This is a genomic window from Melaminivora jejuensis, assembly GCF_017811175.1.
GTDB classification, from domain to species: Bacteria; Pseudomonadota; Gammaproteobacteria; order Burkholderiales; family Burkholderiaceae_C; genus Melaminivora; species Melaminivora jejuensis.
Genome location: NZ_JACWIJ010000002.1, coordinates 3,422,501 through 3,480,171, shown reverse-complemented (window position 1 = coordinate 3,480,171; position 57,671 = coordinate 3,422,501). Strand labels below are relative to the sequence as shown.

Annotated in this window: 44 protein-coding genes, 2 rRNA genes and 2 pseudogenes (1 of these 48 cut by a window edge); 5 read left to right on the top strand and 43 right to left on the bottom strand. The window is 65.3% G+C overall.

The genetic code is table 11. The features are described 5' to 3' along the window. Window positions 1-70: 70 nt before the first annotated feature. From IDM45_RS16280 to IDM45_RS16185, 22 genes and pseudogenes are all read right to left on the bottom strand, one after another. Window positions 71-826, bottom strand: coding sequence for a lysophospholipid acyltransferase family protein (locus IDM45_RS16280; RefSeq protein ID WP_209423757.1), 756 nt, complete (start codon window positions 824-826; stop codon window positions 71-73). 85 nt (window positions 827-911) lie between these two features. After that, window positions 912-1,499, bottom strand: a complete 588-nt coding sequence (locus IDM45_RS16275) for a D-glycero-alpha-D-manno-heptose-1,7-bisphosphate 7-phosphatase (RefSeq protein WP_209423756.1) — start codon at window positions 1,497-1,499, stop codon at window positions 912-914. Continuing rightward, window positions 1,496-2,161 carry a hypothetical protein gene (locus IDM45_RS16270; protein WP_209423755.1) on the bottom strand — a complete coding sequence of 222 codons (666 nt, stop codon included), beginning with the start codon at window positions 2,159-2,161 and terminating at the stop codon, window positions 1,496-1,498. Before IDM45_RS16270 ends, IDM45_RS16275 begins: the two co-directional genes overlap by 4 nt. Further along, entirely contained in the window at window positions 2,158-4,329 is a 2,172-nt protein-coding gene (gene glyS, locus IDM45_RS16265; protein WP_209423754.1) for a glycine--tRNA ligase subunit beta, read from the bottom strand. Before glyS ends, IDM45_RS16270 begins: the two co-directional genes overlap by 4 nt. A 187-nt stretch (window positions 4,330-4,516) precedes the next feature. Beyond that, entirely contained in the window at window positions 4,517-5,473 is a 957-nt protein-coding gene (gene glyQ, locus IDM45_RS16260) for a glycine--tRNA ligase subunit alpha (protein WP_209423753.1), read from the bottom strand. Between the two features lie 57 nt (window positions 5,474-5,530). Continuing rightward, the gene (locus IDM45_RS16255; RefSeq protein WP_209423752.1) at window positions 5,531-7,009 is read right to left on the bottom strand and encodes a class I SAM-dependent DNA methyltransferase; all 1,479 of its coding nucleotides are present in this window, start codon (window positions 7,007-7,009) and stop codon (window positions 5,531-5,533) included. A gap of 605 nt (window positions 7,010-7,614) precedes the next feature. Beyond that, the gene (locus tag IDM45_RS16250) at window positions 7,615-9,093 is read right to left on the bottom strand and encodes an RNA-binding domain-containing protein (RefSeq protein WP_209423751.1); all 1,479 of its coding nucleotides are present in this window, start codon (window positions 9,091-9,093) and stop codon (window positions 7,615-7,617) included. After that, on the bottom strand, window positions 9,090-10,616 hold the full coding sequence (locus tag IDM45_RS16245; RefSeq protein ID WP_209423750.1) for a restriction endonuclease: 1,527 nt from the start codon (window positions 10,614-10,616) through the stop codon (window positions 9,090-9,092). Before IDM45_RS16245 ends, IDM45_RS16250 begins: the two co-directional genes overlap by 4 nt. After that, window positions 10,613-13,390 carry a type I restriction endonuclease subunit R gene (locus IDM45_RS16240; protein ID WP_209423749.1) on the bottom strand — a complete coding sequence of 926 codons (2,778 nt, stop codon included), beginning with the start codon at window positions 13,388-13,390 and terminating at the stop codon, window positions 10,613-10,615. Before IDM45_RS16240 ends, IDM45_RS16245 begins: the two co-directional genes overlap by 4 nt. 178 nt (window positions 13,391-13,568) lie before the next feature. Next, window positions 13,569-14,975, bottom strand: a complete 1,407-nt coding sequence (gene lpdA / locus IDM45_RS16235; RefSeq protein WP_209423748.1) for a dihydrolipoyl dehydrogenase — start codon at window positions 14,973-14,975, stop codon at window positions 13,569-13,571. A 6-nt stretch (window positions 14,976-14,981) separates the two neighbouring features. Next, a pseudogene (locus tag IDM45_RS16230) lies at window positions 14,982-16,504 on the bottom strand (dihydrolipoamide acetyltransferase family protein). Between the two features lies 1 nt (window position 16,505). Further along, on the bottom strand, window positions 16,506-17,516 hold the full coding sequence (locus IDM45_RS16225; RefSeq protein ID WP_209424182.1) for an alpha-ketoacid dehydrogenase subunit beta: 1,011 nt from the start codon (window positions 17,514-17,516) through the stop codon (window positions 16,506-16,508). Window positions 17,517-17,638: 122 nt separating this feature from the next. Further along, a complete protein-coding gene (locus tag IDM45_RS16220; protein ID WP_209423747.1) occupies window positions 17,639-18,877 on the bottom strand; it encodes a 3-methyl-2-oxobutanoate dehydrogenase (2-methylpropanoyl-transferring) subunit alpha in 1,239 nt (412 codons plus the stop codon). 378 nt (window positions 18,878-19,255) lie between these two features. Then, window positions 19,256-19,807 (bottom strand): GNAT family N-acetyltransferase, encoded by a 552-nt coding sequence (locus IDM45_RS16215; protein WP_209423746.1) that lies wholly within the window; start codon window positions 19,805-19,807, stop codon window positions 19,256-19,258. Window positions 19,808-19,923: 116 nt separating this feature from the next. Beyond that, complete coding sequence (locus IDM45_RS18280; protein WP_366781127.1) at window positions 19,924-20,262, bottom strand: YqaE/Pmp3 family membrane protein; 339 nt, start codon at window positions 20,260-20,262, stop codon at window positions 19,924-19,926. Between the two features lie 103 nt (window positions 20,263-20,365). Next, complete coding sequence (locus IDM45_RS16210) at window positions 20,366-21,001, bottom strand: hypothetical protein (protein ID WP_209423745.1); 636 nt, start codon at window positions 20,999-21,001, stop codon at window positions 20,366-20,368. Window positions 21,002-21,093: 92 nt separating this feature from the next. Beyond that, window positions 21,094-22,926 carry an ATP-dependent nuclease gene (locus tag IDM45_RS16205; RefSeq protein ID WP_232654399.1) on the bottom strand — a complete coding sequence of 611 codons (1,833 nt, stop codon included), beginning with the start codon at window positions 22,924-22,926 and terminating at the stop codon, window positions 21,094-21,096. A 5-nt stretch (window positions 22,927-22,931) separates the two neighbouring features. Further along, window positions 22,932-23,720, bottom strand: a complete 789-nt coding sequence (locus IDM45_RS16200) for an AadA family aminoglycoside 3''-O-nucleotidyltransferase (protein WP_209423743.1) — start codon at window positions 23,718-23,720, stop codon at window positions 22,932-22,934. A 64-nt stretch (window positions 23,721-23,784) separates the two neighbouring features. After that, window positions 23,785-24,615 (bottom strand): hypothetical protein, encoded by an 831-nt coding sequence (locus IDM45_RS16195; protein ID WP_209423742.1) that lies wholly within the window; start codon window positions 24,613-24,615, stop codon window positions 23,785-23,787. Between the two features lie 181 nt (window positions 24,616-24,796). Continuing rightward, window positions 24,797-24,925, bottom strand: a complete 129-nt coding sequence (locus IDM45_RS18005) for a hypothetical protein (protein ID WP_267912115.1) — start codon at window positions 24,923-24,925, stop codon at window positions 24,797-24,799. Next, window positions 24,922-25,149 (bottom strand): hypothetical protein, encoded by a 228-nt coding sequence (locus IDM45_RS16190; protein WP_209423741.1) that lies wholly within the window; start codon window positions 25,147-25,149, stop codon window positions 24,922-24,924. Before IDM45_RS16190 ends, IDM45_RS18005 begins: the two co-directional genes overlap by 4 nt. A 34-nt stretch (window positions 25,150-25,183) precedes the next feature. Further along, window positions 25,184-25,399, bottom strand: a complete 216-nt coding sequence (locus IDM45_RS16185; RefSeq protein WP_209423740.1) for a hypothetical protein — start codon at window positions 25,397-25,399, stop codon at window positions 25,184-25,186. A 524-nt stretch (window positions 25,400-25,923) separates the two neighbouring features. Here IDM45_RS16185 and IDM45_RS16180 point away from each other — a divergent pair. Continuing rightward, on the top strand, window positions 25,924-26,880 hold the full coding sequence (locus tag IDM45_RS16180) for an integron integrase (protein WP_209424181.1): 957 nt from the start codon (window positions 25,924-25,926) through the stop codon (window positions 26,878-26,880). A gap of 81 nt (window positions 26,881-26,961) precedes the next feature. Here IDM45_RS16180 and fabB read toward each other — a convergent pair whose 3' ends face one another. The 4 genes from fabB to IDM45_RS16160 all read right to left on the bottom strand — a co-directional run bounded on the left by fabB (window position 26,962) and on the right by IDM45_RS16160 (window position 31,394). Continuing rightward, the gene (fabB, locus tag IDM45_RS16175; RefSeq protein ID WP_209423739.1) at window positions 26,962-28,188 is read right to left on the bottom strand and encodes a beta-ketoacyl-ACP synthase I; all 1,227 of its coding nucleotides are present in this window, start codon (window positions 28,186-28,188) and stop codon (window positions 26,962-26,964) included. Continuing rightward, window positions 28,185-28,718 (bottom strand): bifunctional 3-hydroxydecanoyl-ACP dehydratase/trans-2-decenoyl-ACP isomerase, encoded by a 534-nt coding sequence (gene fabA, locus IDM45_RS16170; RefSeq protein WP_209423738.1) that lies wholly within the window; start codon window positions 28,716-28,718, stop codon window positions 28,185-28,187. The genes fabB and fabA overlap by 4 nt, the downstream gene beginning before the upstream one ends. A gap of 184 nt (window positions 28,719-28,902) precedes the next feature. After that, window positions 28,903-30,510, bottom strand: coding sequence for an apolipoprotein N-acyltransferase (gene lnt / locus IDM45_RS16165; protein ID WP_232653733.1), 1,608 nt, complete (start codon window positions 30,508-30,510; stop codon window positions 28,903-28,905). Continuing rightward, window positions 30,510-31,394: an HlyC/CorC family transporter gene (locus IDM45_RS16160; protein WP_209423737.1), complete on the bottom strand. Its 885-nt coding sequence runs from the start codon at window positions 31,392-31,394 to the stop codon at window positions 30,510-30,512. Before IDM45_RS16160 ends, lnt begins: the two co-directional genes overlap by 1 nt. A 167-nt stretch (window positions 31,395-31,561) precedes the next feature. Between IDM45_RS16160 and IDM45_RS16155 the strand changes: the two genes are divergently transcribed. Beyond that, entirely contained in the window at window positions 31,562-33,670 is a 2,109-nt protein-coding gene (locus IDM45_RS16155; protein WP_232653735.1) for a diguanylate cyclase domain-containing protein, read from the top strand. Window positions 33,671-33,887: 217 nt separating this feature from the next. Here IDM45_RS16155 and IDM45_RS16150 read toward each other — a convergent pair whose 3' ends face one another. The 3 genes from IDM45_RS16150 to IDM45_RS16140 all read right to left on the bottom strand — a co-directional run bounded on the left by IDM45_RS16150 (window position 33,888) and on the right by IDM45_RS16140 (window position 37,246). Further along, the gene (locus IDM45_RS16150) at window positions 33,888-35,666 is read right to left on the bottom strand and encodes a methyl-accepting chemotaxis protein (RefSeq protein WP_209423736.1); all 1,779 of its coding nucleotides are present in this window, start codon (window positions 35,664-35,666) and stop codon (window positions 33,888-33,890) included. Between the two features lie 210 nt (window positions 35,667-35,876). Next, entirely contained in the window at window positions 35,877-36,512 is a 636-nt protein-coding gene (locus tag IDM45_RS16145; RefSeq protein WP_209423735.1) for a GNAT family N-acetyltransferase, read from the bottom strand. A gap of 233 nt (window positions 36,513-36,745) precedes the next feature. After that, window positions 36,746-37,246: an Lrp/AsnC family transcriptional regulator gene (locus IDM45_RS16140; protein ID WP_209423734.1), complete on the bottom strand. Its 501-nt coding sequence runs from the start codon at window positions 37,244-37,246 to the stop codon at window positions 36,746-36,748. A 186-nt stretch (window positions 37,247-37,432) separates the two neighbouring features. Here IDM45_RS16140 and hppD point away from each other — a divergent pair, with 186 nt between their 5' ends. From hppD to phhA, 3 genes are all read left to right on the top strand, one after another. Then, entirely contained in the window at window positions 37,433-38,566 is a 1,134-nt protein-coding gene (gene hppD / locus IDM45_RS16135; RefSeq protein WP_209423733.1) for a 4-hydroxyphenylpyruvate dioxygenase, read from the top strand. A gap of 62 nt (window positions 38,567-38,628) precedes the next feature. Further along, the gene (locus IDM45_RS16130) at window positions 38,629-39,621 is read left to right on the top strand and encodes a Bug family tripartite tricarboxylate transporter substrate binding protein (RefSeq protein ID WP_325168989.1); all 993 of its coding nucleotides are present in this window, start codon (window positions 38,629-38,631) and stop codon (window positions 39,619-39,621) included. Between the two features lie 54 nt (window positions 39,622-39,675). After that, window positions 39,676-40,503 carry a phenylalanine 4-monooxygenase gene (gene phhA / locus IDM45_RS16125; RefSeq protein WP_209423732.1) on the top strand — a complete coding sequence of 276 codons (828 nt, stop codon included), beginning with the start codon at window positions 39,676-39,678 and terminating at the stop codon, window positions 40,501-40,503. Window positions 40,504-40,599: 96 nt separating this feature from the next. Here the strand turns inward: phhA and IDM45_RS16120 are convergent, their stop codons facing one another. The 14 genes and pseudogenes from IDM45_RS16120 to IDM45_RS16055 form a co-directional block, all read right to left on the bottom strand. Then, on the bottom strand, window positions 40,600-42,615 hold the full coding sequence (locus tag IDM45_RS16120) for a SpoIIE family protein phosphatase (RefSeq protein ID WP_209423731.1): 2,016 nt from the start codon (window positions 42,613-42,615) through the stop codon (window positions 40,600-40,602). 3 nt (window positions 42,616-42,618) lie between these two features. Further along, window positions 42,619-43,506 (bottom strand): hypothetical protein, encoded by an 888-nt coding sequence (locus tag IDM45_RS16115; protein ID WP_209423730.1) that lies wholly within the window; start codon window positions 43,504-43,506, stop codon window positions 42,619-42,621. Continuing rightward, window positions 43,496-44,248, bottom strand: a complete 753-nt coding sequence (locus IDM45_RS16110; protein ID WP_209423729.1) for a hypothetical protein — start codon at window positions 44,246-44,248, stop codon at window positions 43,496-43,498. The genes IDM45_RS16115 and IDM45_RS16110 overlap by 11 nt, the downstream gene beginning before the upstream one ends. After that, window positions 44,245-45,390, bottom strand: a complete 1,146-nt coding sequence (gene alr / locus IDM45_RS16105) for an alanine racemase (RefSeq protein ID WP_209423728.1) — start codon at window positions 45,388-45,390, stop codon at window positions 44,245-44,247. Before alr ends, IDM45_RS16110 begins: the two co-directional genes overlap by 4 nt. Window positions 45,391-45,392: 2 nt before the next feature. Beyond that, window positions 45,393-46,064, bottom strand: coding sequence for an N-acetyltransferase (locus IDM45_RS16100; RefSeq protein WP_209423727.1), 672 nt, complete (start codon window positions 46,062-46,064; stop codon window positions 45,393-45,395). Next, the gene (locus IDM45_RS16095) at window positions 46,061-47,110 is read right to left on the bottom strand and encodes an ABC transporter substrate-binding protein (protein WP_209423726.1); all 1,050 of its coding nucleotides are present in this window, start codon (window positions 47,108-47,110) and stop codon (window positions 46,061-46,063) included. Before IDM45_RS16095 ends, IDM45_RS16100 begins: the two co-directional genes overlap by 4 nt. A gap of 26 nt (window positions 47,111-47,136) precedes the next feature. Beyond that, on the bottom strand, window positions 47,137-49,515 hold the full coding sequence (locus IDM45_RS16090) for an MFS transporter (protein WP_209423725.1): 2,379 nt from the start codon (window positions 49,513-49,515) through the stop codon (window positions 47,137-47,139). Between the two features lie 30 nt (window positions 49,516-49,545). After that, a pseudogene (locus IDM45_RS16085) lies at window positions 49,546-50,741 on the bottom strand (acetyl-CoA C-acyltransferase). After that, on the bottom strand, window positions 50,738-52,594 hold the full coding sequence (gene aceK, locus IDM45_RS16080) for a bifunctional isocitrate dehydrogenase kinase/phosphatase (protein ID WP_209423724.1): 1,857 nt from the start codon (window positions 52,592-52,594) through the stop codon (window positions 50,738-50,740). Before aceK ends, IDM45_RS16085 begins: the two are co-directional and overlap by 4 nt. Window positions 52,595-52,655: 61 nt before the next feature. After that, window positions 52,656-53,318: a carbonate dehydratase gene (gene can, locus IDM45_RS16075; protein ID WP_209423723.1), complete on the bottom strand. Its 663-nt coding sequence runs from the start codon at window positions 53,316-53,318 to the stop codon at window positions 52,656-52,658. Between the two features lie 54 nt (window positions 53,319-53,372). Then, window positions 53,373-54,560, bottom strand: a complete 1,188-nt coding sequence (locus IDM45_RS16070) for an isovaleryl-CoA dehydrogenase (RefSeq protein ID WP_209423722.1) — start codon at window positions 54,558-54,560, stop codon at window positions 53,373-53,375. A gap of 52 nt (window positions 54,561-54,612) precedes the next feature. Next, window positions 54,613-55,023, bottom strand: a complete 411-nt coding sequence (locus IDM45_RS16065) for a MerR family transcriptional regulator (RefSeq protein ID WP_209423721.1) — start codon at window positions 55,021-55,023, stop codon at window positions 54,613-54,615. 194 nt (window positions 55,024-55,217) lie between these two features. Further along, a 5S ribosomal RNA gene (gene rrf, locus IDM45_RS16060) occupies window positions 55,218-55,330 on the bottom strand. 175 nt (window positions 55,331-55,505) lie between these two features. Beyond that, window positions 55,506-57,671, bottom strand: a 23S ribosomal RNA gene (locus IDM45_RS16055); it runs 714 nt beyond the window's last position.

The following is a 57,671-nucleotide window of genomic DNA, read 5'->3' as shown; positions in this document are numbered from 1 at the left end:
GCAGGCAGGGGCGCAGCCGCCCACAGGGACAATTGCTGCCCCTGCTGCGTCCCGCCCTGCTGCGTCCCGCTCATGCGCGGTCAGCCTCCCCGGCATAGGCCTGCGGATCGAGGCGGCGCATCTCGGCCTCGATCCAGTCCTCGACCTGGCGCATCAGCTCGTCGTGCTTGCGCCCCGCCGTCGGGATGGGCGCACCGATGGAGACATGCACCACGCCCGGGCGCTTGACGAAGGCCTTGGGCGGCCAGACCGCCGCCGAGGCGACGGCCACCGGCACCACCGGCACGCCGGCGTCGATGGCCAGGCGCGTGCCGCTGCTCTTGTACTCGCCCCGCTGCCCGCGCGGGATGCGCGTGCCCTCGGGGAACATGATGACCCAGGTGCCCTGGGCCAGCAGCTTGCGCCCCTGCTGCAGCACGCGGGCAAAGGCGCGCGCGGGCTTGTCGCGGTCGATGTGGATCATGTCCAGGCTGCCGATCGACCAGCCGAAGAAGGGCACGCGCAGCAACTCCTTCTTGAACACGTAGGCCAGCGGGCGCGGCACGATGGCCGGCATCAAAAAGGTCTCGTAGGCCGACTGGTGCTTGACCAGCAGCACGGCGCCGCCGGGGTCTTGCACGGGCAAATTCTCCAGGCCGTGGATCTGCGGGCGGATGCCCAGCAGCCAGCGCGCGGCATCGACGGTCAGCGCCAGCCAGGCACGCGCCACGCGGTAGGCGGCGCTGGAGCGGCCCGTCGCCCACTTGGCCAGCAGCACGCCCAGGGTGTAGGGGATGACGGTCACGATCATGACCAGCAGATGCAGGATGGAACGAAGCAGAGCCATGAGCGACAGGAATTTGGAGTGTTTTCAGCCGCAAACCGTTATGGGACAAGCGGTAGCAGCTATCAATTTCATAAGGCCATCAGCATCAGGCAGCCGCCTGCACTGCCCGCCCCTCGGGCGGCGGCGCCGGCTGCGTCAGGTGCTGGACGGCGGCGGCCAGGCTGGCATGTACGCGCACCCCGGCAGGCCAGTCGGGCGGTAGCGGCTGGGTGGCAGCTTGGGCGCCAGCGGCAGCGCAGACCAGGTGCAACTGGGCGCCGGCCAGCGCCGCGCCGGCCTGCAGGTGCGCGCGGCAGCAGCCGATGACGGCGATGGCGCTGCCCTCGATGCCGTAGCGCTCGCGGATCTGCAGCAGCAGGCCGGGCGCAGGCTTGCGGCAGGCGCAGTCCTCGCCCTCGGCGTGCGGGCAATAGAACACGGCGTCGATGCGCCCGCCCAAGGCGGCCAGCTCGCGGTACATCCGCGCGTGGATGGCCACCAGGGTCTGGGCGTCGAACAGGCCGCCGCCCAACCCCGGCTGGTTGGTCGCCAGCACCACCTGCCAGCCGGCCTGGTTGAGCTGCGCCACCGCCTCCAGCGCCCCCGGCAGGGGCTGCCAGTCGGCGGGCGAGGCGATGAAGCCCTCGCCCGGGGCGTTGAGCAGGCCGTCGCGATCCAGGATGGCAAGTTTCATGGGCGCGGATTATCGGGGGAGGTGGCAGAAGCGGCAGGCCCGGCATCCGGCCAGCCGGTGACGTAGCGCCCCCACCAGCGCCCGCGCGCCCAGTGCAGCGCCAGCGGCTGGCCGGCCGTCAGGGCGGCGGCGCCGGGATGGCCGACCAGGGCCTGCTGCGGCGCCTCGCCGGGCAGTTGCAGCACCAGCAGCGTGCCGCCGGGGCCGCGCGCCGAGGGCGGCACGGCGCGGCTGCCCAGCACCTGCGCGGCCAGCGCCTGGGGCTGGGCCTGCAGGCCGCGCAGATTCAGGAAGTGCAGCAACTGTCCGGCGCAGGCCGCCAGCGCCACGGCCAGCCACAGCCCGGCCAGCCAGCGCCACAGCACGCGCGCGCCGTGGCGCCGGCGCAGCCACCAGGCGGCCAGGATCAGCAGGGCCAGTGCGCCCAACGTCCAGCCGGCAGCGGGCAGCCAGCCCAGCGGGTCTTGCGTGCCAACGAAGGGCGCCAGCGGCCAGGCGGGCGCGGCATCCGTTCGGTCATCGAGCCACTGCAAGACCCAGCGCAGCCCGACTACGGCGGCCAGCGGCGCAAAGCCCAGCCACACGCCCAGGCCGGTACCGGGCGCAGGCGCTCCCGGGCCGGTGCTGCTGGAGCTGGTGCCGGAGCCGGGGTCGGGGCTCACACTGCCAGACGCGACAGGTCGGCCACCCGGTTCATGGCCTGGTGCAGGCGCTTGAGCAGGCCCTGGCGATTGAGACGCAGCGCCAGCTCGTCGGTGTTGACCATGACGTCGTCGAAGAAGGCATCGACCGGCGCGCGCAGCACGGCCAGGGTCTGCAGGCTGGCGGTGTAGTCGCCGCGCTCGAACTGCGCGTCCGCCTCGGGCACGAAGCGCGTGAGGGCGGCGTACAGGTCTTTTTCCGCCGGCTCGCGCAGCAATTCCTCGTTGACGTGCGGATCGACCGGGCCTTCGGCCTCGGCCTTTTTCAGGATGTTGCCCACGCGCTTGTTGGCCGCAGCCAAGGCCGGCGCCTGCTCCAGCGCGGCAAAGGCGCGCACGGCGTCGAGCTGCTGCGGCACCAGCGCCAGGCGCGCCGGGCGCAGGGCGATGACGGCCTCGACCTCCTGGGCGCTGTAGCCCTGCTCGCGCAGACTGCCGGCCAGGCGCTCGTAGATAAAGTCGGCCAGCGGCGCCACGGCCTGGGCGTCGATGAGTGCGCCAAAGGCCTGGGCGCCGGCGTCCAGCAGCGCCGGCAGGGCCAGGGGCATGTCCTTTTCGATCAACATGCGGATCACGCCCAGGGCGTGGCGGCGCAGCGCAAACGGGTCGCGGTCGCCCGTGGGCAGGTTGCCGATGCCGAACATGCCGACCAACGTCTCCAGCTTGTCGGCCAGCGCCACCACCAGGCCGACGTTGTGGCGCGGCAGCGCATCGCCGGCAAAGCGCGGCCTGTAGTGATCCTCGATGGCAAAGGCCACGTCGTCGGGCAGGCCGTCGTTGACGGCGTAGTAGGCGCCCATCACACCCTGCAGCTCGGGGAATTCGCCCACCATGTCGGTGACCAGGTCGGTCTTGGCCAGCAGCGCGGCGTTGTCCACGCAGGTCATCAAGTAGTCCTGCACCACCTCAGCGTCCTGCGTGCCGTCGATGTCGTGGCGCTCGGCCAGCGCCTCGAACAGCTGCGTGCCGATGGCCCGGGCAATGGCACGCACGCGCTCGGTGCGCTGCCCTTGAGTGCCCAGCTGGTTGTGATAGACCACCTTGTCCAAGAGCGGCACGCGCGAGACCAGGGTTTTCTTGCGATCCTGGTCGAAGAAGAACTTGGCGTCCGCCAGGCGCGGGCGCACCACGCGCTCATTGCCCTCGACCACGGCGCTGGGGTCTTGCGGCGAGATGTTGCTGACGATCAGGAAGCGATGCGTCAGCCGGCCCTCGGCGTCCAGCAGCGGGAAGTATTTCTGGTTGGCCTTCATGGTCAGGATCAGGCACTCCTGCGGCACGGCGAGAAATTCTTCCTCGAACGCGCACACCAGCACATTCGGGCGCTCGACCAGGGCGGTGACCTCGTCGAGCAGCGCCTCGTCCTCGATGGGCTGCACGCCGCCGCCGAGCTGCGCCGCCGCTGCCGCCAACTGGCGCGCGATCTCGGCGCGGCGCTCGGCAAAGCTGGCAATCACCGCGCCTTCATCCTGCAGCTGCTGGGCGTAGGTATCGGCGCTTTGCAGCAGCACCGGCTCGGTGCGGGCCTCGAAGCGGTGGCCGTGCGTTGCGCGCCCGGCTGTCAGGCCCAGCGCCTGCACATCGCCCACCACATCGCTGCCATGCAGCGCCACCAGGCCATGCGCCGGGCGCACGAAGTTCACGCTGCTCCAGCCGTCGGCCAGCTGGTAGCGCATGACCTTGGGGATGGGCAGCCGGGCGATGGCCTCGTCGAGCGCCTTTTGCAGGCCCGCCGCCAGCGCGCTGCCGCGCGCCGTGCTCTGGAGGTACAGCACCTCGGCCTTGCCGTCGGCCAGGCGCTGCAGGCCGGCCACGGCCTCGGGGCCGGCGCCCAGGACGGCGAGTTTCTTGAGCAGCGCCGGCGTGGGCTGGCCGTCCTTGAGGCCGACGGCCACGGGCATGAGCTTGTGCTGCACGGCGCGGTCGGGCGCGGCGGCCAGCACGCCGGTGATGTGCGCGGCCAGGCGGCGCGGCGAGGCATAGGCCGTCACCTGGGCGTCGGACGCGGCCAGACCCTGGGCGGCCAACTGGCTGTGCAGCACGCCGGCAAAGACATCGCCCAGCTTTTGCAACGCCTTCGGCGGGAGTTCTTCGACGAACAGTTCAACGAGCAGGTTGGCAGTGGTCATGATTCAGATTTGATAGCTGCTGGCGCTTGACTGGCAAGGGCTGGAGGCCGATTTTGCTGTTCTTGCTCTTGCCCCGCTGGGGGAAGGTGGGGATGGGGCTGGCTGGCTCTGGCGCACGGCATTGCGTGGCTGGCCGCGCTGGCCCCCGCCCCAGCCCTCCTGCAAGGGGGAGGGAGCAGAAAGGGGGTCAGGCGGCCTTTTTGTGTTGTTGCTGCTGCTCGGCGCGCGCCAACTCGGCCAGCACCTCGTCAGCGTGCGCACGCGGCGCCATCGGAAAACCCAGGCGCGCGCGGCTGTCCAGATAGGCCCGGGCCACGGCACGCGCCAGGTTGCGGATGCGGCCGATGTAGGCGGCACGCTCGGTCACGGAAATCGCCCCGCGCGCGTCCAGCAGGTTGAAGGTGTGCGCGGCCTTGAGCACCTGCTCGTAGGCCGGCAGGGCCAGCTGCTCGGCGATCAGGTGCTGGGCCTGCTTTTCGTGCGCGGCAAAGGCGGTGAACAGGAAGTCCGCGTCCGAGTGCTCGAAGTTGTATTTGGACTGCTCGACCTCGTTTTGGTGATAGACGTCGCCATAGGTCAGCCGGGTGCCGTCGGGCGCCTCAGTCCAGACCAGGTTGTAGACGTTGTCCACGCCCTGCAGGTACATGGCCAGGCGCTCCAGGCCGTAGGTGATCTCGCCCGTGGCCGGCTTGCAGTCGATGCCGCCGACTTGCTGGAAGTAGGTGAACTGCGTGACCTCCATGCCGTTGAGCCACACCTCCCAGCCCAGGCCCCAGGCGCCCAGCGTGGGGTTTTCCCAATCGTCCTCGACGAAGCGGATGTCGTTCTTCTTCAGGTCGAAGCCGAGTTCTTCCAGGCTGCCCAGGTACAGCTCCAGGATGTTGGCCGGCGCGGGCTTGAGCACGACCTGGTACTGGTAGTAGTGCTGCAGCCGATTGGGGTTGTCGCCATAGCGCCCGTCCTTGGGCCGGCGGCTGGGCTGGACGTAGGCGGCGCGCCACGGCTCGGGGCCGATGGCGCGCAGGAAGGTGGCGGTGTGCGAGGTGCCGGCGCCCACTTCCATGTCATAGGGCTGCAGCAGGGCGCAGCCGTGGGTGGCCCAGTAGGACTGCAGTTTCTGGATGATCTGTTGGAAGGTCAGCATGGCGGGAGAGCAGGCAAAAGAAAAGGCGCACGGCGGGGCGTGCGCGACAGGGGCATTTTAGGCCTGCCCCTCCACGCGGCTGCGCGGCAGCTCCAACGCCACATCCCTGAACGCTGCAAGTGCGGCCTCCAGGTGTTCGATGATTTCCTGCTGCAGCACGTCCGGCGGCGGCAGATCGTCCAGGTTGTCCAGGCTCTCGTCCTTGAGCCAGAAAATATCCAGGCTGGCCTTGTCGCGGGCCATCAGCTCGTCATAGCTGAAATAGCGCAACCGCTCGCTTTCCTGCCGCGCGTAGCGGTTGTCCGGCTGGTAGCAGGCGATGAAATCCTGCAAATCGGCTGATCTGAGCGGGCGCGTCTTGAGCGTGAAATGCTGGTTGGTACGCAGGTCGTAGAACCACACGCCCCGGGTATGCACCCGCCCATCCTTGGGCGCGTTGTCGAAAAACACCACGTTGGCCTTCACGCCCTGGGCGTAGAAGATACCCGTGGGCAGGCGCAGGATGGTGTGTACATCGCAGTTTTCCAGCAGCTTGCGGCGGATGCGCTCGCCTGCGCCGCCCTCGAACAGCACGTTGTCGGGCAGCACCACAGCGGCGCGACCGTCCACCTTGAGCATGCTCACGATGTGCTGCAGGAAGTTCAGCTGCTTGTTCGAGGTGGTTTCCCAGAAATCCTGGCGCTCGTAGGTCAGCGCGTCGCGGTCTTCCTCGCCCTCCTCGTTGGTGATGGTCATGCTGCTTTTCTTGCCGAATGGCGGGTTGGCCAGCACGTAGTCCACGCGCTGGCGCGGCTCGGCAATGAGGGCATCCGAGCGCTCGACCGCAGGCTCGCCGTCCAGCTCGCCGATGTTGTGCAGGAACAGGTTCATCAGGCACAGGCGGCGGGTGCCCGGCACGATCTCGTTGCCTTGGAACGTGGCGTTGCGCAAAAAGGCTTTCTGCGCCTTGTTCAGCGTGGTGCCCGGCCGCGTCAGCCAGTGGTAGGCGCCCAGAAAGAAGCCACCCGTGCCGCAGGCCGGATCGGCAATGGTCTTGCCCGGCTCGGGCCGCACACAGGCCACCATGGCATCGATCAGCACGCGCGGGGTGAAGTACTGGCCCGCGCCGCTCTTGGTGTCCTCGGCGTTCTTTTGCAGCAGCCCTTCGTACAGATCGCCCTTGGTGTCGGCGTCCAGGCTGATCCAGTCCTCGGCGTCGATCATCTGCACCAGACGGCTCAGCTTGGCCGGATCCTGGATCTTGTTCTGCGCCTTGAAGAAGATGGCACCCAACATGCCCGGCTCGCCACCCAGGCGGTGCAGCGTGGCCAGGTATTGCCGCTCCAGCGGCTCGCCGGTCATGGCGCGCAGGCTGGCCCAGTCATGGCCGGCGGGGATGCGCGTGTCGCGCTCGTAGGGCGGCTGGGCATATTCGTGCGCCAGCTTGAGGAACAGCAGATAGGTCAGTTGCTCCAGATAGTCGCCGTAGCCCACGCCGTCGTCGCGCAGGGTGTGGCAGAAATTCCAGACTTTCTGGACGAGGGTGGAGGTGTTCATGGACAAGTCAATCGATTTTCATAAAGACATGCATGCCGCATGTCCGATAGCAAGTTGCTGTCACACAAGGATTTTTAACTTCCATCAAGGACAAACCCGGCTCTGGACTCGCAGATATCACGGTCGGGGCGCCCGGTCCCCGGCCATATAGGCTTGCCGGGGGGCGCGGCTTGCGGCGTACGCCGTCAGCAAGGCGCCTGAAGCCACCATGGGGTTCAAGGTGCGGCGCAACAGATCATCAGGGTTGCGATCCAGAAGGCGAGCCAGCACATGCCTGCCCAGATAGCGCCCTGTACACAGGTTCTGAACCGTTGCTTGCAAATCCGCGGGCTGTGTGCGCCTGGACTCCCGAATGGGTGCTGCCATCACAAGCAACTCCTGCTGCAGTTCCGCAGGCACATCTGTCCAGTTGACATAAATCGCTACCTCCAGAGCTCCCGCCCCAAGCTCTGGAGGTATGGCGTCAAGCTCTGGAGGTTTCGACCCGAGCTCTGGAGGTATGGCGCGAAGCTCTGGAGGTATGACGGGCCCACGCATGGGAGCTGCCACATCCGCCTGATCGAAGGCTCCCGCGAGAACCCTGGGCTGCCACGGCAGGAAGTAAATCATTCCCCGCCCCACCCCTCAGGCACCAAATAGCCGTCGCGCACCAGTCCCCCCAGCATTTTGGTGAGGTCGGCCGGGTGCTCGGCGCAGATTTGCTTGAGCCGGTCATGGCAGACCTGCCCTTCTACTTGCGCCGTGATCAAGGCCAAGCGTGCGTTCTCGGGCAAACGCCTGAAACCCTCGCCCAGCCGCCCCTCCAATTCAGCCACGGCCTGTGGGGGCACCAGGCTGCTCATGCGCAGCTCCATGACCGTCTGCTCAAGCTGCGGCAACTCGTAGAGCACCGGACGGCGCCAATGCTGGCCTGCCCAGTTGGCATAAATCTTCGGCAGCCCCGACCCTGCATGGTCGCCATAGCCCACCAGCTGAAACATGGTTTGCAAGCGCCGATTGCGGCAATCGCTGTTGCCGCCATGAATTGCGATTTCCGGCGGAATGCGCATGCGTCCCGGATTGCGGAAACCGTACATGTCGGGCCGATTGACCACCAAGACCGACGCTCGCCCCGTGTAGTCGGCATGCATCAGCGTGTTGGCCAGCGCCTCGCGCAAGGCCTCGTGTACCGGCGTGTCCTCGATGCGCTGGCCATCCTGCAACTGGAACGGTACCTTTAGATCCGCCGTCAGCTTTTGATAGACGCGCCGGAAAAAATCATAGAGGTTGCCAGACCACGATCCATCGGGCACCAGCCGGTCGATCCAGCGCCTTTCCGTGCGCGCCTCGGGGTGCTCCTGATAGTCCACCATGTAGTGCGGCAGCGCATCCCGGATCACCTCGCCGCGCCCGAACATCAGCAGCCCTGCCAAGCGCAGGCCACTCACGCCTTCTTCGCGGTTCTTGCCAAATGCCCCGATGCGCTCCAGAAACTCGGGCACTGCCAGATCAGCCCATACGTGCCCCGGTCGAACCGCTGCGAAGCGGTTGCGGTACGCCGCCACCGTATCCATGTCCAGGTCGGAGAAATCGAAGCCCTTGAGCACCTTGTCGTCGCGCGACTCTTCCACCCGCTCGGCCAGCATTCGGCGCACAGCCTCGTCGTCGGCGCTGTAGTCGCCCTCGTAGCGGCGCAGCCAGGTGCCACCGAATGGATTGCTGCCCACATGCACCGGCTTTTGCTGCCGGGCGGCACGCGGCACGCGAATCTGGAGGATTTGCACGCCCGCCACATGGATTGGCTGCACATCCGCCTCGGTCAGCAGATTGGTGCTGACCTGCTTGCGGTTGTGCAGGTTGTCCCAAAGCGCCTTGCGCACACGCTCCACGTCCGCAATGCCGACGGCCCGAAAAGTGCCGTGCGGCTTCTCTTGCACCCCCAGCAAGATCACCCCGCCCTCGGTATTGGCCATGGCGCTGTAGCTGCGCCAGAAATCGTCGGGCAGTTCACCCCGGCCATCCCGCCCCTGCGCGGCTTTGCATTCCAGATCAGCGCCTTCGGTGATTGCCGGGAGCTCCCACAGGCTGGCTATCGATTCACTCATGCAGCCCCCATCTTCTTGCGCCCGCGCGGCTTGCGAGCCGGCCCCTGCGCCGCCCGCTCGGCGCGGATGCGCTCAAGCAACGCACTTGCTGGCTCGTCCGCCGGGTCTTGCGGCACGAGCTGGCCGGCGAAGGCGGCGCGCAGGATGTTTTGGCGTTGGGCGGTGGATTGTTTGAGTGCTGTCTCCGCTGCGCTCTGCATCGCCGCGACTTGCTCAAGCTGCTGCGCAAGCGCCTGTTGGATGTACTCCTGCTCCATAAGGCTCGGTATAGGGACTACTACCGTGACGATGTCTGACTGAGCAATTTTGTAAATACCCGCTGAAGTTCTGGCGCGACGCTCCAAGTGGCTTCGCACGAAATGAGAATCCCAGACAAGACCGACCCACGCAGGGCTGACCACTGACTCCACTACTCTTAACCGAATGATGGTGTCCGGATAGGCCACTTGCTCTTTAACAGATCGCACAAGTCCTGCGCGGCCCACCAAAGTGAGTGAACCATTGCCGCGCACGATCAACAGGTCGCCCTCACTGACTGCAAATGGCTCGGCTTCCTCTACCGACCAAGCGCCCTGCTTGTGTTCACGCAAATCCACTGAGCCATCTTTGATCGCGGTCAGCCGCAACACCTTTGCACCGCTCTCCGCAGTTGGCACGGATCGTCCATTAGCCAAATCATCTGGAGATAACTGATCCACGCTCGCCCACACCCACCCCTGCGGCAATTCCGGCAAGCCGCTGGTATCCGGCGCCGCCGGCTCGGGGTATTTCTTCTGCCAGCCGCTGGGCGGTGTCTTGCCTTGCTGCTCGAACTTGGCCAGTTGCCGGGCTTCCCAGCGGGTGCGGCGCTCGGCGAGGATGCGTTGCAGGAGTTGATGGCCATTTTCGGGCTCAGCCCTTGTGGATAAAGCGCGGGCAGCTCTCCATTTTGTAGTGAGTTCGCCCGTGACGGCGGCCTTCAGCAGCGACTGGCGGTAGCGTGCCAGCTTCTGCTGCGCGGCCTTGAGCTGGGCCACGCCGGCATCGAGGCTGGACAGCAGTTCTTCGAGTTTGGCGACGATGCGGGACTGTTGGGACGGCGTCTCAAAAGCAAATTCATAGGCTGCAATATCCCGCGGACGAACGGCTGGATATAGAGCACCTTGGACAGCCGCCGTCATGTCTTCAATGAAGTTCTGCGATTGAACCAGCGCGAATAAAAACTCGGGTTGAACCCAGCGTGAACGCAGGACATGGAAGCCGGTAGACGCTATTGCACCATCGAGATATGTCGGCACCAGCGCAACGGCATTCAGATTGGGCCGAGTCATGGATACAAGCACGTCACCCGATTTGAGGACTTGGCGTGCACGACAGGGGGCTTGCGCAAGCGTTATTGACTTTGCATCAACGATTTTTTTTGTTTCACGGTCGATGCTGCCGATGTCCACATAAACGAAATCGCCCACCGGGCCTGCCTGCTCAACTGGTTCGTCCGCGAGTTCTCCCAGCGTTGCAATACAACGTTTATCCAGCGTACTCACGCCACCAACTCCTCATTCATCTCATCCATCAACCTATCCAACTCCTTGCCAAACAAATTCCATACCTTTTGCAGCCCGCCCCGCGCCGCCATTTCGGCGTAATCGAAGTCCTCGCGGGCTATGGCGCAACTGCTGGCGATGTGCTCCTTCATCAGCCGCAGCCACTGCATCTGCTCGGGACTGAAGGCGGTGGCGCGCTGGGCGTTGTGGCGAAAGACCCAGTCCTGAAACCGCCTGTCCACCTGGTCGGCAAAGGGGCGCAGTTCGTCGTCCAGTCCCAGCGCAAAACGCACCAGCGACACCAGATCGGTGAGCTGGCGCTTGCGCTCGGCACCCTTGACTTGGCTGGCCTGCACGCGGGCATAGGCGCTCCACAGCCGTTCGGTGGTGAGCATGAGCGGCGGCTGCGCCAGATGCTCGTGCAGCTCCTCCAGCATCGCGAAAGTCAGCGCGCGGCGCTGGTACGGCTGGGCGTAGAAAAAACCCAAAGCGGCGATCTCGTCCCGATGCTGGCGCAGGTAAGCCGCAAAGCCCTGCACCGCTGCCTCGGCCTGCACCTGCGCCTGCTCGGAAAACCCGGCAAACGTGACCTGGTCGAGGTTGATGTGGTCGATGAGCTGTTCACGCTCGCGGCGGGCGTTCTCGATCTCGTCACGCAGCGCGGGCGCGTCGAAGGGCGCGCAGGCGGCGGCGACGCGGCTGGCGCGGGCGGCCTCCAGTTCTTCGGGCAACAGGGTGTCTTCGCTGCGCGTGATGCCCTGGGCCTGGGTGGTGGTCAACGCGGTCTGCACGATGGCATCCGGGTCGAGCGCGGCAATCAACGCCTTGCCCAGTTCGCCCACGGGCACGCCACCGCTGGCGCGGGCGATGCGCGCCTGGGCCTTGTCGTCAAGCTGCTTGGCCAAGCGCACCAGACGGTTGGCCAGCGACAGCACGGTGTCGTCGTCACGGTGGCCCAGGGCCACGCCTCGCAGCAAGTCCTTGAGCGCCACGCCGGGTTTTCTCTCCAGCGGGCGGCTTTCGGTCTTGAGGCTTTTTTCCACGCCCACGGCGTCGATCAGCACGAAGCGGGCCTTAGCGCCATCGGCACTATTGCTCACTTTTTTAAGGCCGTCGGCATCGAGGCTGCGCACGCCCCGGCCTTTCATCTGCTCGTAGTAGCCGCGCGAGCGCACGTCGCGCATGAACAGCAGCACCTCCAGCGGTTTCACGTCGGTGCCGGTGGCGATCATGTCCACGGTGACAGCGATGCGCGGGTGGTAGTCGTTGCGAAAGCTGGCCAGCACGCCGTCGGCGTCCTTTTCGCTGTAGGTGACCTTGCGGCAAAAGGCGTTGCCCTGGCCATAGACCTCGCGCACCATCTGCACGATGTCGTCGGCGTGGCTGTCGGTCTTGGCGAAGATGAGGGTCTTGGGCGTTTCCTTGCGTGCGGGAAAGAGCTGCGCCTCCACGGCGGTTTTCATGGCCTGGATGACCTGGCGGATCTGGCTGGGGTTGACCACCGAACGGTCAAGCTCCTTGCCGCTGTAGGCTGTGTCTTCCTCGGTTTCGCCCCAGCGCTTCTTGCGCGTGGCGCGGTCGCGGTGATCGACCCACTCCTTTGCCTTCAGCTCGGCACCCTTTTGCGTGATTTCTGTGACGATCTCGAACACGTCATAGCCCACGTTCACGCCATCGGCCACCGATTGCTCGTAGGTGTATTCGGCGACGATGTTCTCATTGAAGAAACCGAAGGTGCGCTTGTCCGGCGTGGCCGTGAGGCCGATGAGGAAGGCATCAAAGTAGTCCAGCACCTGCTTCCACAGGTTGTAGATGCTGCGGTGGCACTCGTCGATGACGATGAAGTCGAAGGTCTCCACCGGCACGGCGGCGTTGTAGCGCACCAGCTTGTGCTGGCTGGCGCTTTGCTGAACTTCGTTGAGCGATGTGTCTTCCGCCGATTCGTCGATCGGCTCGCCCGCCAGGATGGAGTACATGCGCTGGATGGTGCTGATGCACACCTGCGCGTGCGGGTCGATGCTGCTGGAGGCCAGGCGCTGCACGTTGTACAGCTCGGTGAACTTGCGCGCGTCGTCCGGCGGCTGATACTGCATGAATTCCTGGTGTGCCTGTTTGCCCAGGTTGCGCGTATCGACCAGGAACAGGATGCGTTTGGCCCCGCCAAATTTGAGCAGGCGATAGACCGCAGTGATGGCGGTGAAGGTCTTGCCCGCGCCGGTGGCCATATGCACCAGGGCGCGGGGCTTGTTCAGCGCCAGCGAATCTTCCAACCCGGTGACGGCGCCGATCTGGCAGTCGCGCAGGTTCTGCATGGGCAACGCCGGCATCTGCCCGGCCAGGCGATGGCGCAATGTGGCGGGCTGCGCGAGCCACGCGGCCAGCGTTTGCGGCTGGAAGAAATGGAAGATTTCACGCGAGCGCGGGGCGGGGTCGGCGTTGTCGGTGAAGCGGATGATCTGGCCGGTGGCCTCGAACAGGAAACGCAGCGGCGCACCATCCTTGCGCCATTTCAGCCGGGCGTGGGCATAGCGCTCGGTCTGGGTCTCGGCCACGGTGAGGTTTTCGCCGGCGGCGTCCTTTTTCGCCTCGATCACGCCGCAGGCAACGCGATCGACGAACAGCACGTAATCGGCGGGGCCGGTGTCGGTGGCGTATTCACGCACGGCCACGCCGGCTGCGGCACCCAGGTTGAGCTGCAACATGTCCTGAACGGCCCAGCCAGCCTGCGCCAGCTTCTGGTCGATGAGCTGGCGCGCCTTGGCTTCCGGTGTCATGCGTGCATCCCTCGAATGGCTTTTTGTGCGCCTGCCCCGGCCACAGGACGGGGTGGGGTTGGCGTTTGGGTCAGCGGGGCAGTCTACCAATCGGCATGACTGGAAAACCAAAAAGCGCGCCTGGAGTCGGCGCGCCTTTGGCGGGTCGTGGCCGAGGCCTGGTGCCTGCCTTCAGCCCTCAGACATGCACCGCCCGCCCCAGCGCGCGCAGCGCCGCCTCCTGCACCGCCTCGCCCAGCGTCGGGTGCGCGTGGATGGTGTGGGCCACGTCCTCCAGCCGCGCGCCCAGTTCGATGGACTGGCCGAAGGCCGTTGCCAGCTCCGACACGCCCCGGCCCACGGCCTGCCAGCCCAGGATCAGGTGGTTGTCGCGCCGCGCCACCACGCGCACGAAGCCGCCGGTCGACTCCAGCGTCATGGCGCGGCCATTGGCGGCAAACGGAAAGGCGGCGTCCATGCAATCCAGCCCGGCGGCACGGGCCTCGCCAGGCGTGCTGCCGACGACCACGACCTCGGGGTCGGTGAAGCACACCGCCGCAATCGCCAGCGGCTCGAAGCGGCGGTTTTGGCCGGCGATCTGCTCGGCCACGCACTCGCCCTGGGCCATGGCGCGGTGCGCCAGCATGGGCTCGCCGGTCAGGTCGCCGATCGCCCAGACGCCGCGCATGGAGGTGCGGCAGTGCGCGTCGATGGCCACGTGGCGCCCGGCCATGTCGAGCTGCAGCGACTCCAGCCCGAAGCCCGAGGTGCGCGGTCGCCGGCCCACGGCGACCAGCACGCGCTCCGCTGGCAGGGCGAACTCGTCAGCGCGGGCGTTCCTCACATGCACGCCTTGGCCCGCATCCCAGCCCAGCACGCTGCAGCCCAGGTGCAGCACCACGCCGCTTTTTCTCAAAGATTCGAGCACCGGCTGCGTCAGCTCCTCGTCATAGCTGGGCAGCACGCGCTCGGCGGCCTCGACCACCGTGACCTCCACGCCCAGCTTGCGGTAGGCAATGCCCAGCTCCAGCCCGATGTAGCCGGCGCCGACCACGACCAGCCGGCGCGGCAGCACGTCGGGCGAGAGGGCATCCGTCGATGACCAGATGGCGCCGCCAAACGGCATGCTGGGCAGCGCCACCGGCTCGGAGCCTGTGGCCAGCAGCAGATGTTCGCAGCGCACGCGCAGCGCGCCCTGTCCCTGCGCGCCGCGCACGGTGACGGTCTTGCCGTCCTCGATGTGCGCCCAGCCCTGCAGCACCTGCACCCCGGCCTTGCGCAAGAGCGCGCCGACGCCGCCCGTCAGGCGCTGCACGATGCCGTCCTTCCAGCGCACGGTCTGCGCCACGTCCAGCGTCGGCTCGCCCGCGCGTATGCCCAGGGGCGAGCCGGCGGCGTGCTGGCGCGCGTGCTCGAACTCCTGGGCCGCGTGGATCAGCGCCTTGGACGGGATGCAGCCGATGTTCAGGCAGGTGCCGCCCAGGCCAGCGCCCTCGACCAGCACCGTGGGGATGCCCAGTTGCCCAGCGCGGATGGCCGCCACGTAGCCGCCCGGGCCGCCGCCGATGACCAGCAGCTTGGTCGTGATGTCCTTTTTCTCGGTCATTTCTGGTCACTCCACGAACAGCAGGGCCGGGGTTTCGAGCAGGGCGCGCATGGCCTGGATGAAGCGCGCCGCGTCCATGCCGTCCACCACGCGGTGGTCGAACGATGAGGACAGGTTCATGAGCTGGCGCGCCACGACCTGGCCGCCGCTGCCGAACATGGGCCGCTCGACCATGCGGTTGACGCCGACGATGGCCACCTCCGGGTGGTTGATGACCGGGGTGCTGACGATGCCGCCCAGGGCGCCCAGGCTGGTCAGGGTGATGGTGGAGCCGGAGAGTTCTTCGCGCGTCGCGCGGCCAGAGCGCACGCCCTCGGCCACGCGGGCGATCGCTGCGGCGCAGGCCCACAAGTCCAGGCCCTCGGCGTGGCGCAGCACGGGCACCATCAGGCCGGCATCGGTCTGCGTGGCCAGCCCCAAGTGGACGGCCTCGTAGCGGGTGACCACGCCAGCCTCGTCGTCGTAGCGGGCGTTGATCTGCGGGAAGTCACGCAAGCTGAGCACCAGGGCGCGCGCCAGGAAGGGCAGCAGCGTGAGCTTGCCGCGCGTCGCGCCGTGCAGCTGGTTCAGGCGCTGGCGCAACTGCTCCAGCTCGGTCACGTCGATCTCCTCGACGTAGCTGAAGTGCGGGATTCGGCGCTTGGCCTCCTGCATCTTCTGCGCAATGCGGCGGCGCAGGCCGATGACGGGGATTTGCTCCTCGCCGTGGCGCTGCGTGTATGGGGACGATCCGCCCGGGCCTGCCGGCTGGCCGCCGCTGGCGATGTAGGCGTCCAGGTCTTCGTGGCCGATCTGCCCCGCCGGGCCGCTGCCGTGGACGAAGCGCAGGTCAACCCCGGCGTCCTGCGCACGCCGGCGCACCGCGGGCGAGGCCAGCGGGCGCTCGCCGGGGGCGCGGGCGACGGCGGATGAGCGGTTTTTAGCTACTTTTTTGCTAGCTGTCAGCGCTTGCTGGGCAAGGGTTTGAGCCGGATTTTCCTTGAAATCCTCATCCTGCCCTGCTCCCGTCTTCCGTCTTTCTCTCTCTGGGAGAGGGCCGGGGTGAGGGCCAGCGCCGCCTGCTCCCTGCCTTCCTGCTCCCTCTCCCTCTGGGAGAGGGCTGGGGTGAGGGCCAGCGACGGTGGCCTCATCAGCCGGTGCGCCCACAGCCAGCCGGCCCCCACCCCCGCCCTCCCCCAGAGGGGGAGGGAGTAAAGAGGCACCCTTCTCCAGGGGGTGAGGGAGTGAAGAGGCGCCCTTCTCCAGGGGTGAGGGAGTGGAGACGCGCCTTCCTTGAGGTTGCCCTCCCCTGCCACCTCCAGCCGCACCAGCTCCGCCCCCACGGCCAGCACCTGGCCGACGGCGCCGCCCAGCGCCAGCACCTTGCCCGGCACGTGCGCGGGGATTTCCACCGTGGCCTTGTCGGTCATGACATCGGCAATCGGCTGGTCTTCGGCCACCACGTCGCCCGGCTGCACGTGCCAGGCGACCAGTTCCACCTCGGCAATGCCTTCGCCGATGTCGGGCATCCGGATCACATAAATACCCATGTCATGCCTCCTTGCCGACAGCGCGCTGCAGGGCCGCGCCGACGCGGGCGGGGCCAGGGAAGTAGTCCCATTCCTGGGCGTGCGGATAGGGCGTGTCCCAGCCGGTCACGCGCTCGATGGGCGCCTCCAGGTGCCAGAAGCAGTGCTCCTGCACCAGCGCGGCCAGCTCAGCGCCGAAGCCGCTGGTGCGCGTGGCCTCGTGTACCACGACGCAGCGGCCCGTCTTCTTGACCGAATTGACGATGGTCTCCAGATCCAGCGGCCAGATGGAGCGCAGGTCGATGACCTCGGCATCGACCCCGGCCTCGCGCGCCGCGCATTCCGACACCCAGACCATGGTGCCGTAGGTCAGCACCGTGACCTCCTTGCCGGGGCGAAAGACCACGGCGCTGTCCAGCGGCACGCGAAAGTAACCCTCGGGCACCAGGCCCAGCGCGTGCTTCGACCACGGCACCACGGGCCGGTCGTGGTGCCCGTCGAACGGGCCGTTGTACAGGCGCTTGGGCTCCAGGAAGATGACCGGGTCTTCGCACTCGATGGAGGCGATCAGCAGGCCCTTGGCGTCATACGGATTGCTGGGCATGACCGTGCGCAGGCCGCAGACGTGGGTGAAGAAAGCCTCGGGGCTTTGGCTGTGCGTCTGCCCGCCATAGATGCCGCCGCCGCAGGGCATACGGATGGTCATGGGCGCGGTGAAGTCGCCATTCGAGCGGTGGCGCATACGCGCGGCCTCGGACACGATCTGGTCGGTGGCCGGGTAGAAGTAGTCAGCAAACTGGATCTCGACCACGGGCTTGAGGCCATAGGCGGCCATGCCGATGGCCGTGCCGACGATGCCGCCCTCGGAGATCGGCGCGTCGAAGCAGCGCGTCTTGCCGTACTTGGCCTGCAGCCCTTCGGTCACGCGGAACACGCCGCCGAAGTAGCCCACGTCCTGGCCATAGACGATGACGTTGTCGTCGCGCTCCATCATCACGTCCATCGCCGAGCGCAGCGACTGGATCATGGTCATGGGCACGCGGGCGGCGTCGGGCGCCAGTGCTTCAGCGCGGCGTTCGTCGCGCTTTTGCTCCTGCGCGGTGCTGGGCTCGGCCTGCTGCATGGCCCGGGCGGTGTCTTGTGTGCTGGCCATGGTCAGACTCCCAATTGCTGGCGCTGCCGGCGCAGGTGCTCCGGCATGTCCTTGTAAACCCCTTCGAACATGGCAGCGGCGCTGGGCACGCGGCCATCGAGCAGGCTGCCGTGGCGCTCGGCTTCCTTCTCTGCCGCCAGCACCTCGGCCTCCAGCTCTTTGTGTGCGGCGGCGTGCTGCTCCTCGCTCCACTCGCCGATGGCGATCAGGTGCTGCTTCAATCGTGCAATCGGGTCACCCAGCGGAAAGCGCTGCCAGTCATCGTGAGGGCGGTACTTGCTCGGGTCGTCCGACGTGGAGTGCGGGCCGGCGCGGTAAGTCTCCCACTCGATCAGCGTCGGGCCGTGGTTGCTGCGCGCGCGCTCGGCGGCCCAGCGGGACGCCGCATACACGGCCAGGAAATCGTTGCCATCGACGCGCAGCGAGGCCACGCCCACGCCCACGCCGCGCTGGGCGAACGTCGTGCCCTCGCCGCCGGCAATCGACTGGAAGGTGGAAATCGCCCACTGGTTGTTGACCACGTTGATGATGACCGGCGCGCGATAGACGTGGGCGAAGGTGAGCGCGGTGTGGAAGTCCGCCTCGGCGGTGGCGCCGTCGCCGATCCAGGCGGAGGCGATCTTCGTGTCGCCCTTGATGGCGGACGCCATGGCCCAGCCTACGGCCTGCGGCACCTGCGTGGCCAGGTTGCCCGAGATCGAGAAAAAGCCCGCGCGCTTGTACGAATACATGACGGGCAACTGCCGGCCCCTGAGCGGGTCAGCCTCGTTGCTCATGAGCTGGCAGATCAGCTCGGACATGGGGATGTCGCCCCGCGACAGCAGCAGGCCCTGCTGGCGGTAGGTGGGAAAGCACATGTCCCCCTCCTGCAGCGCCTGCGCGTGGGCGATGGCAATCGCCTCCTCGCCCAGGCACTGCATGTAGAACGACAGCTTTTTCTTGCGCTGCGCCATGAGCATCCGGGCATCGAAGATGCGCGTCTTCATCATGGCGCGCAGACCACGGCGCAAGCGCTCGGAATGGATGTCCGGCGCCCAGGGGCCGACGGCGCGGCCCTCGTGATCCAGCACCACGACCAGGCTGGTCGCCAGGTCGGCCGTGTCGGCGGCGGGGGTGTCGGTGGGGGGCCTGCGCACCGCGCCGGCGGGCGAGGTGGCGAGATAGGAAAAATCCGTGCTCTGGCCGGGCCGGCCGGTGGGCTCGGGCACGTGCAGCCGCAGCGGGGCTGTGTGGGTGGTCATCCGCAGTCTCCTTGCGCCCAGGGGTGGCGGGCGGTGGTGAGGGACAGGGCGAGGCGCCAGATCGTGGCGCACCGTCCCTGCGCGCCGGGGCGCTGGGCGGGATTCTAGGAAGGGAGAGGGGCCGCAGGGATGGGGGCTTGCCCTGTTGTGGACAGGGTTTCAAGGGGCGTGGGTCGCCGCCGGAAATGTCGGGGATGGACTACCTGCGCCACCGACTTGACGCCGAGCGCCGTGCAGATGCGGGGCATGGCATCGACGCGTGGTGTGGTGCCGGGTGCAGCACTCTATCCGGGGGAAGAAGAAAGGGGGCTTTGTGGATGGAGTTTCCTCACGCCCTGAATCCAGCCGACGCTGTAGGCGGTCGGCTGGGATGACGTGTTATGCGTCATAGCGGCCACGCGGCAGACGGTACAAGCAATGCAGGCGCAGCGAACTACCGTCAGGTACTTGAGGATGTTCAAAGGTGCCTGACTCGCACATGTTGAGCCTTTCCATGACGGCACGAGACCTGGAGTTCCCAACTGCCGTGAAGGACACGATTTCGTCTAGGCCGAGGGACGTAAAGCCGATGCGGAGAGCTTCTCGTGCAGCCTCAGAAGCCAACCCTTTGCCCCAATGCGAAAAGGAAAGACGCCAACCGATTTCTACACACGGCGAGAACGGAAGTTCGGCTGAAGGGGTATGCAAGCCGACGAATCCGATGAACTCGCGAGAAGCCTTCAACTCAGTAGCCCAAAATCCCCAGCCGCGCTCTTGAATCAAAGATTGGCAATGATCAGCGATCGTGTCACTTTCGGCGCGTGTGAGCCGCGCGGGGAAAAACTCCATCACTCTTGCATCTGCATTGAGCGCGGCGAACGGTTTGCGGTCAGCGGGCGTCCACTGCCGCAGGAAAAGGCGCTCAGTTTCGAATTCGATGAAATTAGCCATTTGCCATCGCTACGGAGCTGGCGAATGAGGATGCATAACGCTTGAGTTCAGCCGCCGCCGTAGGCGGTCGGTTGCAATGAAAAGTTAGACATTGGCAGAAAAATAATGAAGCATCGTCATTTTTTTAACATTCTTCCTACCATGCGCCCAAGTGATTTTCCGGCAGACTCTGCAGCCTTGGATGGTCGGCGAATTGCTTCCTGTGGAGTGGTTAATTTTTCCGGGAGATTTTCACGGAGAAATTTCTGAGCCATAGGCGCTGATTTGGGAAGAAGGTTTGCATTTCCGCAAGCTGGACAAGCCTCATGTCGAGTAGTCAGGCGCCAAACTGAGTAGATGATGCCTGGGATGAGAAAGCAAAGCCAAAGAATAACTTCAAGCGCGAAGTGGCCCTTGGTAACTTTGGTTGTTGCACCGACGTGGCCACAATTTGTGCATACGAGATCATCCGACATAAACCCTCCAAAAAATACTGACTAACGTTTGATTTCAGGGGCTTTGCGCGGCTTTATGCGAAAGTCCCCTGCAACTCAAAGTTAGACCTGCGTTGCACCTTGCTCACGACCCCAAGAGCGCCGCAAGTGGACCAAAAAATGGGAGCAAACCAGCGGCCACGGCGTTCGATGCCACCCCCTCTACCAAATTGCGCAACGTCTTAAGGGACTCCCGAAGGATTGAGATCTTCGGCTTGGATGAGGCGAGTTGTGCTTCGACAGTACTTAACTCCGCTTGGGCTTCCGCCTTCTCTTCGGCGGAAATCGGCAGGTCATGAATGCATGCGCCGAACTTAGATATAAGCACTCGAATCGCATCGATGTCGTTTGTATTTGCCACCTGTGACTGAGTGCTTCCGTGCGTACCCTGCTGAATTTGAGAACCAACCATACTATGCACGTTCACGATGTTCACCACTGGAGGGAAATAGTGCGTTGGCGATTCCGGCGCAGAAAGGGCACGTTCAACTTCAACGATTCCGTGGTGCGTGATGGAAATGCCTCCTCCAATGGTTCGATGCTCAACCAAGTGTTCACCCACGAGATAGTTGACAACATTTTCTGTTTCATTTCGCGCTAGTTGGGCCGTATCTCCCACATCCCACATCGACACGATCTTCATCGTGTGCCCGTCGGTGATTTCGTACAACCGATTCAAAAGGCGGAAGCGGTCGGCTTTCTTCTTCGTCAGCGTATCCATATCTGATAGCTCCAAGCAGGTCTAACGCCCGAGGTAACCAGCGCAAAGACCGCGTAGCGGGACTTGCGTCCGGTTGACCGATTTGTTGGCCGTCATTGCGATGACAGACGCGTCAAGGCTTTGAACACCGGCAAGAAACCTTTGAGCTCATCTGCAGACACCGCCGAATCGGCCTTAAATTCAGCGAGCACCTTATGCTTTAGGGAACTTTTTGCACCCTTACGCTCCTTGGTGTCCGCAGATGTCAGCGCCATAACCAGAGACGTATTCGCACCGTGAACCTTCGCAAGGATTCGGTCTGGAACAAGCCCTTCGATACACTGCTTGCCAGGCTTGCTACTGCCAACGGCAATATATCCACTACCTTCTTGCAGTCTTGCCTGCTGCATCACCCTCTCAAGCTCTGGTTTTGCGTCTAAATCAAACGTGACAAGTACCTTATTGAATTTTTCAACAATGAACTTGAGTAGAATAGGGTTTTTGAGCGCGTCCTTTCCCTCGTATGGAACAATTTCAACCTCTGGGGGAAAGGTAAGGCCCATGAGGCCCAGGGCATCTATGTGTTCGTAGTATTGCTTATCCAGCGTGCCCTCGACTAATAGCACACAATGTTTGCTACTAAATATAACATCCTTCCACGCCGTAAATTCTGAATTGTTAAGACCTAAAATATCTCCAAACGGTTCCATCCAAGTATTTTCGTCCACGGACACGACTTCGGTCTCCTTAGTTTTGCCATATGAAACCTTACGTGACAATAGAATATTCGATTTAACGTTAGTTTGGCACAACATATAGGGACTGTGGGTGGTGACAATCGTTTGAATCTGTAATTCATTGGCAAGATCGATTAGAACACGTCCAAATTCAGCTTGCGCGGAGGGATGCAGAAAACTTTCAGGCTCTTCAATTAATATTATTGGGGTAATTTTGTTCTCGTCGGTCTTTTTCTTTATTCTACTTGCGTGAAGAATTGACATTAGAATTTGCGTTCTGTTTCGCGTACCACTACCCCAATCACTCAAAGGAATATCAACGTTTTTATTTTTGAGATTTACTTCAAATGGAATTGAGCCTGAAAACATACCTTCAGGCAGTGAAAACTCAACCTCGTATTTCTCTTCAAGGTGGCCGAGGAGTTCTGAAAGCTCTGCCTTGTGTGCTTGGGCAGCCTTTTTCACCTTTGCCTTAACCTTTGCCAATGCATCAGTGACCTGTTTTAGTTCGTCGTCCGCAAATGTTAGCTCATGCAAATACCGCCCTCCTGGATCGAATATTGGCGCAAAAGATTGTGCTGAGTCGTGCATAAATGCCAGGCTGGACGATTTGAGTTTTTGTAGAACTTCCTTTGAATCGTAGTTTGTGAATTCTTTGTCGTTTACCCAAATTTGACAGACACTCTCGTCTCCTGCCTTGTAGGTGACCTTCACGCGCAACTTAGCGACCGTCTTTGGTAGACTTCCTTCGTTGAATTTCTCGATAAACTTAAAAAGTCCAGAATCTTCGACTGGCGAAACACCAATCTCATAGTCGAAGATGATGTCATTGCTATTTTTATCCCATTGCGTCTTGTTGTCGCGATACGTGATGCCATCATCACGACGGTAGAAGAAGATGTCTCCGAAGTTGTCACGGAACGTGTGCCGGATTGCACGAAGCAGACTGGTCTTTCCGGCGTTATTTTGCCCAGATATCGCGGTGTAGTAACCACGAAACGTCACCTCAACATCTTCGAGTGTTCGGAAATTCATTACATGTAGGCGCTCTAGTTTCAAAGCAATCTCCTGATTTATGAGTAGCCCACGCCCGACGGCGGGTGATTTTGACGGCCAACGCATAGTTGAGCGGCGGGCGCAGCCCGTCCGCTTGAACGCCGAGTTAGGCATCAGATGCCCTCGGCGCGGGTCGATGCACTTTTCGCACATGCCGCTCAACGCAAGATTCTCTCAATCGTTGCTTTGGCATATCGAACGAACGCGGCCGTCTCTTCGACGCGCATTGCTAGGTCGTCGTCCTCGCTACCCAGGTACGCCGCGCGTGCCTTGCAGATGAGGGGCCGATGCTCGGCAGGCAAACGCTCCGATACCCATGCGGCAGCAACGTCCTTAGGAGCAATGAGACCAGTTGAAGCGCTGTACCAAATGCGAGCAAGAGCAAGAACGACGTTCCGCTCGTCACCCTTCCAATCCGACTCTGCATTCCACTGGGCAATAGTGTCGAAAAGCGCCTTGGAGAAATGCTCCTTCGGCACCGGCTCGAAAAACGTGGCTGCGGATGGGCCTAGAAGCGCAAGGCTGTGTTGCCTCGCCTTGGTCAGCAAAATCGCAAGATCGTGATCCAGAACGGCAGGCTCGAACGTTCCGGAAAGGATGTCGTGGCGGAGCCACTCACCGAACTGAAGCTCACGCCGCGCCGGATAGCGCCAAGGCACTACTTCGCTTCGAGCGACAACAGTTAGCTCCAGCGGTCGCCATGTTCCGCCATCGCTTGGCGGTGATGAGACTTTCAGCAAATCGAGCATTAGCGCCTGCCGGAGCGAATCGTTAGGTGCGGCGCTGACGGTCACGAGCAAGTCTATGTCGCTGTCCGGCTTCAGCCCTCCATCGATCGCAGATCCGAACAGGTGGATTGTGTCCAGTGTCGCAGCCAGATGGCGCTCGATCACCGCGCGAGCGTGGGACAGCTGCTTGAAAACTTGTGCAGGGAAAAATTCACCCATGATGCCTAACTACTGAATTAAGCCGCGCCGCGCAGCGGCGTCGGCTTGAATGGATTGTTAGAACTCACCCGCGGCGGCACTCATTAGCCTCGGCCTCTGTGAACTGTATTTCATGGACTTTTAGCAAACCAGATGCAATAGCTGGCTCAAAGAACTGGAATACCCTCTCGGAGTTACCCCAAAGCCCTCTGCCCTCCTCCCCAGGAACCTTGAGAATGACAGCATCGAGGTGTGCGTTGATTTGCTTAGTGGCGCGATAGTGGTGGATCTTGGAAAGCATGACGTAAAGGCGATCACGATACATGGGGCTCAGAAGGCGCTCCGGACGCATGTCAATGAAGGTCTCTCCATCTGATGTCCTGATGTAACCGTCAAAGATGGGTTGAATGTTGCTGATCGGGTCTACGCCTTGGAGGAAAGAGAGCTTTGCCTCTGTAATGACATTTGAGGGGTGAATGTTGCGAAGCTTTAACAGCTTCTCTAACGCCATGCTCTCAGCTCGAGCCCAGTCCATCCGCGCCGGCGCGGGCGCCTCGGTGGCCGTAGCCGCGAGAGCGCGATTTTCGCTATTCTGCTTTTCTTCGACTTCTGCTTCGGTAGCCTTCTGTACTACGGGGGCGGTAGCGTAGTAGTCGCCTTGAACGGTGGTGCTGCTTTGTCTTTGGGATTGCGAGTTGCTGACAGTGATTAATTGCGAAAGAAGAGATGCATTTTGTTTTTCTAGTTTTTCGATCTCGGCCTCTTTCTTGCGTACATCACGAGAGATGGCAACTAGTTTTCCCACCGAAAAGCTGTCGAATGACTCGGAAAGCACGAGCACAACAAGCAGGCCAAGAAGAACCAAAACTCCCCCCGTAATCTCCCCGATCGGTTCAACTCGCAGATAGCGGAACAAAACCATTCCTGCGATAAGGATGCAGAGCACGCCAAGAAGGAATCGAACAAAGTAGTTCGTTGATTTAGCGTCTGCCACTATGTAGACCCCTGTGAGTTTTAACGGCTAAAGTAAGCGGCGTGCCGTAGGCGCGTCCGCTTGACTGCCGAGTTAGGTCAACGGCTGGAAAATGAAAGCGGAATCACCCTTGATTTTCCTTCTCTTGCCTTTTCCTTTCAATATCTTCCTGCTCTTTTTCAATTCTTTTTCTTTTGGCCTCTTCTCCCGCTTCTATAGCTTTTTGAACCTTTTCTTTTTGTTCGTCCGTCATTGATTCTGAGTGTTCGTTAAGAAGTTTTTGAGCCTTCTTCCCAGTCTCTTCTGGCAATTTTTTATTGCTTCAGATCCAATTTCAACCGCCAGCATCCCAACATTTGCCACTGCTTTCCCAAGGAGTTTTGCTGTGGAGGAGATTTTATCCGTGCCACTGCCATATGAGAAACTATCTTTGGCTTCTTCAAAGGCTGCCTTGATTTTGAAGTATGGTAATTTCATTTTTTCTGATGGCTAGTTTTGTTGCATCTGAATATTATTTCCACGTCTTTCCGGCGTGTTCTTTGGCTTTTGCTTCATTTTCTTTTTGTTGTTTATATTGATATTGGGCTTGTGCCATAAGCTCTTTATGCTTTTCTTTATCCCCTCGATCTTTAGCCTCCATTGCTTGTGCGTAAAGTCGATCGCCATCACGTTTGCATTTTTCGGCTCTCTGCTTAAACATGTCAGATTGGTTTTCATAGAACGCCATTGATATCTCCTGCTTGGTGTGAAGTGAACTCTAACGAATCGAATTGAGCCGTAGACCGCGAAGCGGGATATCGGCTCGAATGAGGGGTTCAGCCTGCGGCGTTACGGCACGTCTCTTCATGGTTTATTTCTCTCGCTGCTCTAGCAATAAAAGTACGTGAATTTTTCTGAATTCAGCTCACGCTGCGCCACTGGCATGTCCGCTCAAGCTCGCTTGTGCCGCATGCCAGTGGCGCAGCGCACGCTAGCAGCAAAATCCAGTTTTATAAAGTGCCCGCAGGCGTATTAATCTCCACAGATTTTGTTTGGCGTAGTAACGATGTCGGCGGAACTAGAATTAGACGACACCCAGCAGGCGTCATCTTGCACAATAACATCTGGCACCGCCGGCCAGCCTCCTCGTAAACACGGACTTTTCACTCATTTAGGCAAACCTAAAATTTCGCGGATGGTGTTCCGCTCCACCATATCAAGAGAAGAGACCTTTCCGTGCCGCCCACCCAACCTCCAAAGCTCCTGGATCGCATGCGCGACCATCTGCGCACGCGTCACTACAGCATCCGGACTGAGCAGGCGTACCTCGACTGGGTTCGACGTTTCATCTTGTATCACAAAAAACGCCATCCACAAGAGATGGGTGCGCCCGAGGTGGAGGCGTTCTTGACCCACCTCGCGGTAGAGCGACAAGTGTCGGCTTCCACGCAGAACCAAGCCAAGGCGGCGATCCTGTATCTCTACAAGCAGGTGTTGGCCATCAATCTTCCTTGGCTCGATGAGGTTGTACAGGCCAAGCGCCCGCAGCGGCTGCCAGTGGTGCTGACCCCCAGCGAGGTGCGAGCGCTGCTCATGCACATGGACAACGCCGCGATGGGCTTGATTGCCCGTTTGCTCTACGGCACCGGCATGAGATTGATGGAAGCGCTGCGCCTGCGCGTAAAAGATGTGGAGTTCACGCGGCGCGAGATCATCATTCGCGAGGGCAAGGGCGGCAAAGACCGGGTGACCGTCCTGCCAGAAAACCTGATCGAGCCACTGCAGGCACAACTGCACAAGGCACAAGCACTGCATCAGAAAGATTTGGCTGCCGGGCTGGGCCGGGTACATCTGCCGCACGCACTGGCGGTGAAATACCCGAATGCCGACAAAGCCTGGGCCTGGCAGTGGGTGTTTCCCTCACCCGTGCGCTCCATCGATCCGCGCCCGGATGCGCGCACTGGTGAATTGCTGGAGCGACGCCATCACGTTTATCCCGAGTCGGTACAGCGCGCAGTACGCGAGGCAGGAAAACTGGCGCAGATCGATAAACCGGTTTCACCACATGTATTGCGCCATTCTTTTGCCACACACCTGCTGCAATCGGGCTACGACATCCGCACGGTGCAGGAATTGCTGGGCCATGCGGACGTTAGCACCACCATGATTTACACCCACGTATTGAACAAGGGTGGGCGCGGCATCTTGAGCCCACTGGATGCACTTTAAAGAAACAAAAATTCCACAAACAAAAAAGCCGCCTCTGAATGAGTGCGGCTTTTTGCAGGCAACCGGATATCCGATTAACGATCAGGCTCCATCCCACCGTCTGAGCACCAGCGACGCATTCGTCCCGCCAAAGCCAAAGCTGTTGGACAGCACCTGCGTCAACTGCGCGTCGCTCGTCTGGGTCACCAGCGGCATGTCGCCCAGTTCCGGATCCGGCGCTTCCACATTGATCGACCCGGCGATGAAGCCCTTTTGCAGCATGATCAGGCAATAAATCGCCTCCTGCACGCCCGTGGCGCCCAGCGAATGCCCGGTCAGCGACTTGGTCGAGGAAAACGGCGGCACCGCATCGCCAAACACCTGCCGCATGGCCCGCACTTCCTGCATGTCGCCCACGGGCGTCGAGGTGCCATGCGTGTTGATGTAGTCGATCGGCCCATCCAGCCCCTCCAGCGCCTGGCGCATACAGGCCACAGCGCCGTCGCCCGAGGGGGCCACCATGTCCTCGCCGTCGCTGGTGGCGCCAAAGCCCACCACTTCGGCCAGGATGGTCGCACCTCTTCCTATAGCGTGCTCCAGGCTCTCCAGCACCACCGCGCCGCCGCCGCCGGCGATCACGAAGCCGTCGCGGTTGGCGTCATAGGCGCGCGAGGCGCGCTCGGGCGTGCCGTTGTATTTGCTGGACATGGCGCCCATGCCGTCGAACAGCAGCGCCATGCCCCAGGACATTTCCTCGCCGCCGCCGGCAAACATCACGTCCTGCATCCCCCAGGCAATCTGCTGCGCCGCCGCGCCGATGCAGTGCGCCGAGGTGGAGCAGGCCGAGGTGATGGAGTAGTTGATGCCGCGGACTTTGAAGTTGGTCGCCAGGCACGCCGAGACGGTGGAGCTCATGCAGCGCGTGACCTGGTACGGCCCGACGCGGCGGATGCCCTTGTCGCGCAGCGTGTCGGCGGCCTCGATCTGGTTGGCCGGCGAGCCGCCGCCCGAGCCCATGAGCAGGCCGGTGCGCGGGTGGCTCACCTGGTCTGGCGTCAGGCCGGACTGGGCGATGGCATCTTCCAGCGCGATCTGCGCATAGGCGGCGGCGTCGCCCATGAAGCGCAGCTGCTTTCTGTCGATGCGCGCCTCCAGGTCGATCTCGGGCGTGCCGCCGACCTGGCTGCGCATCCCCAGCTCGGTGAACTTGGGCACGGCGCGGATGCCCGAGTGGCCATCCCGCAAGGACTGCTCGACGCTTGCCAGATCGTTGCCGATGCACGAGACGATGCCCGCGCCGGTGATCACCACACGCTTCTTGCTGCTCATGTGCCTGCCGCCTCCTGGTCGCTGGCCGCCTCCTCGCGCAGGAACAGGCCCACGCGCAGGTCATTGGCCACGTAGATTTCCTTGCCGTCGGCGAGCAATCGTGCATCGCCGATGGCCATGTTCAGTTTGCGCTTGATGACGCGCTTGATGTCGATCTCGTAGGTCACGAGTTTCACGTCCGGGCCGACTTCGCCGGTGAACTTGACCTCGCCGGCTCCAAGAGCGCGGCCCCGGCCCGGCAGGCGCAGCCAGGTCAGATAAAAACCGATCAGCTGCCACATGGCATCCAGCCCCAGGCAGCCGGGCATGACCGGGTCGCCCTGGAAGTGGCACTCGAAGAACCACAGGCCCGGCTTGACGTCCAGCTCGGCCACGATCCGGCCCAGGCCGTGTGCGCCGCCGTCGCTGTCGATGTGCGTGATGCGGTCGAACATCAGCATGGGAGGCAGGGGCAGGCGCCCGCTGTCCGGGGAGAACAACCGGCCCTCGCCCGAGGCGATCAGTTGTTCGTAAGAGAAAGATTCAGCCATTGGTTGGTGACAGTGGGGAGGGTTCTTGCAGGCCGCGCCGGGCGGCTGGCGTCGTGAAGGGCAGCAATGCCCGAAAAATCCGCATTATCCAAGGTCGAAGCGGCCTGAGCATGGTTCAAGGTCAAGCCTGTGGCGCACATCCCTGCAGGACGGCACGCCGCAGCGCGGCCCGGCAGGGGCGGCCTCAGCCCCGGGGGCGGCACAGCCAGGCCAGCAGCACCAGCGCCGCCGCGCCCAGCCACAGCGGCGCCAGCCCGAAGCGCCCGGCCCACCAGGCGTAGGGCGTGGCGGCGCCCGTGCGGCCCTGCACCTGCGCCTGCAGCACGCCGCGCGTGTGCGCCGGCAATTGCGCCAGCACGCGGCCCCGGTGGTCGATGACGGCGGTCGCGCCGGTGTTGGTGGCGCGCAGCATGGGGCGCTCCAGCTCCAGCGCACGCAGGCGGCTGATGGCCAGGTGCTGGTCGATGGCCACGCTGTCGCCGAACCAGCCAATGTTGCTGACGTTGACCAGGATGGTCGGACTGGCCGCAGGATCGACGAAGCGCGCCGCCAGCTCCTCGCCGAACAAGTCCTCATAGCAGATGTTGGGCGCCAGCCGCTGGCCACTCCAGGGCAGGGACGGCTGGCCGACGCTGCCGCGCGCGAAGTCGCCCAGCGGGATGTTCAGCATCTGCGTGAACCACCGGAACAGCGGCGGGATGAATTCGCCGAAGGGCACCAGATGATGCTTGTCGTAGCGGTAGGGCTGGCCCTGCTGCCCGGGTGCAAAGCCGAGCACCGAGTTGGTGTAGCCCGCATCCAGATCGCCCAGCGGGATGCCCAGCAGCAGCGCCTGTCCATCCGGCATGGACGCTGATGCCGACCCCTGCCCCTGCCGGTAGCGCTGCGTCACCCGCTCCAGATAGCCGGGCATGAGCTGCTGGGGCAGCAGGGGCACTGCTGTCTCGGGCGCCACGACCAGTTGCGCCTGGGCGCCGCGCAGCTGCTCGCCATACCACGCCAGCGCCAGCGGCACGCCGCTGCCGGCCTGGAACTTCTCGTCCTGCGCGATGTTGCCCTGCAGCAGCGCCACGCTGACCGGCGCGCCGGCGTCGCGCTGCGCGTCGCCCAGCGCCGCCTCGCGCTGCCACGCCAGCGCGCCCCAGGCCAGCAGCGCCAGCAGCGCGCCGGCCCACCAGCGCCGACTGCGCAAGTCCGACACGCGCCACTGCGCCAGCGCCAGCGCCAGCAGCGCTGCGGCAAAGCCCATGCCATACACGCCCACGCTGCGCGCCAGCACGGCCAGCGGGCCGTCGGCGTGGGCATAGCCGCCCGCGCCCCACGGAAAGCCCGTCCACCACTGACCGCGCGCCAGCTCGGCGAGCAGCCACAGAGCAGCAAAAACAATAGCTGTCAGCGCACGTCCAGCAAGGCCTGGAGCCGAAAAACACCTGAAAAAACACCCACAAACCAGCGCGTAATAACTGCCCAGGAAGGCCGCCAGCGCCAGCACTGCCAGCGCAGCCAGCGGCGCCGCCAGGCCGCCGTAGGTGTGCATGGAGATGAACAGCCACCAGAAGGTGCCGGCCAGCCAGGCGGTGGCAAACAGCCAGCCCAGGCCCGCCGCGCGCCAGGCGCTGCTGTGCGTGCGCGGCAGCGCCAGCAGCACGCGCGCCAGCAGCGCCAGCGAGGCGATCTGCAGCCACCACGCCGGCTGGCCGCTGCCCGGCAGCGCCAGCGAGGCGGCCTGCGCCAGGCCCGCGCCGGCGGCCAGCAGCCAGGGCAGCGGCCCGCGCATCCAGGCGGCGCCCATCAGCCGCCGTTGTCTTCGGCGCTGCCCGTGGCCGGCGCCACCTTGAACCAGCGCACAGCCCCGCCCTTGGTGTGCAGCACGACAAAGCGCAGGCCGCCCAGCACGACACTCTCGCCCTTGTGCGGCACGCGGCCCAGCTCGTGGGCGATCAGGCCGCCGATGGTGTCGAACTCTTCCTCGGGGTCGCTGGCGGCCAGATGCGTGTCGAAGGCCTCGGCCACGCGCACCAGGGGTGTGTGGCCGCTGACGCGCCAGGTGCCATCGGCCAGGGCGAAGATGTCGCCCTCGTCCGCTGCAATGTCGAACTCGTCCTCGATCTCGCCGACGATCTGCTCGATCACGTCCTCGAAGGTCACCAGCCCCGCCGTGCGGCCGAACTCGTCGATCACGATGGCCAGGTGGTTGCGCGTGGAGCGGAACTCGCGCACCAGCTCATGCAGGCCCTTGCTCTCGGGCACGAACAGCGCCGGGCGCACCAGGGCGCGCAGGCTCAGCTCGGGCGAGCGCCAGCGCTTGAGCAAGTCCTTGGCCAGCAGGATGCCGATGATGTTGTCGCGCCCGCCCTGATAGACCGGAAAGCGCGAGTGCGCCGTCTGGATGACCTGGTGCATCAGCTCGTCAGCCGGCGCGTCGATGTCCAGCATGTCGATGCGCGCCGGGGCCACCAGCACGTCGGCGGCGGTCATCTCGTTCATGCGCAGCACGCGCTCAAGCATGACGCGCGCATCGGCGTTGATGACCTCGTTGTCCTCGGCCTCGGCCAGGGTGGCGATCAGCTCGTCGGTGGAGTCCGGGCCGGGGTGGATGAATTCGATCAGGCGCTGCAGGAAGGAGCGCTTGTCCCCGTTGCCGTCGGCGGGGCGCGCTGGATGCGGGTCGGACACGGTGGCCAGGTGCAGGGCGTGCAGGGAAAGGGGTTGGAACAGGCTGCGAGGATAGCGGATCGCCTGGACGGCCGGGCCGCAGCATCCGCCCGGCGCGGGCGGCCAATCCTCGCGGCGGCGCTGTGGTTTGTGTCCACGCCGACCCTCATACAACAAAATGTCGGCCCATGACGTTACTCCAGCGCCTGCCCCGGCCCCGCACCCTGAAGACCAAGACCCGGATCGCCGTGTTGCTGGTGCTGCTGCTGGCCGTGGGCAACGTGCTCACGCTGCAGTTCCTGCTGGGCAAGAGCAGCGATCTGGCGGCCACCCTCAACGTCGCCGGCAAGATGCGGATGCTCAGCCAGCGCATTGCCGTCGAGGCGCTGGCGACGCACGGCTTCGCGCAGCCGGCAGCCGGGCAGTTCGAGGACAGCTACCGCGCGTTCGACACGGCCTATGAGGCGCTGCGCCGGGGCGGGCGGGCGTTCGAGCTGCAGGTGCGCCCCCTGGATGCGCCCCTGCAGCCGCTGCTGCCGCCCCTGCAGGCCGGCTGGCTGGAGTACCGCCAGACCGTCGATGCGCTCCTGGCGGCTACGCCGCCCGACCGGGCGCAGGTCGCCCGGGTGCTGGCCGCCAGCGGCCAATTGCTCGAACGCGCCGAAAGCCTGATGCAGCAGCTGGTCGCCCACGCCAACCAGGTGCAGCAGCGCGCGCTGTGGAGCAGCATGGTGCTGTTCGGCATCGACGTGCTGGTGCTGCTGGCCGGCTATGCGCTGATCGCGCGCCGCGTGCTGCGCCCGGTGTACCAGCTCACGCTGCAATGCCGCGAGATGGGCCGGGGCAACTACAACATGCGCGTGCAGCTCGACAGCAGCGACGAGCTGGCCGAGCTGGCCGGCTCCATGCAGCAGTCGGCTGCGCAGATCGAGCAGCTGCTGTGCGATGTCGCCCGCGAGCGCACGTCGCTGGCGCAGATCCAGGCCATGTTCAACGGCCTGGCGGACAACGAGGTCGCCGGCATCTACATGCTGGACGCGCAATTGCGCATCGTCTATGCCAACGAGCAGCTGGCGCGCATGTTCGGCCATCCGCTGCAGGCGATGGAGCACCTGCCGCTGGCGCGCCTGTTCCCGCCCGCCGACTACGAGGCGGTGCAGGCCAGCGTGCGCGAGCGCCTGGAAGGCCGCGCCCACAGCGCACGCTACGAGCGCAGCGCCCAACATGCCGATGGCCACACCTTCGACATCGAGGTCTTCGGCACGACCATGCAGTTCCAGGGCCAGCCGGCCATCATCGGCTTGATGCTGGACATCAGCGAGCGCCGGCGCGCCGAGGCCTCGGCACGCCGCGCGGCGCTGGTCTATCAGCACACCTGCGAGGGCATGGTGGTGACCGATGCCGATGGCGTGGTGCTGGACATCAACCCGGCCTTCACCACCATGACCGGCTACCAGGCGCATGAAATCGTCGGCCAGCGCCTGAACCGGCTCAGCTCCGGGCGCCAGGATCGCGCCTTCTACCAGGCCATGTGGGACAGCCTGCAAAAGACCGGCAGCTGGAGCGGCGACATCGTGAACCGGCGCAAGAATGGCGAGGAGTTCATCGAGCAGCTCACCATCAGCACCTCGTACAACCCGGACGGCAGCGTCAACAGCCGCATCGGGCTGTTTTCCGACGTGACGCAACTGCGCCGCAAGGAGGCCACCATCTGGCACCAGGCGCACTACGACCACCTGACGCAACTGCCCAACCGGCAGATGTTCCAGGACAACCTGCGCCGGTGCGTGGAGCAGTCGCGCCACAGTGGCCTGCCCTTCGCCCTGGCCTTTCTGGATCTGGATTTCTTCAAGGAAGTCAACGACAGCCTGGGGCACGACGCGGGCGACGAGCTGCTGCGCCAGGTGGCCCAGCGCCTGCAGGGCTGCGTGCGCAGCACCGACCTGGTGGCACGGTTGGGCGGCGACGAATTCACGCTGCTGCTGCAGGGCCTCAAGCGCCTGGAGGACGCCCACCCGGTGTGCCGCAAGGTGCTGCACGCCATTGCCCAGCCCTATGCGCTGGGCAGCGCCACGGCGGAGGTTTCGGTCAGCATGGGCCTGGCCTATGGCCCGCGCGACGGCCACGATGGCGAGACGCTGCTGCGGCGCGCCGACCTGGCCATGTACGCCGCCAAGGAGCAGGGGCGCAACCAGTTCTGCGAATTCACGCCAGAGCTGGAGCGCCAGGCCCAGGGCCGGCGCCTGCAGCAGGAGCAGGACAGCCAGGCCCAGCCCCAGCAGGGACAGGGCGGCTGACGGGCTGCCCGGGAGTTCAGCGCACGCTCACGGACTCGGGAGGCTGGGCGCTGTCAGAGCGTGTTTACGATCTCCGCGCGCAGGGGCGCGGGTGCGGATCGGGATGGGCTGCCAGGCGCAAACCGCAGCGATAGCCCGTGCTATCGCGAGGATTTGCAACGCCGCAGACCGCCCGAGGCCGCGCCCGCGCACCCGCGCGGGGATCGTGAATACGCTCTCAGAACGACTCCCAGTCGTCCTCGGCGCTGGCGGCGGCAGCACGCGGCAACTGTGCGGTCGGTGGCGCGGCCGGCGAGGCCGGCGGCCTGGCCGCTGATCTGACCGCCGGCCTGACGGGCGTGGCCGCCGGGCGCTGCGCAGCCGCTGCAGGGGGGCGCGGCGCCAGCGCTGGCGCGGTGCGCGCCGGCTGCACTGCCGGGCCAGCCGCAGCGGAGACCGGGGCCGCAGCAGGCGCTGCCGTGCCCACGTTGAACACCGCCACCACCTGCGCCAGGCGCTGCGCCTGCTCGCTCATGGACGCCGCCGCCGCGCTGGCCTGCTCGACCAGGGCGGCGTTTTGCTGCGTCATCTGATCCAGGTTGGCCACTGCCTGGTTGACCTGGCCGATGCCATCGCGCTGCTCGCTGCTGCTGGCCGTGATCTCGCCGATCAGATCGCTCACGCGGCGCACGCTGGCGGTGATGTCATCCATGCTGCGCCCGGCCAGCGCCACCTGCTGCGAACCGGCCTCGACGCTTTGCACGCTGGTGGTGATCAAGTCCTTGATCTCCTTGGCTGCCTGCGCCGAGCGCTGCGCCAGACTGCGCACCTCGCCGGCGACCACGGCAAAGCCGCGCCCCTGCTCGCCGGCGCGTGCCGCCTCGACGGCGGCATTGAGCGCCAGGATGTTGGTCTGGAAGGCGATGCCGTCGATGACCTGGATGATGTCGCCGATCTTGCGGCTGGAGGCGGTGATGTGCTCCATGCTGCTGACCACCTGCCCGACCACCTCGCCGCCGTGCTGCGCGGCCTGCCCAGCCTGGCCCATCAGCTGGTTGGCCTGGCGCGCGGTGTCGGCGCTTTGCGTCACGGTGGCCGTGAGCTGCTCCATGCTGGCGGCGGTTTCCTCCAGGTTGGCCGCCGTCTGCTCGGTGCGCGCCGACAGGTCGTGGTTGCCGCTGGCGATCTCGTGCGCCGCCGAGGACACCGAGGCCACGCCGGCGCGCACCTCGCCGACCACCTGGCGCAGCCGCGCCGCCATGGCCGACAGGGCGCGCAGCAGGTGCCCCAGCTCGTCGCCGCGCTCGTCGTGGACGGTCTGCGTCAGGTCGCCCTCGGCAATGGCATCGGCCAGGCCGACGGCGCGCTCCAGCGGCTGGGTGATGGAGCGCACCAGCAAGGCGGCCAGCGCCAGCGCCACGGCAATCACCAGCAGCACCACCGCCACGCCGATCAGCACCGCCTGGCGGCGCTGCTCCTCGGCCTCGGCCCTGATCTCGTCGCGCCGCGCTTCCTGCAGGGCGACGAATTTGTCGAGTTCCGCCACGTAGCCGTTGACGATGGGCATCAGGCGCTGCGTCACGAAATCCGAGGCGGCCTGCAGATCACCCTGCTTGCGCAGGGCGTCGGCCTCGCGGATGAGCTGCAGTGCCTGCTCGCGCACTTCGGCGATGCGCTGCATCTGCGCCCGGGCGGCAGGGGTGCGCACCATGTCGTTGACCTGCTTTTGCAGCTCGGTGATGGCCTGGGTGTTGGTGCCCTGCGCCATGCGCTCGGCCAGTTGCGCGTCGCTGGTGCCCATCTGCACGATGACGCGCTCGGTGTCCATGGCGATCAGGCCGCGCCAGCGCACGGCCAGGTTGATGCGCTTTTCGCTGAAGGCCACGTTGCGCGCGGCGACTACGTCCAGCGCCATGATGCGGTTGATCAGCACCCCCATCAGGGCTGACAGCACCACGATGAGTCCCAGCACCAGCGCCCACAGCTTGAGCCGCACAGACAAATGATCGAACCGCATGATGACCCCTGTTTTTTGGATGAAAGAACCAGAGCGGCAGCCGATTGCCGACGTGCTTCAGTCCGGACAGAAATTGTCGGGGCCGAAGCTGTATGCAATCTTGCGCCAGGTTGCTGGCCAAAGGTCGACAATTTTCAACACCGACGGCGCCGCCGCCAGGCGCCGGTGCTGGCTGGAGGAAGGCGAAAGAACAGGCCTTGAGGCCGGGCCTTATTCCGCTGCCTGGTGGCGGCCTTCGCGCACGCCCTGGCGGACTTCCTGGACATGGCCCAGCAAGCGCCAGAACTGGTGCGCCTGCTTCTTGAGCTGGTAGTCCACCTCGCCGAGGTGGCGCGCCATCAGGTGCGACATGCGCGCGTCCAGATCCGCCGGCGGCAGCTCCAGCCAGGCCTCGGACTCGGGGCCGTCGCAGCGCACGGTGGCGCCGGCATTGCGCGCGATCTTGAGCATGGCGGTGTTTTCCGTCAGCGCGTGGATGAACATCATGTTCACACCGCGATGGCGCGCCAGCAGGATGGCGCGGTCGAACAGCCGCGCGCCATAGCCGCGCCCGCGCGTGGCGCCGACGACCGAGACGCCGAACTCGGCGCAGTTGCTGCAGTCCTGCTCGGCGCTGAAGGCCACGTGCGCCACGGCGATCAGCTCCAGCTTGCGGTTGAAGATGCCCAGCACCTCGTCGCGCTCGAAGTCCAGCAGCTCCACGTAGCGCAGCACCTGCTCGTCGGTGGCCGGGTAGCCGAAGCGCAGGTAGCGGTCGCGCTCGGACAGGCGCATCAGGTGCTCGGCGATGCGGGCGCGGTGCTGCGCGCCCAGGGAGCGGATCGGCACCATCACGGCAGAGTTCATGGGGGAACCTCGGTTGACCCGCCGGTGCGGGTGCGACGATTGGCTGGCAGGAAGAAAAGCGTCGAGCAGGGATTTGGGAGCAGGCATGGTGGTCGGCATTCTAGGGTTTTCCCTAGTCATATGCGGATCATTTGCTGCAATGCAACATGACTCCCGGGGCCTTGTTTTGATATGAAAAGTGGCTCAAACCCTTGCTGGACAAGCGCTGACAGCTATTAAAAAAATAGTCCTCATCACACCGGCACGGCTGTGGTCGCCTTGACCCGGTCGAGCACGAAGCTGGTTTTGCAGTCCTGCACGCTGGGATGCTTGAGCAGCGTGTCCATGATGAAGCGGCTGTAGTGCGCCATGTCGGCCACGACCACGCGCAGCAGGTAGTCCATCTCGCCGGTCAGCGCCGCGCATTCGACCACCTCGGGCCAGGTCTGCACGCTGGCGCGAAACAAATCCATGGGATTGCGCTTGTGGCTCTCGGTCAGCTTTTCCAGGCGCACGTTGATGTAGGCCGTCAGGCCCAGGCCGACGCTCTCGGGCTGCACCAGGGCGACGTAGCGCTCGATGATGCCGCTGTCTTCGAGCCGCTTGACGCGGCGCAGCACGGCGCTGGCCGACAGGCCGACCTGCGCGCCGATCACGTCGTAGGTCTCGCGCCCGTTGCCCTGCAGGCGGCGCAATATGGCGCGGTCGAGCTTGTCCAGGGCGGGGGCGGGCGGTCGCTGTGCATGGCGGTGCATTCTAGGCAGGCGCCGCCCCTGCGCCGCGAGGGCATCATCTATCGGCAAATCATTGCAGTCTTGCCATTCACAGCGCAGGATTTTTGCGTCAAGATGGCCTGGCTGCAGGCCATACGCCAGAAACGTGAGGGCTGCGCCGCCTACAGTCAGGGGTTTGATCTTTCTCAAGAAAACCGGAGACTGCCCATGACCGCCGCCCTGCCCGAACAAGCCACGCACGAGACCGCCGCCTGGGACAACCCCATGGGCTTGTGCGGCTTCGAGTTCATCGAGTTCGCCTCGCCCACGCCGGGCGTGCTGGAAAAGGTCTTCGGGCAACTGGGCTTCACCGAAGTGGCGCGCCACCGCTCGAAGGACGTGGTGCTGTACCGCCAGAACCAGATCAACTTCATCCTCAACCGCGAGCCGGGCAGCAACGCCGCCTACTTTGCCGCCGAGCACGGCCCGTCGGCCTGCGGCATGGCGTTTCGCGTCAAGAACGCACAGGAGGCCTATCGCCGCGCGCTGGCGCTGGGCGCCCAGCCCATCGACATCCCCACCGGGCCGATGGAGCTGCGCCTGCCGGCCATCAAGGGCATAGGCGGCGCGCCCTTGTATCTGATCGACCGCTTCGAGGACGGCAAGTCGATCTACGACATCGACTTCGAGTGGCTGCCCGGCGCGGAGCAGCGCCCCGTGGGCCACGGCCTGAACTTGATCGATCACCTGACGCACAACGTCTATCGCGGCCGCATGGGTTTCTGGGCCAATTTCTATGAAAAGCTCTTCAACTTCCGCGAGATCCGCTACTTCGACATCCAGGGCGAATACACCGGCCTGACCTCCAAGGCCATGACTGCGCCCGACGGCATGATCCGCATCCCGCTCAACGAGGAAGCACGCCAGGGCGGCGGGCAGATCGAGGAATTCCTGATGCAGTTCAACGGCGAGGGCATCCAGCACATCGCCCTGATCTGCGACCGGCTGACCGAGGTGGTGGACAAGCTGGGCCTGGCCGGCGTGCCGCTGGCCACCGCCCCCAACGACGTGTACTACGAGATGCTGGAAGGCCGGCTGCCCGGCCACGGCCAGCCGGTCGAGGAGCTGAAGGCGCGCGGCATCCTGCTGGACGGCAGCACGGCTGACGGCACGCCGCGCCTGCTGCTGCAGATTTTCTCCACGCCCATGCTGGGGCCGGTGTTCTTCGAGTTCATCGAGCGCCGTGGCGACTTCCGCGACGGCTTCGGCGAGGGCAACTTCAAGGCGCTGTTCGAGTCGCTGGAGCGCGACCAGGTGCGCCGGGGCGTGATCGAGGGCGCCGGCGCGGCTGCGCCAGCCTGAGCGACAGCCAGCACGCAGGCGCATTCCTATACTCGCGATTTTTTTCGAGGACGGGTGCGGCCATGTCTTTTCTCTTGCAACGGCGTGACTGGGGGCTGCGCTGCCTGGCCCTGGGTGCTGGCCTATCGATGGGCGCGGGTGGCATTGCGCTGGCGGCCAGCGCGCCACTGACCATCGTCGTGCCCTACGCTGCCGGCGGGCCGCTGGACAAGAGCGCGCGCATCCTGGCCGAGGGCGCGCAGGCGCGGCTGGGGCCGGTGCAGGTGCAAAACCGCCCCGGCGCCGGCGGCAACCAGGGCGCGGCGGCGGTGGCCAAGGCCCCCGCCAGCGAGAATCTGCTGCTCATGGGCGCCGTGGCCACGCACGCCGTGAACCCCTGGCTGACCCCGGACTTCCCCTACGACCCGATCCGCGACTTCAAGCCCCTCGTGCTGGTGGCGCGCACGCCCAACGTGCTGGTCATGAGCGCGGCCCGCGCCGAGGCCCTGGGCATCCGCAGCACCAGCGATCTGGTCGGCTATCTCAAGGCGCATCCGGGCGAGCTGGTCTTCGGCTCGGGCGGCAACGGCAGCATCGGCCACATCGCCGGCGAGATGCTCAAGGCGCTGACCAACACGCGCATGACGCACCAGCCCTTTGCCGGCGCCGGCCCGGCGCTCAAGGCGCTGCAGGAAGGCAGCGTGGCGCTGATGTTCGACAACCTGGCGTCCTCGCTGCCGCTGATCCGCGCCGGCAAGCTGCGCGCGCTGGGCGTCACCTCGCTGGGGCCGGACGACAGCCTGCCCGATGTCCCCAGCATCAACAGCGAAGTGCCGGGCTTTCATGTCTCGACCTGGTTTGGCCTGTTCGCGCCGGCCAGCCTGCCCGATGCCCGGGCGCAGGAGTACGCCACGGCGTTCTCGGCCGCCATGCGTGCGCCCAACGCGGCACGGCAGTTGCAGGCCATGGGCCTGGAGCCGCAGGACATGGAGCTGGGCGCCTTCGGCGATTTCGTGCTCTCGGAATACAAGAAATACGAATTCCTGGTCAAGGCCATCAAGATCCGCCTGCAGTGACAGCGCCGGGGCGGCGGCCATATCCAGGCCATATCCATCCACAAGGAGAACCCCATGGGTCAGCCCCCCGTCGTCTATGGCCAGTCCGACCGCCCGCCGCGCGGCGACTATGCGCGTGCGCACGATGACTACACCTGCGCGCAGAACTGGGCCGCCTACACGCAGGCGGATCACGACACCTACCATCGCCTGTACCAGCGCCAGGTGGCGCAGTTGCCGGGCCTGGCCAGCCAGGCCTTCATCGACGCCCTGCCCGCCCTGGGCGCGCGCGAGCGCATCCCGCGCTTCGACGATGTGAACGAGGGGCTGCACCGCGCCACCGGCTGGCAGCTGGTGGCGGTGCCGGGGCTGATCCCGGAGGTGCCGTTCTTCCAGCTGCTGGCCAATCGCAAGTTCCCGGTCACCGACTGGATCAGAAAGCCCGAGGAGTTCGACTACATCGTCGAGCCGGACGTGTTCCACGACCTGTTCGGCCATGTGCCATTGCTGTTCAACCCGGTGTTTGCCGACTATGTGCAGCGCTACGGCGAGGGCGGCCTGAAAGCCGCGCGGCTGGGCGCGTGCGAGATGCTGTCGCGCCTGTACTGGTACACCATCGAGTTCGGCCTGATCCGCGAGGGCGGCGGAGGCCTGCGGGCCTATGGCGCGGGCATCCTCAGCTCGGCGGGCGAGTTGCCCTACTCCGTGACCAGCCCCGAGCCGCGCCGCCTGCCGCTGGAGCTGGCGCGCACCATGCGCACGCGCTACAAGATCGACACCTACCAGCAGACCTACTTCGTGATCGACAGCTTCCAGCAGTTGTTCGACCTGACCGAGCAGGATTTCGCGCCGCTGTACGAGGCGCTGCAGGGACAGCCGGAGTTTGCCGCCGACGCTGCCTGAAAAGCCTGATTTTTTGGTCTTTTTGGCCTCAAACCCTTGTCCAGCAAGCGCTGACAGCTATATTTTTAGCAGCAAAACCCAGGCCAGGCCGGCGCTTCAGCAGGCCTGCGCTCCCAGGTAGCGCAGCGCCATGCAGGTGATGTCGTCGGCCTGCGGAGCGCCGCGCTCGAAGGTGTGGACGTCGGCCAGCACCGCCTCAACCAGCGCCTGCGGCCCGGGCAGGCCGCCCTGGGCCTGCCCGGCCAGGGCTTGCTGCAGCCGCGCATCGCCGTACTCCTGCCCGTCCGGATCGAACGCTTCGGTCACGCCGTCGGTGTAGAGGAAAAGCTGGTCGCCCGGCTGCAGTTGCACGCTGGCGCTGCGGTAGGGGAAGTCCTCGCTCACCGCCACCGCCATGCCGCCGGTGCGCGCCAGCGGCTCGACCTGGCCAGCGGCGCGCAGCAGCCACGGCGGGTTGTGCCCGGCATTGACGTACTGCACCTGGCCGCTGTCCAGGTGCAGTACGCCGTAGAACAGGGTGACGAACATCATCTGCTCGTTCTCGGCGGCCAGCAGGTCGTTGAGCTGCGTCAGGCAACGCGTGGGTTCGGTGATGAACTGCGCCGTGGCCTTGAGCAGCGTGCGGGTAATGGTCATGAACAGCGCCGCCGGCACGCCCTTGCCGGATACGTCGGCAATCACGAAGCCCAGGTGCGCCTGGTCGATGAAGAAATAGTCGTAGAAGTCGCCGCCGACCTCGCGCGCCGGCGTGATGTGGCAGTGCAGCTGCACGCGCGCATCCTGCGGCGGGTGGCGCGGCAGGATGGACAGCTGCACCTGGGCGGCGATCTGCAGCTCCTGCTCCAGCCCGGCCAGGCGGGTCTTGGTGACCAGCGCCTCGCGCAGCTCCTGCACCATCCCCGTGAGGCGCTGGTGCTGGTCGATCAGCCGGCCCGACAGCTCGTTCATGACGCCGGCCAGCTGGCGCAATTGCTCCTCGTCGCTGCCGCCGCCGTGCCAGGCCAGCGGCTGGTGCGTGGCCTGTGCCAACGCCTGCAGCCGCGTGCGCAGCAGCCGCTCCTGGCGCCGGCGCACGCGCTCGCGCAGGGCGCGCGTGGCGGCCAGCTCGCGGGCGTTGTGCCGGAAGGTGGCCACGGCCTGGGCGATGCGCCCGATCTCGTCGTCGCCCCCTGCGGGCAGGCGCACGTCCGCCTCGCCCCGGGCCAGCGCCTGCAGCGCGTCGATGGAGCGCTCCAGCGGGCGCAGGCTGCGGCGCAAGTCCCAGTTCAGCCCCAGCAGGATGGCCAGCGCCAGCGCCAGCGTGCCGCCCAGCGCCAGGCGCCCGATGAAGGCGTAGGCCTGCGCGTCGGCAGTGTGCTCCAGCAAGGCCACCACAGTGCCGGCGCTGTGGCCGGCCAGGTCGGCCACGGGGATGCTGCTCAGCAGATAGTCGCGCCCGCCCAACTGCAGCTCGGTGCGCTGCGCGCTGCGCTGGGCGGCGTGGGCGGCGGCCACCCGGCCCAGGGCCGCGTCGGTGCCAGCCAGCAGCCGGCTACGCAAGTCCAGCAAGGTGATGGCGCCGCCGCTGCGCTCGGCCATGCGCGCCAGGGCATGGCGGGCGTCGCGCGCCAGCACCAGCACTGCGCCGGTGCCGGGGATGCGCCGACTGGCCAGCACCAGCGCCTGCTCGGAACCCATCACGCGCAGGCCGCCGACCTCGCTGCCGAGGGCAGCGCGCTCCAGGCTGTCGGCATCGAGCAGCGGGCGCTGCACCGGCGTGCCCAGCACCAGCGGCGCGCGGCCCATGTCCAGCAGCGCCACCACTTCCAGCTCGGCCCCGGCAGCCGGGGCCGCGCCGGTGCGCGCCAGCAATTCGGCCAGTGCCGCCGCGTCGCCCTGCAGCGCCGCCTGCGCCAGCCCAGGCTGCTGCAGCAGCCGATCCAGGTGCGCGTCCAGCGCGCGGTCTTCTAGGGCCAGCGCCTGCTCCCACAGGGCGGCATGGGCGGCCTGCACGGCGGCCGTGAGGCGCTGCTCCAGCAACTGCTCGCGCAGCAGGGCCGAGCCCGTCCAGCCCAATGCCGCCAGCACCAGGCCGGCAGCCACCATGAGGGTGATGCGGGTGCGCAGCAGCATGGTTCAGTCCGCCTGGGGAGCGCTGGCGGCCACGGCGCAGGCGGCCAGGCAGCGCTCGATGTCGGCGCGCAGCCGGCCATCGAAGTCCATGGCCAGCAACTCCTGGCCGTAGTCCTGCACCGCCCGGCGTGCGGCCAGCACCTGGGCATCGCCCCGGGCCAGTGCCTGCGCCAGCGCCGGCAGGCCGGGGGCCGCGTCCGCATCCAGGCCGGCAGGCTCGGCCTGGAGCGGCAGCTCTGCGCTGGCGCAGTGCAGGCGCTGCAGCACCTGGCGGCGCTGGCGCTCCATGCGCGCGCCCGGCCCGGCGGCGACCAGCCAGGCGGTCAGGCCCGCCAGGCCCAGCACCAGTGCGGCGCTCTGCCAGGTCGCCTGCACCAGGCCGCGTCGCACGCTGACCCCGGCGTCCACGCCCACTTCCACGGTGCCGGCAGTGCCACCATCCCCGGCGCCGCCGATGGCGACGCGCACGCTGCCAGCCTGGTCGGGAGCGCTGCGCACGGCGCTGCGCGCACCATGCAGCACGCTGCCGTCGGCGGCCTCGACGGCGATGTGCGTCAAGGCCGGGCGCTGCTGCAGCGTCGTTTGCAAGTAGGCCGCAACGCCCGGCAGCTCGGCCAGCGGAATGCCCAGGCGCACCGCCCGGCCCAGTTGCTGGGCCAGCGTCTGGGCCACCGATTGCGCCAGCGCCCGGGCATCGTCGCGCGCCAATTGCAGGCTGCTGCTGCGCAGCTCATGCACGGCCCACAGCGCGCAGGCCGCGCCCACGGCGGTGAGCACGGCAAAGACCAGGGCGGCGCAGCGCCAGCGCAAGTCCTGGCTGAGGGACTGCACGGCGGAGGGAGCGGGGATTGCGGTGCCGCAAAGGCTGGCGCTGCTGGCATCAGGCTTCATGGTCGAGCGCCTCCAGTTGCGCCAGCGCCCGGCGGCACTGCTCGCGCTCGCGCTGCCAGCCCTGCTGCTGGCGCACTGCGGCTTGCTGCAGGCCGTCCTGTGGTGCGCCGGCTGGCTCGCCGCGCAGGATGGCGGCGGCTGCGCCGTAGGGCTGGCCCAGGCGGCGCAGGCCGATGTGTAGCACCAGCCCGGCGGCCAAGGCTGCCAGCAGGCCCGCTGCCAACCAGCGCAGCAATTGGCGGCTGCGTGCGTACCACTGGGCCAGCGTGGCCGGCGCAGCGGCCGTGGAGACGGTGATGACGATGCCGCCGGCGGCCTGCGCCAGATCGTTGTCGAAGCGCTGTCCGACCTGGCGCTGGCCGGGCGCCGTGCCTTGCCAGGGCTGCTCGCGCGCCAGCAGTTCGCGCCACTGCACCGGCACCGCCGTGCCCCGGCTGCCGGGGTCGGTGCTGTAGAGCACGGTGCCCGCCGGGCTGAAGACGTCGATGGCGACGATGCCGGCAAAGGCGGTCTGTTCGCGCTCCAGCATGTCCTGCAGCGCCGGCATCTGCTCCAGCTGCAGGCCAGTGGCCAGATAGCTTTCCGCCGAGGTGCGCAGGTGGCGCAGCAAATAGGCCTCGCGCTGCGCCGACAGCTGCTGCTGCTGCTGCCCGCCGGCGTGCTGCACCAGCAGCCACAGCAGCAGCACCAGCGCGCCGATGGCCGCCAGTGCCAGCGCCACGATGCGCCCGGCCTGGCTCATGACGCGCCATCCACGGCGCGGCGCTGCGGCGCCAGGCGCGCGCTCAGGGTCAGCAGCACATTGGGCGGCACCTCGGCGGCGGCGGCCAGCTGCGTCAGCGGCTGCTGTGTGCCATAGACCTCGGCCCACATGCCGGGCTGCACCTGGCCGGGGGCGTAGTCGCTGACATCCAGCGCCACCATGCCCATGGCCACGCCGCCGACGATGGGTGCGCTGCGTCCGGCCAGCACCATGGTGCCTCGATTGGCCAGCGAGAACGGCAGGCCGTCGCCATAGCCCATGGCCACGGTGGCGATACGGCAGTCGCGCGGCGCGATGTAGCCGCCAGCGTAGCCGACCTCGGTGCCGGCGGCGACATCGGCCACGCGCAGCACCGGGGCGTGCAGCCGCGCCACGGGCCGCAGCGGCACCTGGATGCGCTCGCTGGTCGGCACGCCCCAAAGGGCGCTGCCCACGCGCACATGCTCGAAGTGCCACTTTTGCCCGGCGAACACGCTGGAGGAGGTGGCGATGCTGCGCGCGGCGGCGGGCAGGCGTGCCGTCCATTGCACGAAGCGCTGGCGCTGCTGCTGGCATTGCGGGGCCTCGGGGTCGTGGAACCGCCCCAGATGGGTCAGCCACAGCCGGGGCTGGGCGGCTCGCCACAGCGCGCTGTCAGCGCCCAATTGCGCCCAGCCGGCGCTGTCGAAGCCCACTCGTGTCAGGCCGGTGTCCAGATGCACGGCCACCGGCAGGCGCCGGTCGCCGGGCAGTGGCTGCCGGCACAGGGCAGCCAGCTCGTGCGCGCCCGTGAGCGCCGGCAGCAGGCCATGCGGGGCGAAGTCCTGCGCCTGCCCACCGCCCAGGCCGTTGAGCACCCATACGCGCAGGCCCTGCTGTCGGGCGTCCACCGCATCGACGGGCAGGCAGGCCTGCAGGGCCAGGCCCTCATCCAGGCTGGACACCCAGAAATCCCGGCAGCCCAGCCGCCACAGCCGGGGCGCGACCAGGGCCACGCCCAGCCCGTAGGCATCGTTCTTGAGCACCGCCCCGACGCTGCTGTCCGGGCAGGCGGCGCGCACGATCTGCCAGTTGTGCGCCAGCGCCTGCAGATCGACAGACAGGCAGGGGCCATAGGCTGTGCCGAGGGCATCGAGCGGCATGGCTAGCTGTCCTTTGCGCAGCCCGGCAGCAAACGCAGATGTCCGTCCTGCCTGCCTGCCGCCACGCCGCGCCAGCCCTGGGCCAGCAGGTGCTGCTGGCGCTCCAGCGCCTGCGGCCCCAGTTCCAGCGCCTGGCTTTCGTCAGCGCGAAAAAGCTCGCCCGGCACTCGCGCCAGCAGATAGCGGGCATGGCCGCCATAGCGGTATTGCACGGCGCGCACGCTCAGGCCGCAGGCCAGCAGGCTGCGCCAGCTGGCTGGGTTGCCCGGGGCGGAGGTGGCCAGCACGCTGCTGGCACCGGCCAGCTCCAGGCGCCGCTGGATCAGCAGGCGCTGCAGGCCGTGGCCGCGCCAGGCACGGTGGACGGCGGCACCGGCCAGCTTGCACAGCGGCGCGCCTTCAGGCAGGCCCAGCAGGGCGCGCGGCGCGTCGTCCGCCAGCAGGTCGTGCTGCAGCACGCCATAGGCCACCAGGGCAGCGCCAGTCCAGCCGCCCAGCACCCGGCCCCGCCCGCCCAGCAGGCTGGCCAGGAAGTCGCGCGTCTCGGGCTTGACCGTCTGCACCGCCATGCCCTCGATGCTGTGCAGGTGCAGGGCGTGCATGGCGTCCAGGTCGTGCGGCTGCAGCCGCCGCCAGTGCAGTGCGTCGATGTCGGGGCTGGTGGGACTGCTCATGAGGCGAAGGCCAGCGGCCCGCCCACGGCGATGACCTCGGCGTAGTTGAGCATGTCGATGGGTGGATACAGGCGCAACTGCCGCGCCACCTGCATGTTGACCAGCAGCGAAAAGCGCTTGAGTGTCTCCACCGGCACGCTGCCCGGCGACTTGCCGGCCACCAGGATGTCCAGCGCCTTGGCCGCTGCCAGCTGGCCCACCGACCAGTAGCGGCTGACCAGCCCCAGCAGCGCGCCGCCCGAGCGCACGGCCAGCTCCGCCGCGCCGAACGAGGGCAACTGCAGCTCCAGTGCCGCCGGCGTGATGCGCCCGTAGAGCGTGCCCAGAAAGGTATCGGGCAGCAGGTACAGCCACTGGGCGCCGGCGGCGTGCAGCTCGGCCACCAGGTCTTCCACACCATCGGCCAGCGGCTGGCCGGCGGCGTTGGTGCGGAAGTTGCGCTCGATCAGCTGCGTCTGGTGGGCAGCGCACCAGGTGCGCGTCTGCGCCACGATGGCCTGGGAGTTGGCTTCGCTGCGGTTGTAGAGCACGCCCAGCTTCGCATAGGGCCGGTAGTTGTGCATGACGCGCAACTGAACGTCGGGCGGCACCACATGCACGGCGCCGGTGACGTTGCGCCCGGGCGCATCCAGCCGCTCCACGATGCGCGACTGCACCGGCGCCGCCACCAGGGCAAAGACCACCGGGATATCGTGCAGATAGTGCCGGCCCTCGTCCCGGGCGTCGAAGGGGCCGACCAGTGCCAGCGTGGCCGGCGTGCCCCAGACGTAGATCAGGTCGGGGGCCAGGCTGCGCGCCTCCTGGATGATGGCGGGCATGTGCGCCACGTCCTGCTGCAGGTCGCGCACGGTGTAGCGCACGCGCAGGCCGGCGTCCGCCAGGTAGGCGCGAAAGCCCTTGTCCACATCGGTCTCACCACGGAAGGTGATCATCAGGATGTGGAATTCGCGCTGCGGCTCCTGCGGCAGCGCGGCAGCGACGGGCAGCGCCGCCAGCAGGGAGGTGCTGCCGTGCAGGCAATGGCGGAGAAACGTTCGGCGTGACATATGGGAACAGGAAGCGAGGCAGTTTCTCACACGGTTTTGCAAAATGTCTCGCTTTGATTGCGCTGCAGGCTCATGCCATAGACCGCGCTGCCGGCCAGCGCCAGCAGGCCCAGCGCTGCCACTGCCGGCCCGAAGCCCCACAGCGGCAGCAGCCAGGCGCCAGCCAGCGGCCCCAGGGCGCTGCCGCCGCGCTCGGTCATGCGAAACAGGCCCAGCACTGCCGCGCCCTGGCGCGCCGGCAGCTGGCGCGCTGCGTCAGCCACCATGGCCGACTGCGGCGTGATCGACAGTGCCTGCCCCACGCCCAGGCCCAGCAACACCAGCGCCAGGGCCAGCGGCGTATTGCCCGCCGGCCAGGCCAGCAGGGCGCTGGCGCTGGCCAGCAGGCCACCGGCCAGCACGAAGGCCGAGCGGCGCTGCCAGCGGTCGGCCTGCTGCGCCGCCAGCGGCACCAGCAGCACCATGATCAGCGGGTACAGCGTCTGCAGTCGCCCGGTGACGGCGCTGCCGTAGCCCAGATCCTGCAGGTGCAGGGGCAGCAGGTAAAAGCACAGCCCGGCCAGCAGCAGCTTGGCCGGCAGCGCGCAGCCCAGCAGCAGCGCGGCCAGGCCGGGTTGGCGCAGCAGATCGCGCAGCGCCAGGCGCTGCCCCGGCGCCGGCCCGGTGCTGGCCGGGGCGGCCCCTGCCTGCGATCTGCCGGGCGGCATCTGGACTCGTGCCACCAGCGCCGCCAGCAGCGCCACGGCAGCCGCCAGTGCCAGCGCCCCCGTCACGCCCCAGCGCTGCGCCGCCATCCCGCCCAGTGGCGGGCCGCACAGGCCGGCCACCAAAATGGCGCGCACGAACTGGCCCAGGCTGCGCGCCCGGTCGGCGCTGCTGGAGGCATCGATGACCGCGCCCTGTGCCGAGACGAACACCACGGCGAAACCCACGGCGCTGAGTACCCGCGCTGCCAGCAACGCCTGGAACTGCGGCACCAGTGCTGCCCAGAGCAGGCCGGCGGCGCCCAGCAGCGCTCCCAGCACCAATCCCCGGCGCCGGCCAAAGCGCTCCGACCAAGCCGCCAGCGGCCATTGCAGCAGCGCCACGACCAGCAGGAAAACCGTCAACGGCAAACCGGCCAGCCATTCCGCAGGCCAGCCCCAGTGCGCTGGCGCCAGGGTGCGCGCCCAGGTCGGCATGAAGGGGCGCGTCAGCTCCTCGGAGAGCATGAAAAGAAACAGCGCCGGGCGCACCGCAGCAGCGCCCGAGGGGCGCCACGCGGCGCGGCCCCGCTGCCGGCCCTGGCGCCGAGCCTGCAGGACATCCAGGGCGCGGGCGCCGCGCGTGCCCAGGCCCAGCGCCACCCATTCCAGCGACAGCAGCAGGCAGATGACGCCCAGGAAGGCCATGTCCAGCAGCGTCTCGCGCAGACGCCGCGCCAGCACCTGCGGGTCGAGCTGGAGCAGCACCTGCGCCACCGCCGGCGCATCCGGCGCCAGGCTCACGGCTGCGGCCACTGTCCAGCGTCCAGGCGGCACGGGACTGCCGGCCAGCAATTGCCCGTCGGCGGCCACCACGGCCAGGGCCTTGATCTCCGGGCTGCGTTCGCGCAGTGCAGCCACGTGTTCCGGGATGCCGACCAACGCGTCGGCAGGCACACCGACCTGCAGCGCCCGCGCCACCAGGGCGGCGCTGGAGCGCGCCACGGCCTGCGCCTTGGCCATCTGGTCTGGCCCGATGCCGGCCTGGGCGGCGCTACCGGCACGCCAGCCCATCCAGAGCAGCGCGCCAGCCAGCAGCAGCACTGCCAGCCAGACCAGCCGGGTGCGTTCGTTGCCTGAGGCGCGCCGCGCCGTCACCGGCTGATGCACGCCGCGCACCAGCCAGGAGCATCCCAGAGCCATGCCAGCCATCACCCACAGCAAGGCTGGCAGCATGGCCTGCCACAGGCTGCGCTGCAGCTGGATACGTGCAGTGTCCAGCACCGCTTCGTCGTAGTGCAATCGCACCTGGGCCACGCTTTGACCCAGATCGTTGCGAATGGGCGCCTGCGTCCAGGCCGACGCTGCCGGCGCCGGCCCGTCAGCCGCCCGGCCCCGGGTCTGCAGCAGCGTCTGGCCCTGCGCACCCACGATGTCGAAGGACAACAGCGCCGGCTCCAGCGCCGCCTCACGCTCCAGCAGGGCAGCGACCGGCGAGCCGGCGGACAGGGCAATGCCCAAGGCCTGGGCATTCTCGGCAGCTTCGGCGGCGCGCTGGGTCAGCAAGGCAAAGCGCGCCTGGAAGGTCTCATCCTGGGCGGTACGCAGCGTGGCCTGCACCAGATAGGTGCCTCCCACCAGGGTCAGGCAGCAAATGCCGGCCAGCAGCGCAGCAAAACGCCACAGCAGACGCGCCATGCCCTGGCTGCGTGCTGGCTTCATTGCTCAGGTTCAGGGGCGGTCGGGCGCCGCTCAGACCAATTCGATCGCCATGGCCGTGGCCTCGCCGCCGCCGATGCACAGTGTGGCCAGACCCTTTTTCTTGCCGCTGTGCTGCAGTGCGTGCAGCAGCGTGACCAGGATGCGCGCACCGCTGGCGCCGATGGGATGGCCCAGGGCGCAGGCACCGCCGTGGACGTTGACCTTGTCGTGCGGCACGCTCAGGTCGGCCATCAGCGCCATGGGCACGACGGCGAAGGCCTCGTTGATCTCCCACAGATCGACGTCCTCCACCTTCCAGCCAGCCTTCTTCAAGGCCTTTTCGGTGGCACCGACGGGGGCAGTGGTGAACCACTCGGGTTCCTGCGCGTGCGTGGCGTGGGCAACGATGCGCGCCAGCGGCTTGGCACCCAGTTCGCGCGCGGTGGATTCGCGCATCAGCACCAGGGCGGCAGCGCCGTCGTTGATGCTGGAGCTGGACGCAGCCGTGATGGTGCCGTCCTTCTTGAAAGCGGGCTTGAGGCCGGCGATCTTGTCCAGGCGCGCCTTGCCCGGGCTTTCGTCCTCGCTCACCGTCACCTCGCCCTTGCGCGTCTTGACGGTGACCGGGGCGATCTCGGCCTTGAACGCTCCCGAATTGATAGCTGCCTGCGCACGCTGGACGCTGGAAATCGCGAATTTATCCTGATCTTCCCGGGTGAACTGGTACTTGGCGGCGCAGTCCTCGCCGAAGGTGCCCATGGAGCGGCCCGGCTCGTAGGCGTCCTCCAGGCCGTCGAGCATCATGTGGTCATAGACCTTGTCGTGGCCCATGCGGTAGCCGCCGCGGCCCTTTTTCAGCAGGTAGGGGCGTTGGTCATGCTCTCCATGCCACCGGCCACCATGACGTCGCGGCTGCCAGCCACCAACTGGTCGTGCGCCAGGATGGTGGCCTCCATGCCGGCGCCGCACATCTTGGACAGGGTGACGGCGCCGGTGCTGCGTGGCAGGCCGGCAGCATGGCCGGCCTGCCGCGCCGGGGCCTGGCCCTGTCCGGCCATCAGGCAGTTGCCGAACAACACTTCATCGACCTTCTCGGGGGCGATGCCGGCGCGCTCGACAGCAGCGCGGATGGCAGCGCCGCCCAGCTGCCAGGCCTGCAGCTCGGCAAAATCGCCCTGGAAGGCGCCCATGGGCGTGCGTGCAGCACCGACGATGACGATGGGGTCTTGGCTCTGGAGGGAAATCATGGCATGGCTCCTGAAAGGGTTGGAACAGAAAAAGGAAAAGCGCTGGCGCAAGGAGCGGCGGTTGCAGTCCCGAAGCGCCGCTGCACGTCATAGGGAAACACGTCATAGACATGCCCGGCCTGGATGCGCTCCTTGTGCGTCTGCCAGAAGGTGACATCCAGCAGGTCGGCATGATGGCGCAGGAAAATCTCGCGCACCGCCGGGTTGCCCAGCAAGAAGGGCTCGAAGGTTTCGGGGAACACATCACGCGGGCCAACCGGCCACCAGACTTCGCCCGACAGCTCGTCGTCCTCGTTGCGCGGGGGTGGCACGCGGCGGAAATGGCAGTCCGTCAGGTATTCGATCTCGTCGTAGTCGTAGAACACCACCTTGCCGTTCCTCGTGATGCCGAAATTCTTCCACAGCATGTCGCCAGGAAAAATGTTGGCCGCCACCAGATCCTTGATGGCGTTGCCGTACTCGATCACGGCATATTCCAGCGCCTGGCGCACCTGCGGCCTGTCCAGGCCAGCCTCGAAGCACTCCTGCAGGTGGATGTTGAGCGGAATCATGCGCCGCTCGATGTACAGGTGGCGGATGATGACCTCCTGGCGGCCATCGCCGTCGCGGTCGCTGATCTCGATCTGGCTGGGGGCGTGGCGCTGGATTTCCTCGATCAGCTCGTCGGAAAAGCGCTCGCGCGGAAAGGCCACCAGGCTGTACTCCAGGGTATCGGCCATGCGGCCCACACGGTCGTGCTGCTTGACCAGCAGGTATTTGGCCTTGACCTGCTCGCGCGTGGTGTCCTTGGGCGCCGGGAAGCGATCCTTGATCAGCTTGAAGACATAGGGAAAGCTCGGCAGGTCGAACACCAGCATGACCATGCCGCGAATGCCCGGCGCGATGCGAAAGCTGTCGCTGGAGTATTTCAGGTGGTGCAGGAAGTCCCGGTAGAACAGCGTCTTACCCTGCTTGGCCAGGCCCAGCGCGGTGTACAGCTCGCCGCGCGGCTTTCTCGGCATCAGGCTGCGCAGGAACTGCACATAGGCGCTGGGCACGTCCATGTCAACCATGAAGTAGGCCCGCGCAAACGAGAACAGCATGTACAGATCGTTTTCGCCGAACAGCACGGCATCGATGATCAGGCCACCATGCTCACCATGCAGGATGGGCAGCGCCAGCGGCAGCTCGTGGTAGCCGTTGACGATCTTGCCGACCAGATAGGCGCCCTTGTTGCGGTAGAACAGGCTGCTGAGCACCTGGATCTGGAAGTTGGTGTGCAGTCTGATATCGCCCAGGCGCTGATGCACGGCCTGGACTACCTGCTGCACATCGCGCGCCAGATCCTCGAAGGGGCGCTGCAGGCCACACTCCTCGACGATGGTCTGCACCGCCTCCTGCAGCTGGCTGGCGCGGGGGTAGTAGGCGCGGTAGATGGGCCGGGCAGCGGGGTCGTCGCTTTCGATGTACTCGGTGCTGACGGCCGGGCGCACGAAGATGAAGTCGTTCTGGAAGTGCGTGCGGTGCAGGATCTTGGTTGTGACCGAGTTGAAGAAGGTCTCGGCCAGCTCGGGCTGCAGGTGGTTGACCATCAGGCCGATGTAGTGCAGCTTGACCTCGTGCCACACGGCCATGGGCAGGGCGCCGGCGCCGAACTCCTTGTCCAGCCGGCGCACGCACTCCTTGACGCGCAGGTCGTAGAACTCGATGCGCTCGCGCTGGGCGCGCTGCTGCCCATGCCAGTCTGCCGTCTCGAAGCGGTGCTTGGCCCGGGCAGATTCCGCCTGGAACAGGCGATAGTGGCGGTTGAAGCCATCCATCATGGCCCGGGCGATGGCCCAGGCCTGGGGAGCGTCGAGACGTTCGGGAAACATGGATGAGCGAGCCTGCCGCGCTGTGCCGCGCGCCGCGCCAGAGCGACGGCAGCAGATGGCGTCAGTGGCGCTCGCGCTGGGCGACGCGCTCGACGGCGCGCTGCTGCACGGCGTCCAGGCCGCCAGCGCCGGGCACCGTGACTTCGACGTTGGTAATCAGGCCGTTGCGCAGGCTGTAGCACCAACCATGCAGCGTCAGCTGCTGTCCACGCGCCCAGGCGTCCTGCACCACCGTGCTGTGCGCCACGTTGGCCACCTGCTCAATGACGTTGAGTTCGCACAAGGCATCCAGGCGCCACTGGGGCGAAAGGTCGGCGAGCAGGTCGGCGTACTTGTCGCGCACATCCTTGACGTGGCGGATCCAGTTGTCCGCCAAGCCCACGCGCATGTCTTCCATGGCCGCACGCACGCCGCCGCAGCCATAGTGACCCACCACCATCAGGTGCTGCACCTGGAGTTGATCCACGGCGTACTGGATGGTGGACAGCGCATTCAGGTCGCTGGGCACGACGACGTTGGCCACGTTGCGATGCACGAACACCTCGCCCGGCTCCAAGCCCGTGATCTGGTTGGCCGGCACGCGGCTGTCGGAGCAGCCGATCCACATGTAGCGCGGCTTTTGCTGCGCCATCAGGGTGGTGAAGAAGCCGGGGCGCTCGCGCTCCATCTGCTGCGCCCACTCCCGGTTGTGTACGAACAGCTCTTCGATGGTAGCGGTGGTCATCGGTGCTCCTTGGGCGCTGGAATGGTATTTATTGGAAAGATGGGTTGGTGGCACTCAGCAGGTTTCGGCGAACAGCTCCCGGCCGATCAACATGCGGCGAATTTCGCTGGTGCCAGCGCCGATTTCGTACAGCTTGGCGTCGCGCCACAGACGGCCCAGCGGATATTCGTTGATGTAGCCGTTGCCGCCGAAGATCTGCACACCCTCGCCAGCCATCCAGGTGGCTTTCTCGGCTGTCCACAGGATGACGCTGGCGCAGTCCTTGCGCACCTGGCGCACGTGTTCGGTGCCCAGCATGTCCAGGTTCTTGGCCACGGTGTAGGCGAACGAGCGGGCAGCCTGCAGCACGGTATACATGTCCGCCACCTTACCCTGGATGAGCTGGAACTCGCCGATGCTCTGGCCGAACTGCTTGCGGTCGTGGATGTAGGGAATGACGTTGTCCATCACGGACTGCATGATGCCCAGGGGGCCGCCAGTGAGCACGGCACGCTCGTAGTCCAGGCCGCTCATCAGCACTTTGGCCCCACCGCCCACCTGGCCGAGAACGTTCTCAGCCGGCACTTCGACGTTCTCGAACACCAGCTCGCCTGTATGGCTGCCGCGCATACCCAGCTTGTCGAGCTTCTGGGCGATGGAAAAGCCCTTCATGCCTTTTTCGATCAAAAAAGCCGTGACACCACGCGCACCTAGCTCAGGCTCGGTCTTGGCATAGACCACCAGGGTATCGGCATCTGGGCCGTTGGTGATCCACATTTTGTTGCCGTTGAGCAGGTAGTAGCCGTCCTTGTCCTCGGCCTTGAGCTTCATGCTGATGACGTCGGAGCCGGCACCGGGTTCGCTCATGGCCAAGGCGCCCACGTGCTCGCCGCTGATCAGCTTGGGTAGATATTTAGCCTTTTGAGCCTCGCTGCCGTTGCGGTTGATCTGATTGACGCACAGATTGCTATGCGCCCCATAGGACAGGCCCACGGAAGCGCTGGCACGGGAGATCTCCTCCATCGCCACCATGTGGGCGAGGTAGCCCATGTCGGCACCGCCATATTGCTCGGGCACGGTGATGCCCAGCACGCCCAGATCGCCGAATTTCTTCCACAAATCCATGGGGAACTGATCGCTGCGGTCGATCTCGCCAGCGCGCGGGGCGATCTCGGACTGCGCAAACTCACGCACTGCATCGCGCAGCGCATCGATGTCTTCACCGAGTTGGAAGTTCAGGCCTGGCAACTGACTGGCGCTCATGAAGCGTCTCCTATGGAGTGATGGGGCGGTGTATCTTACGTTTACGTAAACGTCAATTATCCATGACTTTGCCCGCTGTGGGTTCGATTTTTCGCAGCAGTTCCTGCGCTTCTCGCTCGTGCTCGCGGACTTCTTCAAGGTTGGCACGCAAATCGGCCATCTGCTCTTCGAGTTGCTTGCGATGGGTCTCCAGCACCTGAAGAAAACGGCGCAACTGCACGCCCGTGTCGCGCGGGCTGTCGTACAGATCGATGATTTCCTTGGCTTCGGACAGCGACAGACCCAGGCGCTTGGCCCTCAAGGTCAGCCGCAGGCGCGTCCGATCCCGGCCGCTGTAGATTCTATTGCGCCCGCCTGGGCCGGCACGCTCGGGCTGCAGCAGCCCCATGTCTTCATAGAAGCGCATGGCCCGTGTGGTGAGATCGAACTCACGGGCAAGGTCGCTGATGGTGTAGGTAGCCATGGCAAATGACGCGCAAGCGCAGATCAACCCAGAATTTCTTGGTTCGCATTGACGTCCACATCAATAACATACCATGATCTTGCGATTCATCTGGGCTTTAGAAGTTTCTGCTTTGCCCAACCCATACACCAAACGCACCAACGCCCTTCAATCGCGAGACTGAAGGGCGTGTTGTGTTGGTGAGTTGTGGGTTAGCCTGACGATGACCTACTTTCACACGGGTATCCGCACTATCATTGGCGCGAAGTCGTTTCACGGTCCTGTTCGGGATGGGAAGGGGTGGTTCCGACTTGCTATGGTCGTCAGGCTTTAAAGGGTAGCGTGCGGCTGATGTGGAGGTCAGTGGGCACGCGAGATTCACAGAAAGTCGGTTTGTCTCTGTTGAGGGAGACGTCAGCGTTTGTCTGGCTTGATTGCGTTGGCACAACTTGTGTGTGTTGTGGTCTTTGCTTGTGTTGATGTGCTGTGCTCATCAAAGTTATAGGGTCAAGCCGCACGGGCAATTAGTACTGGTTAGCTGCGTGCATTGCTGCACTTGCACACCCAGCCTATCAACGTCGTGGTCTACAACGACCCTTCAGGGGGCTCGGGGGCCCCGGCAGATCTCATCTTGAAACGAGTTTCCCGCTTAGATGCTTTCAGCGGTTATCTCTTCCACACTTAGCTACTCGGCGATGCCACTGGCGTGACAACCGATACACCAGAGGTGTGTCCACTCCGGTCCTCTCGTACTAGGAGCAGGCTTCCTCAAATCTGCAGCGCCCACGGAAGATAGGGACCAAACTGTCTCACGACGTTTTAAACCCAGCTCACGTACCTCTTTAAATGGCGAACAGCCATACCCTTGGGACCGACTACAGCCCCAGGATGAGATGAGCCGACATCGAGGTGCCAAACACCGCCGTCGATATGAACTCTTGGGCGGTATCAGCCTGTTATCCCCAGAGTACCTTTTATCCGTTGAGCGATGGCCCTTCCATACAGAACCACCGGATCACTATGTCCTGCTTTCGCATCTGCTCGACTTGTCAGTCTCGCAGTTAAGCACGCTTATGCCATTGCACTATCGCCACGATGTCCGACCGTAGCTAGCGTACCTTCGAACTCCTCCGTTACGCTTTAGGAGGAGACCGCCCCAGTCAAACTGCCCACCATGCACTGTCCCCGATCCCGATAAGGGACCTGGGTTAGAACCTCAAACGCACCAGGGTGGTATTTCAAGGATGGCTCCATGTGAACTGGCGTCCACACTTCAAAGCCTCCCACCTATCCTACACAGATCCGTTCAAAGTCCAATACAAAGCTACAGTAAAGGTTCATGGGGTCTTTCCGTCTTTCCGCGGGGAGATTGCATCATCACAAACATTTCAACTTCGCTGAGTCTCAGGAGGAGACAGCGTGGCCATCGTTACGCCATTCGTGCAGGTCGGAACTTACCCGACAAGGAATTTCGCTACCTTAGGACCGTTATAGTTACGGCCGCCGTTTACTGGGACTTCAATCAAGAGCTTGCACCCCATCATTTAATCTTCCAGCACCGGGCAGGCGTCACACCCTATACGTCCACTTTCGTGTTTGCAGAGTGCTGTGTTTTATTAAACAGTCGCAGCCACCGATTTATTGCAACCGCTTTGGGCTCCCCTTGTACAGGTTCACCTACTTGCGGCATACCTTCTCCCGAAGTTACGGTATCAATTTGCCGAGTTCCTTCTCCTGAGTTCTCTCAAGCGCCTTAGAATACTCATCTCGCGCACCAGTGTCGGTTTGCGGTACGGTCGTCAATAGCTGAAGCTTAGTGGCTTTTCCTGGAAGCAGGGTATCACTCACTTCGGCAGCAAGCTGCCTCGTTATCACCCCTCATCTCAGCCCGGCGGATTTGCCTACCAGGCACGACTACAGGCTTGAACCACCTATTCCAACAGGTGGCTGAGCTAACCTTCTCCGTCCCCACATCGCACTATTGAGCGGTACAGGAATATTGACCTGTTTCCCATCAGCTACGCATCTCTGCCTCGCCTTAGGGGCCGACTCACCCTACGCCGATGAACGTTGCGTAGGAAACCTTGCGCTTACGGCGAGCGGGCTTTTCACCCGCTTTAACGCTACTCATGTCAGCATTCGCACTTGTGATACCTCCAGCAGCCTTCCCAGGCCACCTTCACAGGCTTACACAACGCTCTCCTACCACACACAGTAAACTGTGCATCCGCAGCTTCGGTAACTGGCTTGAGCCCCGTTACATCTTCCGCGCAGGACGACTCGATCAGTGAGCTATTACGCTTTCTTTAAATGATGGCTGCTTCTAAGCCAACATCCTGACTGTTTTAGCCTTCCCACTTCGTTTCCCACTTAGCCAATTTTAGGGACCTTAGCTGGCGGTCTGGGTTGTTTCCCTCTTGAGTCCGGACGTTAGCACCCGGTGCTCTGTCTCCCGCGCTGTACTCTTCGGTATTCGGAGTTTGCCTTGGTTTGGTAAGTCGCCATGACCCCCTAGCCAAAACAGTGCTCTACCCCCGAAGGTAATACGCGAGGCACTACCTAAATAGTTTTCGGAGAGAACCAGCTATTTCCAAGTTTGTTTAGCCTTTCACCCCTATCCACAGCTCATCCGCTACTTTTGCAACAGTAGTCGGTTCGGACCTCCAGTA

Coding starts and splice junctions, on each gene's coding strand:
- IDM45_RS16130 (WP_325168989.1), top strand. CDS start 38,629: ATGTCTTTTCTCTTGCAACGGCGTGACTGGGGGCTGCGCTGCCTGGCC.
- IDM45_RS16145 (WP_209423735.1), bottom strand. CDS start 36,512: ATGAACTCTGCCGTGATGGTGCCGATCCGCTCCCTGGGCGCGCAGCAC.
- IDM45_RS16190 (WP_209423741.1), bottom strand. CDS start 25,149: ATGAAATTACCATACTTCAAAATCAAGGCAGCCTTTGAAGAAGCCAAA.
- glyQ (WP_209423753.1), bottom strand. CDS start 5,473: ATGCTGACCTTCCAACAGATCATCCAGAAACTGCAGTCCTACTGGGCC.
- aceK (WP_209423724.1), bottom strand. CDS start 52,594: ATGTTTCCCGAACGTCTCGACGCTCCCCAGGCCTGGGCCATCGCCCGG.
- alr (WP_209423728.1), bottom strand. CDS start 45,390: ATGCCGCTCGATGCCCTCGGCACAGCCTATGGCCCCTGCCTGTCTGTC.
- IDM45_RS16070 (WP_209423722.1), bottom strand. CDS start 54,560: ATGAGCGCCAGTCAGTTGCCAGGCCTGAACTTCCAACTCGGTGAAGAC.
- IDM45_RS16225 (WP_209424182.1), bottom strand. CDS start 17,516: ATGACCATGATCCAGTCGCTGCGCTCGGCGATGGACGTGATGATGGAG.
- can (WP_209423723.1), bottom strand. CDS start 53,318: ATGACCACCGCTACCATCGAAGAGCTGTTCGTACACAACCGGGAGTGG.
- IDM45_RS16280 (WP_209423757.1), bottom strand. CDS start 826: ATGGCTCTGCTTCGTTCCATCCTGCATCTGCTGGTCATGATCGTGACC.
- IDM45_RS16185 (WP_209423740.1), bottom strand. CDS start 25,399: ATGGCGTTCTATGAAAACCAATCTGACATGTTTAAGCAGAGAGCCGAA.
- IDM45_RS16150 (WP_209423736.1), bottom strand. CDS start 35,666: ATGCGGTTCGATCATTTGTCTGTGCGGCTCAAGCTGTGGGCGCTGGTG.
- IDM45_RS16210 (WP_209423745.1), bottom strand. CDS start 21,001: ATGGATACGCTGACGAAGAAGAAAGCCGACCGCTTCCGCCTTTTGAAT.
- IDM45_RS18280 (WP_366781127.1), bottom strand. CDS start 20,262: ATGTCGGATGATCTCGTATGCACAAATTGTGGCCACGTCGGTGCAACA.
- IDM45_RS16065 (WP_209423721.1), bottom strand. CDS start 55,023: ATGGCTACCTACACCATCAGCGACCTTGCCCGTGAGTTCGATCTCACC.
- IDM45_RS16220 (WP_209423747.1), bottom strand. CDS start 18,877: ATGACCACCCACACAGCCCCGCTGCGGCTGCACGTGCCCGAGCCCACC.
- glyS (WP_209423754.1), bottom strand. CDS start 4,329: ATGACCACTGCCAACCTGCTCGTTGAACTGTTCGTCGAAGAACTCCCG.
- IDM45_RS16090 (WP_209423725.1), bottom strand. CDS start 49,515: ATGAAGCCAGCACGCAGCCAGGGCATGGCGCGTCTGCTGTGGCGTTTT.
- IDM45_RS16095 (WP_209423726.1), bottom strand. CDS start 47,110: ATGTCACGCCGAACGTTTCTCCGCCATTGCCTGCACGGCAGCACCTCC.
- IDM45_RS16215 (WP_209423746.1), bottom strand. CDS start 19,807: ATGGCTAATTTCATCGAATTCGAAACTGAGCGCCTTTTCCTGCGGCAG.
- phhA (WP_209423732.1), top strand. CDS start 39,676: ATGGGTCAGCCCCCCGTCGTCTATGGCCAGTCCGACCGCCCGCCGCGC.
- IDM45_RS16180 (WP_209424181.1), top strand. CDS start 25,924: ATGCGCGACCATCTGCGCACGCGTCACTACAGCATCCGGACTGAGCAG.
- lpdA (WP_209423748.1), bottom strand. CDS start 14,975: ATGACCGAGAAAAAGGACATCACGACCAAGCTGCTGGTCATCGGCGGC.
- IDM45_RS16255 (WP_209423752.1), bottom strand. CDS start 7,009: ATGAACACCTCCACCCTCGTCCAGAAAGTCTGGAATTTCTGCCACACC.
- IDM45_RS16240 (WP_209423749.1), bottom strand. CDS start 13,390: ATGACACCGGAAGCCAAGGCGCGCCAGCTCATCGACCAGAAGCTGGCG.
- hppD (WP_209423733.1), top strand. CDS start 37,433: ATGACCGCCGCCCTGCCCGAACAAGCCACGCACGAGACCGCCGCCTGG.
- fabB (WP_209423739.1), bottom strand. CDS start 28,188: ATGAGCAGCAAGAAGCGTGTGGTGATCACCGGCGCGGGCATCGTCTCG.
- lnt (WP_232653733.1), bottom strand. CDS start 30,510: ATGGGCGCCGCCTGGATGCGCGGGCCGCTGCCCTGGCTGCTGGCCGCC.
- IDM45_RS16200 (WP_209423743.1), bottom strand. CDS start 23,720: ATGGGTGAATTTTTCCCTGCACAAGTTTTCAAGCAGCTGTCCCACGCT.
- IDM45_RS16155 (WP_232653735.1), top strand. CDS start 31,562: ATGACGTTACTCCAGCGCCTGCCCCGGCCCCGCACCCTGAAGACCAAG.
- IDM45_RS16140 (WP_209423734.1), bottom strand. CDS start 37,246: ATGCACCGCCATGCACAGCGACCGCCCGCCCCCGCCCTGGACAAGCTC.
- IDM45_RS16115 (WP_209423730.1), bottom strand. CDS start 43,506: ATGAAGCCTGATGCCAGCAGCGCCAGCCTTTGCGGCACCGCAATCCCC.
- IDM45_RS18005 (WP_267912115.1), bottom strand. CDS start 24,925: ATGACGGACGAACAAAAAGAAAAGGTTCAAAAAGCTATAGAAGCGGGA.
- IDM45_RS16120 (WP_209423731.1), bottom strand. CDS start 42,615: ATGCTGCTGCGCACCCGCATCACCCTCATGGTGGCTGCCGGCCTGGTG.
- fabA (WP_209423738.1), bottom strand. CDS start 28,718: ATGGCTGAATCTTTCTCTTACGAACAACTGATCGCCTCGGGCGAGGGC.
- IDM45_RS16275 (WP_209423756.1), bottom strand. CDS start 1,499: ATGAAACTTGCCATCCTGGATCGCGACGGCCTGCTCAACGCCCCGGGC.
- IDM45_RS16100 (WP_209423727.1), bottom strand. CDS start 46,064: ATGAGCAGTCCCACCAGCCCCGACATCGACGCACTGCACTGGCGGCGG.
- IDM45_RS16205 (WP_232654399.1), bottom strand. CDS start 22,926: ATGTGCGAAAAGTGCATCGACCCGCGCCGAGGGCATCTGATGCCTAAC.
- IDM45_RS16110 (WP_209423729.1), bottom strand. CDS start 44,248: ATGAGCCAGGCCGGGCGCATCGTGGCGCTGGCACTGGCGGCCATCGGC.
- IDM45_RS16250 (WP_209423751.1), bottom strand. CDS start 9,093: ATGAGTGAATCGATAGCCAGCCTGTGGGAGCTCCCGGCAATCACCGAA.